This window comes from Pararhizobium polonicum, from assembly GCF_001687365.1.
GTDB lineage: Bacteria > Pseudomonadota > Alphaproteobacteria > Rhizobiales > Rhizobiaceae > Pararhizobium > Pararhizobium polonicum.
In genome coordinates this window covers 1-57,671 of record NZ_LGLV01000016.1, presented here as the reverse complement: position 1 = coordinate 57,671, position 57,671 = coordinate 1, and the positions used below count along the sequence as shown (strand labels likewise).

Sequence of the window (57,671 nt, the reverse complement as noted above, 5' to 3'; positions counted from 1 at the left end):
GGTGACGATATAGGTGTGCAGAAAAATCCGCAGCGGCCGCTCGGCCGGGACATCCATTGTGCCTTCAGCGGTTTCCCTTGCGATCGGCGTGCGCCAAAGCTTGATGCCGAGCCAGATCAGATAGGCAGCGCCTACCCATTTCAGAACGGTAAAGATGGTGGCTGACGTCGCCAGCAAGGCGCCGAGACCGAGCATCGAGGCGGTCATTGCGGTGAAATCGCCCAGCGCCACGCCGGCGACCGTTGCGCCGGCAACCTTGCGTCCGTGGCCGAGCGCATAGGAGATGACGAGCAGGATCGTCGGGCCGGGGATGGCAAGCAGGATGGATGAAGCGGCGACAAAGGCCAGCCAGTGTTCGATCGACATGAAAAAGGCTCCGTTTGGGCGTGACGTTCCATCGAGGAAGCCATGCGTAAACGGAGCCGTCAATAGGTTCTATGAGGTTCGAATCAGTTTGCCGGCGACCATTTCTGGCCGATCGCGTCCATCACGTCGCCGAACCATTTCACCGAGGTGTCGAAGTGCTTGCCACCGCGGATGCGCGGGAACTCGATCGTCCTGAGCCGCCCGCCCTGATCCTCATCGTGGCCGGTGACGCCGGAGACCTTGTTGAGCGCGCTTTCGACGGCGAGATCGACCATGCCCTGGATCAGGCGAAGATCGTCGATGTTGGCCGGAGCAGAGCGGGCATAGTAGCCGGACTTCTGCACCATCGCCCGTTCGGCACCGAGAAGGGCGGCGAACTGCTTGGAAAACCAGCCGCCGACATTGATCGTGTCGATCTTGACGTGACCGAAGGCATCGCGCTTGACGGCTTCGCCGGCCGCTTCGCGTTCGGCAACGACGGCATCGAGGCAGGCGCCTTCGCTGACGAACAGCGTGACGAAGCCGGTCTTGTCCATCGTGGCGCGCAGCCGTTCGGCTTCGGTTTCGATGTTGAAGGCGGTCTCGGGCAGGTAGAGGCCGTCGATATTCTTCATCTGCCGGTTCATCATGAAGCCGTCGACGAATTCCCTGTCGTCGATATGCTGGATGTAGGCGCGGGCAGTGGCGGCGGTCAGCCAGCCGCAATGGCGGCCCATGACCTCATGCACGACCAGCGTGCGCGGGGCGGCACTCTGTTCGTTGCTGACGTTGTCGAAGAATTTGGCGCCGTATTCGGCGGCCGTCCAGGCGCCAAGCGACTGGCGGATCGGCACGACGTCGTTATCGACGGTCTTCGGCAGGCCGACGACGGTGAGGTCGTAGCCATTGGCGCCGAGATAGGCGGCAAGATCCGCCGCCGTCGTGTTGGTGTCGTCGCCGCCGATGGTATGCAGGATGGTGATTCCATCCGAGGCGAGGCGCTCGGCTGCGACCCTGAGCGGGTTCTGGCCTTCCTTGACCAGGCCGCGCTTGACGCAATCGGCGGTGTTGGTCAGCTTGACCCGGCTGTTGCCGATCGGCGAGCCGCCGTGGCGGTGCAGGATATGGGCTTTTTCACGCATGTCGCGGGTGATTTCGATACGGTCCGCCAGAAGCAGGCCCTGATAGCCGGAGCGATAGGCGACCAGCTCGATATCGGGCGCGATATCGGTATAGCGTTCGATCAGGCCGCCGACTGCGGAAGACAGGCAGGGCGCAAGCCCGCCCGCGGTCAGCATTGCAACTTTCTGTTTGGCCATGGAGTCCTCCTCTGGGATTTCGGCTAGATCGTTCGAGGTCTCTCTAGCGCAATTCCCATGGAAGTTAAATGACATGCTGCCGGCAAGGACACAGGATCGCTCAGGCAATGCGCGCCTTGCGCCCGAGCCAGACGATGAGTGCCACCGCGACCGCAAAGCCGATGGTTGACAGGCTGATGACCTCGCCGAGAAGCACGGCCGATACCGCCAACGTCACGAATGTCTGCAGCAACTGCACCTGTGCCACGCGGGCGATGCCGCCGAGCGCCAGGCCGGCATTCCAGAAGACGAAGCCGCCGAACATCGACATCAGGCCGAGATAGGAGAGGGCGCCCAGCTCGGCGCCGGTCGGGGCGTGAACGCCGCTGGTCATCACCAGCAGGGTGGCAACGACAGAGAGCGGCGCAGTGATGATCAGTGCCCAGGAAATCATTTCCCAGCCCGGAATGATCCGCGACACCTTGGCCGACAGCACGTAGCCGAGCGCCGCCGTGATCGCGGCCAGGAAAAGCCAGAGATCACCGGCCTGCAGATGAAAGCCGCTGTCGCGGATAGAAAAGAAGACCACAAGGGCGGCGCCAGCCAGGCCATAGGCCCAGAAAGCCGGACCGGGCCGCTCGCCATCGACCAGCGCGGCGAAGATCGAGGTCAGCAGCGGCAAGATGCCGAGAATGACGCCGCCATGGCTTGCGGGAATGGTCTGCATCGCAATCGATGAAAAGATCGGGAAGCCATAGACCACACAGATGCCGGCGCCGAGCAGCATGGCGCCTTGTCCCCTGGGCCAGCGCTTTTTAAGCAGCAACAGCGTCAGGCCGGCGGCGACCGAGGCGATGACGGCGCGGCCGAAGGTGATGAAGAAGGGGGAGAAACCGCCAAGGGCGATATGTGTCATCGGCAGTGTCGCGCCGAAGATGATGACGCCGATCAGGCCAAGCGCCATGCCCATGGCTTGCGGGTGGGTGGAAATGCGCATGGGAGCTCCGATCTGTGCAACCGTCGCTCGCATCCCTGCGGGTTCGAAGTCAAATTCATTTGCATGATCGACGGATCACGGTGGTGAATGAAAAATAGTGAGGGGCCATCACAAATTCGTCATTTGGGTCGATTGGGCCGGTTTGTCGCCTTGCAATCCCTATCAACATCTGTTCATGCTGTTCCCGTGAGCTGCATGACGATCGTGGCAGCATAGCCGTGTCGGCCACGTTGATTTGCGCATGGACCTGTTGCCCATGCTGCGGCCATCTGAACGTGACGTGGATCAGCAATTATGGGAAAGAACGTGCCTATGTCATTCTGGGATAGCATCCTTAGCATCGTCAACGCCACGGGCAATGCGCTTGCCGGCGTGGTCGAGGCGATCCGGACGCTGTTTGAAGGTGATCCGGAGACGCGCCGCAAGGTGGCTTTTTCCGTCGCCATGATTGCGCTCTCCGCCAAGATGGCAAAGGCGGACGGGATCGTCACCGAAGCTGAGGTCTCTGCCTTCCGCGACATCTTCAAGTTTCCCGACGATCAGGCACAGAATGTCGCCCGGCTCTACAATCTCGCCCGCCAGGATGTGGCCGGTTACGAGGCCTATGCCGAGAAGATGGCATCGCTCTGCGTTTCCTGCGAGCAGAATTGCCCTGTGCTGGAAGATATCGTCGAGGGGCTTTTCCACATTGCCACGGCGGACGGTGCGCTGCATGAGAAGGAACTGGCTTTCCTGACGCGGGTGGCGGAGATCTTCCGCATGAAGGAAGAGCGGTTCGAGGAGATCATGGCCCGGCACGTGCATGTCGCCGGTGTCGATCCCTACAAGGTGCTCGGCGTGTCGCCCAAGGATGATTTTGCGATCATCCGCAAGCGTTACCGCGTGCTGGTATCGGAAAATCACCCGGATATACTGGTCGCCCGCGGCGTACCGGAAGAGTTCCATGCGATCGCCAACGACCGCATGGCCGCGCTGAATGCCGCCTATGAGGCGATCGAGAAAGAACGCCGCGCCGCATGACGGACTTCGCCTGCGACTATCCTGCCGCCCGTGCCGTGCCGTCGCCCAATCATGGGGAGCGGGCAGGGGGGCAGACGCCCGACATGATTATCCTGCATTATACCGGCATGGCGACCGGGGCCGCCGCGCTTGACTGGCTGTGTCGCGAGGAGAGTCAGGTTTCCAGCCACTATTTCGTGCATGAGGATGGCAGGGTCGATCAGCTGGTCGCCGAGGACCGCCGTGCCTGGCATGCCGGAAAGAGCAGCTGGAAGGGCGAGACGGACATCAATTCCCGCTCGATCGGCATCGAAATCGTCAACGCGGGGCACCCCGGCGGACTGCCGGATTTCCCACCTGAGCAGATCGAAGCGGTCGTTGAATTGTGTCAAAATTGTGGCGATCGCTGGTCCATACTCCCGGAAAGGGTCCTGGCGCATAGCGATATCGCTCCCATTCGCAAGGTTGATCCGGGAGAAAAATTCCCGTGGGAACGGCTGCATGCGGCAGGCATAGGGCATTGGGTTGCGCCGGCTCCGATCGGCGGGGGACGGTTTTTCCAGCGGGGCGATCAGGGTCAGCCGGTCGAAGCGGTGCAGACAATGCTGTCGCTTTACGGCTACGGAATTGAAGTTACTGGTATTTTCTGCGAGAAGACGGAAGGCGCGGTTGCTGCTTTCCAGCGTCATTTTCGCCCGTCCCAGGTCGATGGCATAGCCGATATTTCGACGCTGGACACACTGCACAGACTGCTGTCCGCGCTGCCGGATTTCAGCCGCTGAACGATGGCCGCTAAGGCTCTTTCCGGCGGCCGTTTGGGGCCGTCATCGCACTATTTTTGTGCACTGCCACATCATCACCATGATGCCGGGGTCTTTTGCGGCCGTACCGAACCGCAGGTAATTCAGGCCTCCAGCCCTTCCTGTTGATGACGAAAATCGGGATGCGAGACGGCAGGGCGGGGTGCGCCCTCAAGGCCGCGGCGCCCGAAAGTGGAGACTTCACGCTACATGAGAATATCGAATCTTGCTGCGGCAGCGGCATGCTTTTGCATGCTGTTTTCCGGGGTTGAAACGTCGTATGCCGGGGGCATCGATAAAACCATTACCTCCTCCATCAAGCCGGTGAGCAGAACCACGGGTTATGCCGCGTCCAGCGGCTCCTTCCAGACCACCGCCTATAGCGGTCTGATCAAGACTTACGCCAAGCAGTACGGCGTGCCGGTCGATCTGGCCCATGCGGTGATCAAGGTCGAGAGCAATTTCAATCCCATGGCACGCGGCAGCGCCGGTGAGGTGGGTCTCATGCAGATCAAGCCGGCGACAGCCCGGATGATGGGCTATTCCGGCGGCAAGCGCGGCCTGTTCGATCCCGAAACCAATATCAAGTTCGGTATGAAATATCTCGCCATGGCGCATGAACTGTCCGGTGGTTTCACCTGCGGCACGATCCTGCGCTACAATGCGGGACACAACGCTACGAAGATGAATCCGGTCTCGCGCCGCTATTGCGGCAAGGTGCAGTCGATCATCGACTGAGCCATAAAAGACGCCGGATAGGTTTCGAGTTCCGGCATTTTTTCAAGTTCGCGGGTGCCAGCCGGAAAATGCCGTGCTATCTCCGCCCGATCGTTTCTTGAGGGCGCAGCATGGCAGGCACATTCGATTTCATCATTGTTGGCAAAGGCATGATGGGAGCGGCGGCTGCTCGGCATCTGGCCAGGAGCGGCGCGAAGATCGCGCTGATCGGCCCGGATGAACCGGAAGACTGGGCCAGCCACGGCGGCGTTTTCGCCAGTCACTACGACAATGGCCGCATCACCCGCACGATCGACCCGAATTCCGTCTGGGCCCTTTTGGCCCGGCGCTCCATCGAGCGTTACGCTGAGATCGCGGCATCGAGCGGCATCGATTTCTACAGCGAAGCCGGTTGCCTGATTGCTGCGCCTCTGCCCGGCGGCGGGGACGGCTATCTCGAAAACGTCATCGCCGCCCGTGACCGTCTCGGTGTGGAGGCGCCTTTCGTCGGCGAGCGGGAACTGGCGGAGCAATTTCCGTGGTTCCGCTTTCCGCCGGGCTACGGCGGCGTTTTCGAGCCGCGCAACGCGGGCCATATCAATCCGCGCGCACTGGTCGCTGCACAGGTGATCCTCGCGGAAAAAGCCGGGGTCACGGTCATTCGCTCGGAAGTTTCGGCGGTTGCGCGCGTCGGAAGCGTGGTGAATGTCAAGACGGTGGATGGAGCCGTCTTTGCCGGTGGCCGCGTCCTCATTGCCGCCGGCGGATTTTCCATCGCCAGGCAATTGCTGGCCCAGCCTCTGGATCTCGTCGTCAAGGCACGGACGGTGCTGTTCGCCGAGGTGGCGCACGACGATCTTGCGCGTTTTGCCGAGATGCCGTCGCTGATAGGTGCTGCACCGGTGCAGGATGAGAGCTACTATCTGCTGCCGCCGATCCGTTATCCCGATGGCAAATACTATATCAAGATCGGTGGCGATCCGAGCGACGTCAATATCGGCAGCGAGAGCGATGTCCGCGCCTGGTTTCGGGGCGACGCCAACCGGGCGGCGGCCGATCACATGGCGGGACTTCTGGCCCGGGCCATGCCGTCCTTCACCCCCGCCTCGCTCAAATGGAGCCCGTGCGTCACGGCGTTTACCCGTCACGGTTATCCCTATATCGGCTTTGCCTCCTCGGATCGCGTTGCCGTGCTGACTGGCGGCAATGGGGCGGCGGCCAAGAGTTCGGACGAGATCGGACGGCTCGGCGCGGTGCTGCTTCAGGACGGCCAGCTGGATGCGCCGGAATACGACACGGACTTTGCGGTCTGCTTCCGGTAGAAACCGCCTTTCCATCCCACCTTTTTGCTTTTGCCACTGGCAATTGGCTGAAGCCTCGGTTATGCACCGCCTGCCAGTTGGCCGGGCAGCCGCGCTCCGCTAGGACCGAAAGGTTGCGGGGGGAGGAAAGTCCGGGCTCCACGGAAAAACGGTGCCGGATAACGTCCGGCGGGGGCGACCCCAGGGAAAGTGCCACAGAGAGAATACCGCCTGCGTTCGCGCAGGTAAGGGTGAAAGGGTGGGGTAAGAGCCCACCGCGCGCATGGCAACATGGGTGGCAAGGCAAACCCCACCGGGAGCAAGACCGAATAGGGATGACGTGGTTCGCGCAAGCGTTCCGGCCTTTTCCGGGCCAGTCATCCGGGTGGGTTGCAGGAGGCAGCGCGCAAGCGTTGTCCCAGATGAATGGCTGCCACGTTCCGGCTTTCGGGCCGGAGCCATACAGAACCCGGCTTACAGGCCAACTGGCAAATTCCTTCTTTTCCGATCGAGACGAAGCGGGTTTCAAAAATCGGCTATCCGCTTGAATGTCCGTCGTTTTTCATCTCTTTCGAATATTTGATATGGCCATTCCGTGCGGGCGGATTCCGCTTTGAATCCAAAGTCTTGAGGGTCGGTTCGTAACGATTTGTTAAACTTAACAGACTATCAATATTTGCTGACGACGCGTGCTGAAATAGAGCAAATCCCATTGACGCCCATATGGTCCCATGTTATCCCATTCACGCACTGCACAAGGGCTGAATAAGGCCTCTTCCTCGCAAGTTTCGGGACCGCCCTGCGGAGGGTTTTCGATCGGGCATATCGTCCGGCGGCGGGGTGTTGTGCGTTTTTTTGATGGTGTGCGCGGGCTGTTGAGGTTGGCGTACCCGCCGGGGACGGCTGTATCGTGTCATGAACCGCTTCCTATCGCATGCGACAAACCGGATCGATGCCAAGGGGCGGGTTTCCGTTCCTTCGATGTTTCGCTCCGTTTTGACGGCGCTCGATATTCGGGAGCTTTATTGCTTTCAGGATTTCGTTTTTCCGGCTATCAGCGCCGGCGGTCCGGAGTTGCTGGATCGCTTCGAAAGGCAGATTGGCGGCGAGGATCCGTTTTCGCCGCAGGCCAATCAGATGTCGCTCCTGATTCATGGGGGCGGGGTCTTCATGAAGCTCGACCAGGAAGGCCGGTTGATGGTCACGGATTTCATCCGCGATTTCACGGGCATCACCACGGAGGTCACTTTCGTGGGGCGGGCGGATCATTTTCAGTTGTGGGCGCCGCAGGTGTTTATCGAGCATCAGGCGGCGGCACGGGAAGAGCGCAGATTACGAGGTCTGCGTTCGGACTAGAGTGGAGAGACGGAATGATGGCGGATCAAGGCGAAGGTTTATCCGATGCCGATGGCGGACCGGTCCGTCACATTCCGGTTCTTCTCCCCGAGGTTCTTGCAAGTCTCGACCTTCAACCCGGCAAGATCATCCTTGATGGCACCTTTGGTGCCGGTGGCTATACGGCGGCGATCCTGGCAGAGGGCGCCGACGTGATCGCGCTCGACCGTGATCCCGCGGCGATCCTTGGCGGTCAGCCGATGGTGGCGGCGAGCGATGGTCATCTCACTCTTGTTCATTCGCGGTTTTCCGATCTTGCACAGCATGTCCCGGACGAAGGTCTGGATGGCGTCGTTCTTGATATCGGCGTGTCCTCGATGCAGATCGACGAAGCTGATCGCGGTTTTTCCTTTCAGCGCCGTGGCCCGCTCGACATGCGCATGTCGTCGGACGGCGTTTCCGCTGCCGATGTCGTCAACCGCGCCAAGGTGACGGACCTGACCCGTATCTTCGGATTTCTCGGTGAAGAGCCGCAGTCCGGCCGGATAGCCCGCGCGATCGAAAAGCGCCGCCTCGAGGAGCCTTTCGTCACGACCCGCGATCTTGCCGGTCTGATCGAGATCGTCACGCCGCGCAAGGCCAAGGACAAGATCCATCCCGCCACCCGCGTCTTCCAGGCGCTGCGCATCTTCGTCAACGACGAGCTCGGCGAGCTCGCCCGGGCGCTGTTTGCTGCCGAGCGTGTGCTGAAGCCCGGCGGGCGCCTCACCGTCGTCACCTTTCATTCGCTGGAAGACCGGATCGTCAAGAAATTCTTCCAGGATCGCGCCGGCAAGGCGTCCGGTTCCAGGCACCTGCCGATTGCCCATGAGCGCGCGGCAACTTTCGCACCAGTTGGGAAGTCTATGGTGGCAGCCAGCGAAGAAGAAGCGTCCCGCAATCCGCGTGCCCGCTCCGCAAAGATGCGGGTTGGTGTTCGCACCGATGCCCCGCCTGAGGCAGATGATCTGTCCATTTTCGATTTGCCGAACCTTGCAAGCCTTGGAAAGATTGGGGGCTGAGACATGTTGCGTAGTTTTGACATCGTCCTGATCGTCGTCATGACGGCCGCCGCCACGGTCACCTATACGATCAAGCATCAGGCGGAAAACAAGCTGGAAGAAGTTCGCAAGCTGGAGGCGGAAATCAAGCTCGAGGAAGACACGATCGACCTTCTGCGCGCCGACTGGGCGCTGCTGACCCAGCCGAACCGGCTGGAAAAGCTGGTGACCGTCTATCAGCAGGATCTTCAGCTCGCACGGACCGCGCCCACCCAGCTTGCCCGGCCGGAAGAGTTGCCCATGCTGCGCGCCGACCTGCCGCCGCCGGCGGATGTTCTGGAGGCCATGGGTATGGCGCAGGGCAAGTCTGCGAAGAAGACGCCTACCGTCACCGCAGGCAAGAAACCGGTGAAAACAGATACGGGCGCCAAGACCGCGAGCGCGAAAAAAAGCACCAAAATCGTCGACGCCGACGCGGACGATGCCGGTGATGATGCAGACAATATCGCAACGGGTTCGGTGGCGCGCTGATGTCCTTTCTCTCCCGTATCATGGTCGTCAAGAGCAAGGCCCATTTCTCTGCCGGCGGCAACAACCATCCGGGCGATCTCGGCATGCCGTTCGAAGGCACGCGCAAGAGAAGCAGCAACCAGGCGAAAAGCCGCGTTGCCATCGTCATCGCCAGCTTTACGGCCGTCTATTGTATCATCGGCGGCCGGCTGGTTCAGTATGGCATGGCCCAGCCCGAGACGGTTTCGAGCATCGGCCGCGCCGACAATCTGATGGCCTCGCGCCCGGACATTCTCGACCGCAACGGCGAAATTCTCGCAACCGACATCCGCACGGTCTCGCTCTATGCCGAGCCGCACAAGATCGTCGATGCCGACGAGGCGGTCGAGCAGCTCTCGACGGTGCTGCCCAATATCAATGTCACCGAAATCTACAACAAGCTGAAGTCGCAATCGCGGTTTCAATGGCTGCGCCGTCAGCTGACCCCGAAACAGCAGAGCGAAATTCTGGCGCTCGGCATTCCCGGCATCGGGTTCCGTCCGGAAAAGCGCCGCTTCTATCCCGGTGGCGCCACCGCTGCCCATGTCGTCGGTTACGTCAATGTCGACAACCGCGGCATTGCCGGCATGGAACGTTACATCGACAATCAGGGCCTTGCAGATCTTGCGGCTATCGGCATGACCAGCGATGCCAAGCTGGAGCCGGTGAAGCTGTCGATCGACCTGCGCGTCCAGAACATCCTGCGCGATACGATCGCCCATGGCATGACCGAGTTCCAGGCGATCGCCGCCGGTGCCGTGGTGATGAACGTTCATACCGGTGAAATCGTCGCCATGGCGTCGGTTCCGGATTTCGATCCGAACAACCCCTCGGCCGGTGCCGAGGACGGCTGGCTCAACCGCATGTCGAACGGCACGTTCGAGATGGGCTCGACCTTCAAGTCGTTCACGACGGCGATGGCGCTCGATTCCGGCAAGGTGACGCTGAGGGACAGCTTTGACGCGCGCTTTCCGATCCGGATCGGCGGCTTTACCATCAAGGACTTCCACGGCAAGAACCGGGTTCTGACCGTTCCGGAAATCTTCCAGTATTCGTCGAATATCGGCACGGCCAAGATGGCCGACCTCGTTGGCATCGACGCGCACAAGGAATTCCTCACCCGCATGGGCCTGCTCACCAAGATGCAGACCGAACTGCCTGAGGTGAAGATGCCCAGCCAGCCGCGCGAATGGAAGAAAATCAACTCGATCACCATTTCCTTCGGTCACGGGGTCTCGACGACGCCGCTGCAGACGGCTGTTGCCGGCGCTGCGCTGATGAACGGCGGCAAGCTGATCGAACCGACCTTCCTGCCGCGCACCGAGGCGGAAGCGGACGCGGCCTCGACGAAGGTGATCAAGAAGACCACCAGCGACGACATGCGTTCGCTGTTCAAGTGGAACGGCACGCACGGCTCCGGCAGAAACGCGCTGGTGCCGGGCTTCGATGTCGGCGGCAAGACCGGAACGGCCGACAAGGTCGTCAACGGACGCTATTCGAGCGATCTCAATTTCAACGCGTTTCTGGCCGCATTCCCGATCGATAATCCGCAATATATCGTGCTGACGTTTATCGATGCGCCGAAATCCGGCGAAAGAGGCATCCGGACCGCAGCGGGCAATGCTGCGCCGATGGTGCGCGATATCATCAGCCGTTCCGCACCGCTGCTCGGCGTCGAGCCGAAGTTCGGCGATGTCGGTTCTGCCTTGCTCGTGTCTTATTGACCATGGAATGACAATCAGGAGGATTCGCCGCACGGCGCATCGGTTCGTTTTGAAAAGTGCATCCATGAAGATCAAAGACCTGATCGGGAAGGATTTCCCGGAAATTGTCTCGCAACTGAGCCCGGCCGCCGGCGAGACGGAGATTGTTGCGATCACCGCCGATAGCCGGCAGGTCGTTCCAGGCGCGTTGTTCGTGGCGCTTTCGGGAAGCAAGGCGGATGGCAGGGGGTTCATCGACGACGCGGTTGCTCGTGGAGCGGCTGCCGTTGTTACGGGCTCCGAGCCTGCCGGCGGCGTGTCTGTGCCGGTTCTTGTTGCCAGCGTGCCGCGCCGCGTCCTTGCCATCGCGGCTGCGAATTTCTATGGACGCCAGCCGCAGACGATGGTGGCCGTGACCGGTACGGCCGGCAAGACCTCGGTCGCCTCCTTTGCCCGGCAGATCTGGGCCCATGCGGGTTTTGCTGCCGCGATGATCGGCACCACCGGCGTCATCGCTCCCGGGCGCAACGATTACGGCTCTCTGACGACGCCGGATCCGGTCTCGCTGCACAAGCTTCTTGCCGAACTGGCCGATGCCGGTGTCACGCATGCGGCCATGGAAGCCTCCAGCCATGGTCTGGATCAGAACCGGCTCGACGGCGTCCGCCTGGCTGCCGCCGGTTTCACCAATCTCGGCCGCGACCACATGGATTACCATCCGACCGTCGAGGACTATATGGCCGCCAAGATGCGGCTGTTCGACGGCGTGCTGCCGAAGGGTTCGCCGGCGGTGATCTTTTCCGATGACGCGTGGTCGGCGCAGGCGATTGCTGCCGCCAAGGCAGGCGGTCAGGAGGTTCTGACCGTCGGGCGCAAGGGCGATTACCTGAGTCTGAAGCGCGTCGAGCATTTCCGCCACAAGCAGATCGCCGAAATTCATGTCGGCGACGAGATCTTCGAAGTGCATGTACCGCTGGCCGGCGATTTCCAGATTTCCAATACGCTGGTGGCGGCCGGTCTTGCCATGGCGACCGGCGTCAGCGCCAAGGCGACGATGGCAGCGCTCGAAAAGCTCCAGGGCGCCTCTGGCCGTCTGGAATTGGTCGGGCACACCAAGGACGGCGCGCTCGCCTATGTCGATTACGCCCACAAGCCGGACGCGCTGGAAAACGTGCTTGCCTCGGTTCGTCCCTTCACCACGGGCCGCATCATCGTGGTCTTCGGTTGCGGCGGCGATCGTGACAAGGGCAAACGCCCGATCATGGGCGAGATCGCCACACGGCTGGCCGATATCGTTATTGTAACCGACGACAATCCGCGCTCGGAAGTGCCCGAAGTCATTCGCAGCGAGATCATGGCCGCCGCTGAGGGCGCGACCGAAATCGGCGATCGTTCCGAGGCGATCAACGCCGCAGTCGCGATGCTGAGATCGGGCGACACGCTGATCGTCGCCGGCAAGGGACATGAGGAGGGCCAGACTGTCGGCTCCGTCACCCTGCCGTTTTCCGATCATGCCGAATTGCGCAAGGCATTGGGAGGTCAATGATTTGAGCTTTCTCTGGACGACCAGCGACCTGATGGCGGCCATGCACGGCCGGCCGATGGGCAATTTGCCGGAAGGCATTACCGGGATTTCCATCGACAGCCGCTCTCTTGGCAAGGGCGAGGCCTTTTTCGCCATCAAGGGCGACCGTGTGGATGGCCATGACTATGCCGGCATCGCGATCGCCAATGGCGCGGCGCTGCTGGTGGTCAGCGAGGCAAAGCTGCCGGCGCTCGGTCGGCTGATCGCGCCGATGATCGTCGTCGATGATGTGCTCGACGCCATGGTTCGGCTCGGCTGTGCTGCGCGCGACCGCAGCGCGGCCAGGATCATTGCCGTCACCGGCTCGGTCGGCAAGACGACCACCAAGGAGATGCTGCGTCATGTGCTTGAGCCGTCGGGCCGGGTGCATGCCTCGGTCGCCTCATTCAACAATCACTGGGGCGTGCCGCTGACCTTGTCGCGCATGCCGGAAAATACCGATTTCGGCATCTTCGAGATCGGCATGAACCATGCCGACGAGATCCGGCCGCTGGTTCGGATGGTGCGTCCGCATGTGGCTGTTATCACCACCATCGCCGCTGCCCATCTCGGCAATTTCAAGGACCTCGAGGAAATCGCCGCCGCCAAGGCGGAGATCATGGAAGGCCTCGTCGACGACGGCCACGTGATCCTCAATCGCGACAACGCGCAGTTCGAGACGCTGGAAAAGGCGGCCACAGCACTGGGCGTTGCCCATGTGCATAGCTTCGGCAGCAGCGCCAAAGCCGATTTCCGCATGGTCGAATTCACCGGTGGTTCCGAAGGGGCCGTCCTCTGGGGTGCACTTGACGGCAAGACGCTGGAAATCCAGATCGGCGCGCCGGGGCGTCATATCGCCGAAAATGCGCTGGCCGTGCTCGGTGCCGCCAGCCTGGTCGGTGCCGACATGGATGCGGCCCTCGCAGCACTTGCGACATTGCAGGCGGAGAAGGGGCGCGGCGCGCGGCATCGCCTGGCAATCGGGTCCGGTTCCTTCGTGCTGATCGATGAGAGCTACAATGCCAACCCGGCCTCGATGCGGGCTGCGATCTCGCTGCTGCAGGATGCGCAGCTGCCGGAGGGCGGGCGCCGGATCGCCATTCTCGGCGACATGCTGGAGATGGGCGAATTTGCCGGCAAGGTTCACGCGGAACTTGCCGCGCCGCTGGTCGAGGCCGGCATCACCGATGTCTGGCTGGCCGGGCCGGAGATGGCGCATCTGCGCGATGCTCTAGGTGACGGTGCCCATATCGAATATCGCGAGACGGTCGATGACCTGAAGGAATTTGCGCTCCGATCCGTCGCCGCCGGGGATGTGGTGATGATCAAATCGTCGAAGGGAACCGGCTGCGGCAGGATCGTTTCGGCGTTGCTTGATACATATCCGCCCTATTCGGGCACGGAGCGCGTTGAATAAAGGCGGGACAGGGCTTTCATGGCCGCTGTTCAATGCTGACACTTTTGATACCACGCAGTTATTCTTCCATTCGGTGATTCTGATGGACGGAATCTGCAACGAACCTTTGGGGAAAGGTCCCTCATGCTCATCTGGCTTGTCGAACTGGCGGACCATTTTCAATTCTTCAATCTCTTCCGGTACATCACGTTCCGTACCGGCGCTGCCTTGTTCACCTCGGCACTGATCGTCTTTTTGTTCGGACCGCGGATGATTTCGTCCCTGCGGGTACGGCAGGGCCGCGGTCAGCCGATCCGGGCGGATGGGCCGCAGACCCATTTCAAGAAGGCGGGTACGCCGACCATGGGCGGCCTGATGATCCTGGCCGGCATCGTCGGCAGTTCGCTGCTCTGGGCCGACCTTTCGAGCGTCTATGTCGTCTCCACGCTGCTGGTGACGCTCGGTTTCGGCGCGATCGGGTTCTACGACGATTATCTCAAGGTGACGAAACAGTCGGACAAGGGCTTTTCCGGCAAGGCGCGTCTCGGCATCGAGTTCCTCGTTGCGGGCATCGCCGTCTTCTTCATGATGCGCACGGCGCTGTCGGCGGGTGTCGCCGGCTCGACCTTCGGGTCGTCGCTGACCTTTCCGTTCCTGAAGGATTTCACCCTCAATCTTGGCTATTTCTTCATCCTGTTCGGCGGCTTCGTCATTGTCGGCGCCGGCAATGCGGTCAACCTGACCGACGGTCTCGACGGCCTTGCCATCGTACCGGTGATGATCGCGGCCGCGTCCTTCGGGGTCATCGCCTATCTGGCCGGTAATGCCGTGTTTGCCAACTACCTGCAGATCCATTTCGTGCCTGGTACCGGCGAGCTTGCCGTCATTCTCGGCGCGGTGATCGGGGCAGGGCTCGGCTTTCTCTGGTTCAACGCACCACCGGCGGCGATTTTCATGGGCGACACCGGGTCGCTGGCGCTCGGCGGCCTGATCGGCACTGTGGCGGTTGCCACCAAGCACGAGATCGTCATGGTCATCATCGGCGGCCTGTTCGTGATGGAAACGCTGTCGGTGATCATCCAGGTCTTCTGGTTCAAGCGCACCGGCAAGCGCGTCTTCCTGATGGCGCCGATTCATCACCATTTCGAAAAGCTGGGCTGGACCGAAAGCCAGGTGGTCATTCGTTTCTGGATCATCGCCGTCATCCTCGCCATGGTCGGTCTTTCGACCCTGAAGCTGCGGTAAGAACGATGATCCCGGTCACAACCTTCAAGGACAGGCAAGTCGCTCTCTTCGGTCTCGGTGGATCGGGGCTGGCGACGGCGCAGGCGCTTGTCGCCGGCGGTGCCAGGGTGACCGCCTGGGATGACAATCCCGACAGCGTTGCCAAGGCTGCAGCCGCGGGTATTGGTACCGGCGATCTGCATCAGGCCGACTGGACGGCTTTTTCCGCCTTCGTGCTGTCGCCCGGTGTGCCGCTGACGCATCCAAAGCCGCATTGGACCGTCGATCTCGCGCATGCGGCGGGCGTCGAGATCATCGGCGATGTCGAACTGTTCGTGCGCGAGCGCCGGGCGCATGCGCCGGATTGCCCGTTCATCGCCATCACCGGCACCAACGGCAAATCGACGACCACGGCGCTGATCGCCCATATCCTGAGATCGAGCGGCCGGGACACGCAGCTCGGTGGCAATATCGGTACGGCGGTGATGACGCTCGATCCGCCGGCATCCGGCCGGTTCTACGTCGTCGAATGCTCATCCTACCAGATCGATCTGGCGCCGACGATCAATCCGTCCGCCGGTATCCTGCTCAACCTGACGCCGGATCATCTCGACCGGCATGGCAGCATGGAGCACTATGCTGCCATCAAGGAACGGCTGATCGCCGGAAGCGACACAGCCATTGTCGGCGTCGACGACGTCTATACCAAAGCGATCGCCGACCGGGCAGCACAGGCCGGACAACGGGTCATCCGCATTGCCCGCCATCGTGCGCTGGGCCAGGGTTTCTTTGTCGACGGCACACGCGTCATGCGCGCCGAGGACGGTCTTGCGGCGGCGGTTGCCGATCTCGACGGCATCGCGACGCTGCGCGGCAATCACAATGCCCAGAATGCTGCCGCTGCCATCGGCGCATGCCTTTCGGTCGGTGTTTCCGAAAGCGACATTTTAGCCGGTCTTTCCTCCTTTCCGGGGTTGAAGCACCGCATGCAGCCGGTCGGCCGTAAGGATAGGGTGATCTTCGTCAACGACAGCAAGGCGACCAATGCCGATGCGGCCGCGCCGGCCTTGTCGAGCTATGAGCGGATCTATTGGATTGCCGGTGGCTTGCCCAAGGAGGGCGGCATCACGACCCTGGCGCCGTTTTTTCCAAAGATCGCCAAGGCCTATCTGATCGGCGAAGCCGCACCTGCCTTTGCCGCGACGCTGGGTGAGGCGGTTCCGTACGAGATTTCCGGAACGCTGGAGCGGGCAGTGGCCCATGCGGCGGCCGATGCGGCGAGGGATGACGCCGCGCAATCGGCCGTCATGCTGTCCCCGGCTTGCGCAAGCTTCGACCAGTATAAGAATTTTGAAGTCAGGGGCGACGCCTTCGTCAGCCATGTCGCGGCGATTGACGGCGTAACGATGCTGATATGAGGGCCGGTGGCCCAGACGATCACAGATCGGCGCCGGACGCGCCGTTGAAGGGGACGAAGAAATGGTAAGCCGTGCCGAACGTGGCCCCGTGGCCGACTGGTTCTGGACGATCGACAGGTTCTTCCTGGCGACCTTCATTCTGTTGATGGGGATCGGCTTCATGCTGTCCTTTGCGGCAAGCCCCGCGGTTGCCGAGCGCCTCAACCTCGACAGTTTCCACTTCGTCAAGCGGCACGCGGCCTTCCTGCTGCCGTCGCTGGGCGTCATGATCGCCATTTCCTTCCTGACGCCGCGGCAGGTACGCCGTACCGCGATGATCCTGCTGATCGTCTCGCTTGCCATGATGGTGCTGGCGCTGTTCTTCGGCGCCGAGGTCAAGGGATCGCGGCGCTGGATTTCGCTGGCCGGATTGTCGATCCAGCCGTCTGAGTTCATGAAGCCTGCCTTCGTCGTCGTCTGCGCCTGGCTGTTTTCCGAGCATGCGCGCCAGCCGGAAATTCCCGGAAACCTGTTTGCCATCCTGCTGTTCGGTATCGTCGTGGCTTTGCTCGTTGCCCAGCCTGACCTTGGCCAGACCATCCTGACGACGGCCGTCTGGGGCGGCATGTTCTTCATGGCCGGCATGCCGTGGCTGTGGATCATCGTACTCGGCGGTTCCGCTGTCGGCGGTCTCGTGGTCGCCTATACGCTGTTGCCGCACGTGGCCGGCCGTATCGACCGGTTCATGACGGGAGAGGGCGATACGTTCCAGGTGGATACGGCGCTTCAGGCGATCATCCGGGGCGACTGGTTTGGGCAGGGGCCGGGCGAAGGCATCATCAAGCGGATCATCCCGGACAGCCATACCGACTTCATCTTTTCGGTGGCGGCCGAGGAATTCGGCATCGTCTTCTGCATGGTAATCGTGCTGATCTTCGCCTTCCTTGTCATGCGGGGCCTGAGCCACGCCTTTCGTGAGCGTAACGATTTCACCCGCTTTGCCGTCGCAGGTCTTGTCCTGCAGATCGGCATCCAGTCGATGATCAATATCGGCGTCAATCTGCAGTTGCTGCCGGCCAAGGGCATGACGTTGCCGTTGATCTCCTATGGCGGTTCCTCCATGGTGGCGATCTGCGTCACGGCGGGCTTTATCCTGGCACTCACGCGCCATCGGCCGGAAAAGCGCGCCGTCGAGCGCAGCCTGTTCCGCTCGGGCATGGGCGTTCCGGCGGAATAGGGCCGGCGAAGTAAGGACTGATCATGAGCAAAGGCATCATCATGCTAGCCGCCGGCGGGACCGGCGGCCATCTGTTTCCGGCGGAAGCCCTGGCGCACGAACTGAAGGCGCTCGGCTATTCCATCCATCTGGTGACGGACAGCCGGGCCGAACGCTTCGCCGGCAAGTTTCCGGCCGATGAAATCCATGTCGTCCCGTCCGCGACGATCGGCTCGAAGAATCCGCTGAAGGTGGCATCATCGCTGTGGACGCTCTGGTCGGGCATCCGCATCGCCCGCCGACTGATGGCGAAGGTCCGGCCGAAGGTCGTCGTCGGCTTCGGCGGTTATCCGACCATTCCGCCGCTGCTGGCCGCAACCGGCATGGGCATCCCGTCGATGATCCATGAGCAGAACGCCGTCATGGGCCGGGCCAACAAGGCACTCGCCCGTCGCGTCAGGGCGATTGCCGGCGGCTTTCTGCCCGAGACGGACGGTCTCTATGCCGCAAAGACGGTGACGACGGGCAACCCCGTCCGGCCGGCCGTGCTGGAGGCCGCCAAGGTTCCGTATGTGCCGTCGGGCGAGGGCGAGGAATTCCGGCTGGTCGTGTTCGGTGGCAGTCAGGGTGCTCAGTATTTTTCGAAAAGCGTGCCGACGGCGGTCAGCCTGCTCGACGACAGCTTGCGAAAACGTCTGCGGATCACGCAGCAGGCGCGCGCCGAAGATATGCCGATGGTCGAGGGCTGCATTGCCAAGCTCGAGATGGCTGCGGACATCGCGCCGTTCTTCACCGACATGGCGGACCGCCTCGCCAAGGCGCATCTGGTCATCTGCCGGTCCGGCGCCTCCACGGTTTCCGAGATCGCGGTGATTGGCCGCCCGGCGATCCTGGTGCCTTACCCCTATGCGCTCGATCATGATCAGGCAGCGAACGCGGCGGCGCTGGCGGCGACCGGCGGTGCCAAGGTGATCGCTCAGGCCGAGCTTTCCACCGAAAAGCTGAGCAAGATCCTGACCGGAGCCATGACCAATCCCGGCAAGCTGGCCGATATGGCGGCAAGTGCCAAACAGGCGGGCAAACCCGATGCGGCCCGCTTGCTTGCCGCCATGGTTGAAGCTATTGCCAGCGGTTCGACCATTGCACAGTTCAAGGAAGCACGCTCATGAAGATGCCGCAGACAATCGGCCTGGTTCATTTCATCGGTATCGGTGGTATCGGCATGAGCGGTATTGCCGAAGTGCTGCACAATCTCGGCCACAAGGTTCAGGGCTCTGACCAATCCGACAGCGCCAATGTCCAGCGCCTGCGTGACAAGGGTATCGAGGTTTTCGTCGGTCACAAGGCAGAGAACATCGGCGAGGCCGAAGTCGTGGTTGTCTCGACCGCCATCAAGAAGAGCAACCCGGAACTCATCGCTGCGCGTGAAAAGCTGCTGCCGGTGGTGCGCCGCGCCGAGATGCTGGCCGAACTGATGCGCTTCCGCAATGCCATTGCCATTGGCGGCACGCATGGCAAGACCACCACGACCTCGATGGTGGCGACGCTGCTTGAGGCCGGCGGGCTCGATCCGACCGTCATCAATGGCGGCATCATCAATGCCTACGGCACCAATGCCCGCATGGGCGAGGGCGAGTGGATGGTGGTGGAGGCCGACGAATCCGACGGCACCTTCCTGAAACTGCCTGCCGACGTCGCCGTCGTCACCAATATCGATCCCGAACATCTCGACCACTACGGCAATTTCGATGCCGTGCGCGCGGCCTTTCGCCAGTTCGTCGAAAACGTTCCGTTCTATGGCTTTGGCGTCATGTGCCTCGATCATCCCGAAGTGCAGACCATGGTCTCGAAGATCGAGGACCGCAAGGTCGTCACCTATGGCGAAAACCCGCAGGCCGACGTGCGCTATTCCAATATCCGCATGGACGGCGCCACATCGGTGTTCGACGTCGAGATCCGCCGCCGCCGCACCGGACAGGTGATCCAGATGCAGGATCTGCGGCTGCCAATGCCGGGCCGCCACAATGTCTCGAACGCCACCGCGGCGATTGCCGTCGCGCAGCGGCTTGGTATTTCGCCGGAGGATATCGCCAAGGGGCTGGCATCCTTTGCCGGCGTCAAGCGCCGCTTCACCTTCACCGGCGAATGGAACAATGTCCGCGTCTACGACGACTACGGCCATCACCCGGTCGAGATCAAGGCTGTGCTGCGCGCCGCGCGCGAGGCCTGCCAGGGCCGCGTCATCGCCGTGCACCAGCCGCACCGCTTTTCACGTCTTCACAGCCTCTTCGAGGACTTCTCCGCCTGCTTCAACGATGCCGACACGATTCTTCTGGCGCCGGTCTATTCGGCCGGTGAGGAACCGATCGAGGGCGTCAACTCGCAGGAACTCGTCTCCCGTATCAAGGCAGGCGGCCACCGCGACGCGCGCTTCATCGAAGGCCCGGAAGCCATTGCGCCGATCGTCTCCGCCATTGCGCAACCGGGGGACTTTGTGGTTCTCTTGGGTGCCGGCAGCATTACGTATTGGGCTGCGGCACTTCCGAAGGAACTCGCAGGCATTTCAGGAAATTCCGCATGAAACAGGTACACGGTGAAAAATTGCTGGCCTCCCTCGGGGACAAGGTCAAAGAATTGCGCGGACGTCTGACGCCGGATGCGCCGATGGATCGCGTGACCTGGTTCCGCGCCGGCGGTCTGGCCGAACTGATGTTCCAGCCGCACGACGCCGACGATCTCGTCGCCTTCCTGCAGATGCTGCCGGAGGAAGTGCCGGTCATGGTCGCGGGCGTCGGCTCCAACCTGCTGGTGCGCGACGGCGGCATCCGGGGTGTCGTCATCCGTCTGTCGGCCAAGGGCTTCGGCGATGTCGAGCTCGTCTCGGAGACGAAGGTCAAGGCCGGGGCGATCTGCCCGGACAAGAACCTGGCCGCGATGACGCTGGATCACGGCATTGGCGGTTTCGCGTTCTATTACGGCATTCCAGGTACGATCGGCGGCGCGCTGCGCATGAATGCCGGTGCCAATGGCGGCGAGACCCGCGAACGGGTTGTCGAGGTTCATGCGGTCGACCGCAAGGGCAACACGCATGTGCTCTCCAACGCCGACATGGGCTACAGCTACCGTCATTCGTCCGCCTCCAGGGATCTGATCTTCACGCATGCCGTGTTCGAAGGTTACCCGGAAGACAAAGCGAAGATCCGGGCTGACATGGATGCGGTGCGCCAGCACCGCGAAACGGTGCAGCCGATCCGCGAAAAGACCGGCGGGTCGACGTTCAAGAATCCGGAAGGCCACTCCGCCTGGAAGCTCATCGATGAGGCGGGCTGCCGCGGCATGATGATCGGCAGCGCGCAGATGTCGCCGATGCACTGCAACTTCATGATCAATACGGGGCAGGCGAGCGGCTACGAGCTCGAATATCTGGGCGAGACCGTGCGCCAGCGCGTCTTCGAAACCTCGGGCATCCCGCTCGAATGGGAGATCAAGCGGCTCGGCAATTTCATGCCGGGCTACGAGGTCAAGGAATATCTGGGTGAACTGACGGCGTAAGCTGCGGAACCGGAATTAAAAAAGCCGCCGTGGAGCGATCTACGGCGGCTTTTTTCGTGTGTTGTGAGCCGAAGCCTCAGACTTCGTCCTTGCCCGAAAGCAGGATGCAGGCCAGCGTGATCAGGGCGGCCACGCCGAGATAGTAGCCGACATAGGTCATGCCGTAGTTCGTCTGTAGCCATGTGGCGATATAGGGCGCCAGCGAGGCGCCGAAGATACCGGCGAAGTTGAAGGTGATGGACGAGCCGGTGTAGCGCACGTTGGTCGGGAACGGTGCGGCCAGCGCCGTACCGATCAGGCCGTAGGTCATGCCCATCAGCGCCATCGCAAAGACGACGAAGACGAAGATGCTGCTTTCTCCCGATGTCATCAGGCCGGGCAGGAAGAAGGAGAAGACACCGATCAGAACAGTCGTCGCGATCAGCACCTCGCGGCGGCCGAAGCGCTCCGCCAGCTTACCGGCGATGGGGATGAAGATGCCGAACAGGACCGAGCCGACGATCTGGATTTCCAGCGCGTCGAGGAACGGGATTTTCAGGACCTTGACGTTGTAGGACAGAAGATAGGCCGAGCCGATATAGAACAGCACGAAGGTTGCCAGCGCCACGAAGGTGCCGAGCACGAGGCTGCGCTTGTGATGGCGGAACAGTTCCATCACCGGGACTTCGACACGCTCGTGCTTGTCGATGGCCTTCTGGAAGGCGGGCGTTTCGGTGATCGACAGGCGAACCCACAGGCCGACGGCGATCAGGACGATCGAGGCGACGAAGGGGATGCGCCAGCCCCAGCTGAGCAACTGCTCCTGGGTCATCAGGTGAAGCAGCAGCCAGAAGGCGCCGGAAGACAGAAACAGGCCCACGGGCGCGCCGAGCTGCGGGAACATGCCGTACCAGCTGCGCTTGCCTTCGGGCGCATTTTCCGTGGCGAGCAGCACCGCGCCACCCCATTCACCGCCGAGCCCGAAACCCTGGCCGAAGCGGCACAGCGCCAGCAGAAGCGGCGCGATGACGCCGATCTGATCGTAGGACGGAAGCAGGCCGATGATGACGGTGGAGATGCCCATGGTCAGCAGCGCCGCGACGAGCGTCGTCTTGCGGCCGACCCTGTCGCCGAAATGGCCGAAGACGACCGCGCCGAGCGGGCGGGCGAAAAAGGCGATCGAGAAGGTCGCGAAGGAAGCGAGCAGCGCCGTGGTCGGATCGGTGTTCGGGAAGAACAGCGTCGGGAACACCAGCACGGCGGCGGTGGCATAGACGTAGAAGTCGAAGAATTCGATGGTTGTGCCGACCAGGCTTGCGAGCAGAACGCGGGCAGGCGAATTGAGCGGGCCCTTGTTCAACGGCTCTGCCGTCGGCGACAACGTGGATACTGTGTCACTCATTGTCATTGTGTCCGTATTGGGAATGTGAATGCCGTCTTGGGAGGCAGCTGCCCGGCTCTTAACGCAGACGCACCGGCAGTAAAACCCTTCAAACGCAACAATCGGCAAGATTTCGCGGCGTGTTCGTCACAAAAGTATCGGCGATTGCTTCGATTTCAGCCTGTCAGATCAGCAAAACGCTTAAAAACGCCGCGCGTGAAACATGCCCGTTGCACAAACCTTGACCAGAATCGAATTGTGGCAAATCTTGGGCTGCGCGCCGGACGTGTGGCGCGTGGCAAGCTGGCTGGAATGTGCATGCGTTTTCATTCAGGGGTCTGAGAGAGAACGCGGCAGATGCGCATCTGGCCTTTTGGAGCAGTGCTCCGTTTGAAGGGGAAATCATGTTCAAGAAGCTTTCTGCGGAATTTTTGGGAACATTCTGGCTTGTTTTCGGCGGCTGCGGCAGTGCGGTGCTGGCGGCGGCCTTTCCGAACGTCGGCATCGGCCTGCTCGGTGTCGCGTTTGCCTTCGGCCTGACGGTGGTGACGATGGCCTATGCGGTCGGCGGCATTTCCGGTGGGCATTTCAATCCGGCGGTGTCGGTCGGCCTCACGGTTGCCGGCAAGTTTCCGGCCTCCTCGCTTCCCGGCTATATCATCGCTCAGGTGGCGGGCGCGATTGTCGCGGCGGCGGTGCTCTATGTCGTGGCCAGCGGCAAGGCTGATTTCCAGCTCGGCGGCTTTGCGGCCAACGGCTATGGTGAACATTCGCCGGGCGGCTATTCGCTGACCTCGGCGCTGGTCATCGAAGTCTTGCTGACGGGGTTCTTCATCTTCATCATCCTGGGAGCGACCAGCGGGCGTGTGCCGGCCGGTTTTGCGCCGCTCGCCATCGGCCTTGCCCTGACGCTGATTCACCTGATCTCCATTCCTGTCACCAACACGTCGGTCAATCCGGCGCGTTCGACAGGTCAGGCGATCTTTGTGGGGGGCTGGGCACTGCAGCAGTTGTGGCTGTTCTGGCTTGCCCCGATCATCGGCGCGATCCTCGGCGGTATTGTCTGGAAAGTCGTCGGCGAAGACGACTGAGTCTGTCTCCGGCCTTTGCCCGGCCAACGGTTCGACACTCCAAAGGAAGGCCCCGCACAAACGCTGCGGGGCCTTTCCGTTTTATCGGGCACCACAGCCATTTGCCTTGCCTTCAGATTAACACTCTGATTCCAAGCGATGAATCGATGCGAGGCTTTGATTCGTGCGCAAATATTTTACCAATGCCTTGGGTAGGGTTAACCAAAGTAAACCGTTCGTTAACCATAATGCCGTTCTAGTGGGTCTGTGCCCGACGCAGACGACTCGTGTGTGAGAACAAGCTAGGCGCAAGCAGGAATTTGTAAGACTGGCGTAATGTCGGGGGTTTTTATGAGCGGTAAGCATGTGGCTGTCCTAATGGGCGGGTTCTCTTCGGAGCGGCCTGTCAGCCTGTCGTCCGGGGTGGCATGTGCCGATGCCCTGGAAGGCGAGGGCTACCGCGTCACCCGCATAGACGTCGATCGCAATGTCGCATCCGTGCTTGCCGATCTGCGTCCCGATGTTGCCTTCAATGCTCTGCACGGCCCGTTCGGCGAAGACGGCACGATCCAGGGCATCCTCGAATATCTCGAAATTCCCTACACGCATTCCGGCGTGCTCGCCTCGGCGCTGGCGATGGACAAGGCGCAGGCCAAGCTTGTTGCGAGTGCCGCCGGCATTCCGGTCGCCGAAGCGCGCGTCATGGATCGCCATGATTTCGGCGCCAATCATCCGATGAAGCCGCCCTATGTGGTCAAGCCGGTGCGTGAGGGGTCCAGCTTCGGCGTGGTCATGGTCAAGGAAGACCAGTCGCATCCGCCGCAGATTGTCACCTCCAGCGAGTGGCGTTACGGCGACCGGGTGATGGTCGAGCGCTACGTCTACGGGCGCGAATTCACCTGCGGCGTCATGGGCGATACGGCGCTCGGCGTCACCGAAGTGATACCCCAGGGACACGCCTTTTATGATTATGATTCAAAGTATGTAAAAGGCGGTTCAAAACACGTCATCCCGGCAGATATTTTACCGAATATTTACCAAAAAATACAAACACTCGCAGTCATGGCGCATCAGGCGATTGGCTGCCGCGGCGTAAGCCGCTCCGACTTCCGCTTTGACGATCGTTTCTCTGAAGACGGAGAGCTCATCTGGCTGGAGGTCAATACCCAGCCCGGGATGACTCCAACCTCTCTGGTGCCCGAAATGGCCGTTCATGCCGGCCATACGTTTGGTGAATTCCTCAAGTGGATCGTGGAGGACGCGTCGTGTTTGCGTTGAAGGGCAGGAAGGCAGGAAGGTCGCGTGCTCCGCTGGAGGCGGCTGATCTCGATGGTCAGTTCGTTCTGCCGCGGCCGCTGCGCCGTGCCGTGCGTTTCCTTGTCAGCCTGGGAACGGGCCGCATTCATTTTGCGCCCTATACCGGGACTGTCTCCGCGATCGCCTTTTTCACCGCGACCGGCTTCTACGGCATGTCGCTTGGCGGGCACAGCCAGGATTTCGCCCAAACGACCACGACGGCCGCCGGCTTCGCGATCGAGGACGTCAAGGTTTCCGGCAACGATCAGACCTCCGAAATCGATATTCTGCAGCAGTTGGGTCTTGATGGCGCAACGTCGCTTGTCGCTCTCGATATCGGTGTGGCGCGCAAGCTGATCAGCGAAATGCCCTGGGTCGAGGACGTTGCGGTGCGCAAGGTCTATCCCGGCACGATCGAGGTCAATCTCAAGGAGCGCAAGGCGTTCGGCATCTGGCAGCACGGTACCGATCTCTCGCTGATCGAGGCGAGCGGCAGCGTGATTGCGCCGCTGCGCGACAACAAGTTCTCCGAACTGCCGCTGTTCGTCGGCCGCGACGCGGAAACGTCGGCCGCTGCTTTCTATGAGCATTTCTCGCAGTGGCCTGAGATCAGCAAGCGCGTCAAAGCCTATGTGCGTGTTGCCGGCCGCCGCTGGGACCTGATGCTCGACAACGGCATCACCATCAAGTTGCCCGAGCACGATCTCGAGCGCGCCATGCAGGTGCTGTCCACCATGGAAGAGGGGCAACAATTGCTGGAGCGCGACATCGCCGCGGTCGATCTGCGGCTGGAGGATCGCACCACGATCCAGTTGACCCCCGAAGCCGCCGCCCGCCGCCAGACGGTGCTGGAGGCCCGCACGAAAATGTTGAAGAAACAGGAATTGGAGAGCCGCATATGAGCATTTTCGGCTCCTCCCACTTTGGTCTGCCGCGTCTGAAGCCGCTTTCTTCCAAGCGGTCTCATGTCGTTTCGGTGCTTGATATCGGCTCCACCAAGGTGGTCTGCATGATCGGCCGGCTGACGCCGAAGGCCGAAAGTCAGATCCTGCCGGGCCGCACGCACTCGATCGAGATCATCGGTATCGGCCATCACAAGTCGCGCGGCATGAAGAACGGCGTGATTGCCGATCTCGATGCGGCCGAAAGCGTCGTCCGTCTGGCGGTCGATGCCGCCGAACGCATGGCCGGGCTGACGATCGACAGCCTGATCGTCAATATCTCTGCCGGCCGCCTGCAGAGCGATATCTACACCGCCTCCATCGATCTCGGTGGACAGGAAGTGGACGCTGCCGACTTGAAGAAGGTTCTCGCCGCTGCCGGCCAGCAGTCGCTGCGCCAGGACCGGGTCATCCTGCATTCGCTGCCGACCGGCTTCTCGCTCGATGGCGAGCGTGGCATCCGCGATCCTCTGGCCATGTTCGGTGACGCGCTCGGCGTCGACATGCATGTGCTGACGGCGGAACGCGCGGCTCTGAAGAACCTCGAGCTTTGCATCAATCGCGCCCATCTGTCGGTCGAAGGTATTGTCGCAACGCCTTATGCAAGCGGCCTTGCGGCACTGGTTGACGACGAAGTCGAACTCGGCTGCGCGGCCATCGACATGGGCGGCGGCACCACGACGATCTCGGTCTTTGCCGAAGGCAAGCTGGTCCATGCCGACGCGATCAGCCTTGGCGGCCATCACGTCACCACCGATCTGGCGCGCGGTCTGTCGACCCGCATCGAGGATGCCGAGCGTCTGAAGGTCGTTCATGGTTCGGCACTGCCCAACAGCGCCGACGAGCGCGACATCGTTTCCGTCCCGCCGATCGGCGAGGACGACCGCGACCAGCCGACGCATGTGCCGCGTGCGCTTGTCTCGCGCATCGTGCGGGCCCGCATCGAGGAAACACTCGAACTGATCCGCGACCGGATCCAGCGGTCCGGCTTTTCGCCGATCGTCGGCAAGCGCGTCGTCCTGACGGGCGGCGCTGCCCAGCTGACCGGTCTGCCGGAATCGGCCCGCCGGATTCTCGCCCGCAACGTCCGCATCGGCCGTCCGCTCGGCGTCTCCGGCCTGCCGGCAGCGGCCAAGGGCCCGGCCTTTTCGACGGCCGTCGGCCTGATGATCTATCCGCAGGTCGCGGACATGGAAACACATGCGGTGCAGGGCGGTCTGCTCTCGTCGCTTGCAGGAAACAACAGCCGTATCGCCCGCATGGGTCAATGGCTGAAGGAAAGCTTTTGAGCCCTTCGGCCTGACGCCGGCGGGATGCAATACGGAATTTAGTGATTTGGCCGGCTCGGCAAGGCGGCCAGAAACCAGGAAGGAACGGGTACAATGACGATCAACTTGCAAAAGCCGGATATCACCGAGCTGAAGCCCCGCATCACCGTGTTCGGTGTCGGTGGCGGTGGCGGCAACGCTGTCAACAACATGATCACCGCAGGCCTCGAAGGCGTCGATTTCGTCGTCGCCAATACCGATGCCCAGGCGCTGACCATGACCAAGGCCGAACGCATCATCCAGATGGGTGTTGCCGTGACTGAAGGCCTCGGCGCCGGTTCGCAGCCGGAAGTCGGCCGCGCGGCCGCCGAAGAGTGCATCGATGAGATCATCGATCACCTCAACGGCACGCATATGTGCTTCGTCACCGCCGGCATGGGCGGCGGTACCGGTACCGGTGCTGCTCCAGTCGTCGCACAGGCCGCCCGCAACAAGGGCATCCTGACGGTCGGCGTCGTCACCAAGCCGTTTCACTTCGAAGGCCAGCGCCGCATGCGCCTTGCCGACATGGGCATTGCCGAGCTGCAGAAGTCCGTCGACACGCTGATCGTCATTCCGAACCAGAACCTGTTCCGGATCGCCAATGACAAGACCACGTTTGCCGATGCTTTCGCGATGGCCGACCAGGTTCTCTATTCCGGTGTTGCCTGCATCACCGACCTGATGGTCAAGGAAGGCCTGATCAACCTCGACTTCGCCGACGTCCGTTCGGTGATGCGCGAAATGGGCCGCGCCATGATGGGCACCGGCGAAGCATCCGGCGAAGGCCGCGCAATGGCCGCAGCCGAAGCTGCGATCGCCAACCCGCTGCTCGACGAAACCTCGATGAAGGGTGCGCAAGGCCTGCTGATCTCGATCACCGGCGGCCGTGACCTTACCCTGTTTGAAGTCGATGAAGCAGCAACCCGCATCCGCGAAGAAGTGGATCCGGACGCCAACATCATTCTCGGCGCAACGTTCGACGAAGAACTCGAAGGCCTCATCCGCGTTTCGGTCGTGGCAACGGGTATCGATCGGACGGCCGCGGAGGTGGCCGGTCGTTCCGCTGACTTTCGTCCGGTAGCAGCCAAGCCGATCATCCGCCCGTCGATCGCCATTCCGGCAGCCCCGGTTCAGCAGACGGTTGCCGTTCAGAGCCAGCCGGCGCCGGTCGCCCAGCAGCCCGTGGCACAGCAGCCTGTCGTCCAGCAGCAGCCGGCCGCCCAGCCGGTCCAGCAGACCAGCGATTCGATTGCCGCTGCCATCCGCGAAGCCGAGCTGGAACGCGAACTGTTCCTCTCCATGCCGCGCGGTGGCGCTGCTGCCCCGGTTCAGCAGGCTCAGGACGATTTCCGTCCGCAGAGCCGGCTTTTCGCCGGTGCCGCACCGATCGAGCAGCCCGTCGTCCAGACGGCCGCTCCGGTGCAGCGTACCGTCGAAACGGTGGCTTACCAGCCGCAGCCGATCGCTCAGGCTCCCATTCGCCACGAGCCGTCCGCTCCGGTGATCCGTCAGCAGGCCGAGCAGGTCCGCATGCCGCGGGTGGAAGACTTTCCGCCGATGGTAAAGGCTGAAGCCGAGCATCGTGCACAGCCGGTGCCGCAGGAAGAACGCGGCCCGATGGGTCTGCTGAAGCGAATCACCAATTCGCTTGGCCGCCGCGACGACGACGATCACGGCGTGTCCGCGGACATGACGGCCGGTGCGCCGGCAGCCGCCTCGCAGCAGCGCCGTCCGCTGTCTCTGGAAGCCAGCGTCTACGCACCGCGCCGGGCAGCCGTTGACGATCGTGCCCGCGCTGCCTCGCAGCCGCGTGCCCATGAAGACGATCAGCTCGAAATCCCGGCGTTCCTGCGCCGCCAGTCGAACTGATCTTTCTACCCACCTTCCTCCTTGCCGAAATGCCCGGGTTTTTGCCCGGGCATTTTTTATGAATTACTGTTTATTTTCAGTGCCTAACGAACTTCATTGTGCAGCGTAACAAAGCGAAAGAAACAGTGATTTGGAATGTGGGCCCTCAGCAATTATCTTCACACTCGGGACTGATGGGGCAGCATTGCGATTCTAAACGCACTGGCTTGCATGTTGGACCGGTTGGTGACGCAAGGCGTCGCTTTCCGACTGAGTGTCTTGCGGCTTTGGAAAACGCGCGGCTCTGGTCCCCTTGAGACATTCGGCGGCAACGCCACGTAGCATTGAAGGCGAGAAGCATGGGACTGGGAATTGGACTGCTTGGGTTTCAGACAACGATTGCACATTCTGTAACTCTGAGCGGCACGGGCGTACATTCTGGCGCCGAAGTAGCAATCACGTTCCATCCGGCGGAAGCCGATAGCGGCATCGTTTTCCAGCGTGTCGTCGACGAACAGACCATCAGCGAATTCAAGGCTGTTTCCTCTCAGGTCGGCAACACCGATCTGTGCACCATTCTCGGCTTTTCGCCTGCCACCTCGATCGCCACGATCGAGCATGTGATGGCGGCGATCTACGCGCTTGGCCTCGACAATCTTCTCATCGAAGTGCATGGCGCCGAAATGCCGATCATGGACGGCAGCTCGGCTCCGTTCATCGACGCCATCGAACAGACGGGCATCAAGGCGCTTGCCGTCAAGCGCCGCTATATCCGCATCCTCAAGCCGGTTCGCATCGAATCGGGTGCCTCCTGGTCGGAATTCACGCCGTATGACGGCATGCGTTTCGAAGTGGAGATCGATTTCGATAGCCCGCTGATCGGTCGTCAGGCCTGGAAGGGCGATATCACGCCGTCGGTATTCAAGACGGAACTGTCGCGTGCCCGCACCTTCGGCTTCATGCGTGATGTCGAGCGGATGTGGGCTGCCGGCCGCGGCCTCGGCTCGTCGCTCGAAAACTCGGTTGTCATTGCCGATGACAACACGGTCATCAACATGGAAGGCCTGCGCTACAAGGACGAATTCGTCCGCCACAAGACGCTGGATGCCGTCGGCGACCTGGCTCTGGCCGGAGCGCCGTTCATCGGCTGCTACCGTTCCTATCGCGGCGGCCACAAGATGAACGCCAACGCGCTGAAGGCGCTGATGAGCGATCCGACGGCCTACGAAATCGTCGAGACCGCAACGCAGCGGCAGCGTTCGGCACCGCGTGAAGTGATCGCCGTCAATGCGCCGTAATGCGCAGCCAGTTGTTCCTGCATGGAAAATCTGGTCCGATATTTGATAAGAGCCGGTCTTTTGACCGGCTTTTTCATGATAAGACCGCCACAAAATTGCGTTAATCAATCATCATGACATTGCGGTCTTGTTGCATCTTGATCTAAAACGCGGTTCATAGGCGGCGGTATTCTTACCGCCGCGCGAGTTGGGATTTACGAATGGTATTTGCAGGCCAGGTTGAATTGAAGAAGATGGCACGTGTTGCTGCCATTGCGCTTGCGGTGTCGGCAACCAGTGTGCTGGTAACTGCCTGCCAGAACGATCCCGACATCGACATCACCAAGCTGACTGCGGAAACGGATCCGCCGGAAGTCCTCTACAATCAGGGCCTTGCCAACCTGAATGCGGGCAAGACGACGGAAGCGGCGCGCAAGTTCGACGCGATCGACCAGCAGCATCCGTTCTCCGAATATGCCCGCAAGGCGCTGGTCATGCGGTCCTTCGTCAATTACCGCAATGGCCAGTATCAGGACGCCATCAACGGCGCGACCCGTTATCTCAATCTCTATCCGGAATCGGCCGACGCCGCCTATGCACAGTATATCGTCGGGCTTGCCTATTCCAAGCAGATCCCGGCGGTGACGCAGGACCAGAAGCCGGCCTTCAAGACGATCGAGGCGATGCAGACGGTCGTGACCAAATATCCGGATTCGGAATATGTCGAGGACGCGCAGGCCAAGATCCGTTATGCCAAGGACCAGCTGGCCGGCAAGGAAATGCAGGTCGGCCGCTATTATCTCGAGCGCAAGGAATATCTTGCCGCCGTGACGCGCTTCCGGTCCGTGGTCGAGCAGTATCCCAACACCAATCAGGTCGAAGAGGCCTTGGCGCGGCTGGTGGAAACCTATTTCGCCATGGGCATCACCACCGAAGCACAGACGGCAGCGGCGGTTCTCGGGCACAACTATCCGGATAGCCAGTGGTATGCCGACAGCTACAAGCTTTTGCAGACCGGTGGACTGGAGCCGCGCGAAAACGGCAATTCGTGGATTTCGCGCGCAGGCAAGAAGATACTTGGCGTCTGAGCGAAGAGATTTGAACCGGGATGCTTTCACAGATTTCGATCCGCGATATCGTCCTGATCGAACGGCTTGATCTGTCTTTCGATGCCGGTCTTTCCGTGCTGACCGGCGAAACCGGGGCTGGAAAATCCATCCTTCTCGATAGCTTGTCGCTGGCCCTTGGCGGCCGTGGCGACGGCTCGCTTGTCCGCCATGGCGGCGACAAGGGGCAGGTGACGGCGGTCTTCGATGTCGGCATGGGCCATCCGGCCCGTCTTCTCGTCCGCGAGAACGGTATCGACGACGATGGCGACCTGATTTTCCGCCGGGTGCAGTCGGCGGATGGCCGCACCAAGGCCTATGTCAACGACCAGCCGGTCTCTGTCCAGCTGATGCGCCAGGCCGGCCAGCTTCTCGTCGAAATCCACGGCCAGCACGACGACCGCGCTTTGGTCGACACCCACGCGCACCGCACGCTTCTCGATGCTTTTGGTGGTCTTGCCGAAGAGGCGCAGGCTGTCGCCGGTCTCTATCGCATCTGGAAGGATGCCGAGCGGATGCTGAAGAAGCACCGCGACAAGGTCGAGGCCGCGGCCCGCGAGGCCGATTACCTGCGTGCCTCGGTGGAAGAGCTGGAAGCGCTGTCGCCGCAGGATGGCGAGGAGGACGATCTGGCCGAGCGCCGTTCGCGCATGATGAAGGCCGAGCGCATCGCCGTCGATATCAACGAGGCGAGCGAATTTCTCAATGGCAATGCGTCTCCGGTTCCGCTGATCGCATCGCTGGTGCGCCGGCTGGAGCGCAAGAGCCATGAGGCGCCGGGGCTTCTCGAAGAGACGGTGGAGTTTCTCGACAGCGCGTTGAACCAGCTTTCCGATGCGCAAATGTCGATCGAGGCGGCGCTGCGCAAGACCGAATATGATCCCAAGGAGCTGGAGCGTGTCGAGGAGCGGCTGTTTGCGCTGCGCGCCGCCGCCCGCAAATATTCCGTGCCGGTGACGACGCTGCCGGCACTGGCCGTGCGGATGATCGCCGATCTCGCCGATCTCGATGCCGGCGAGGAGAAGCTGAAGCAGCTGGACGCGCAGCTGGGCCTCACCAAGGGCGCCTTCGATGCTGCCGCCACGGCGCTGTCGGCCAAGCGCCACAACACCGCGACTGCTCTGTCCGAGGCTGTCATGGCCGAGCTGCCGGCACTGAAGCTTGAGCGGGCCCGGTTCATGGTCGAAGTGACCTCCGATCCGCAGGCCGCAGCGGCCGAGGGGATCGACGTGGTCGAATTCCATGTCCAGACCAACCCGGGCACCCGGCCGGGGCCGATCATGAAAGTGGCGTCCGGCGGCGAGCTTTCGCGCTTCCTGTTGGCGCTGAAGGTGGCGCTGGCCGATCGCGGCTCGGCACCAACCCTCGTCTTCGATGAAATCGACACCGGTGTCGGCGGTGCGGTGGCCGATGCCATCGGCCAGCGGCTGAAGCGGCTGTCGAAGACCGTCCAGGTGCTGTCAGTCACCCATGCGCCGCAGGTGGCCGCGCGTGCCGCGACGCATCTCTTGATTTCCAAGGGGCCATCGGCGGAAAAATCCGAAACCATCGCCACCCGCGTCGCCCGCATGGACGACAGGGCCCGCACCGAGGAGATCGCCCGCATGCTCGCCGGTGCCTCGGTAACGGACGAGGCGAGGGCGGCTGCCGTGCGATTGCTGGCAGGCAACGTGTAAATTTACCCTCCCCTTGAGGGGGAGGGTCGGCACGAAGTGCCGGGGTGGGGTGACCTTTCGCGAAACCCAATGGATCACCCCACCCGCGCATTCCGCGCGACCTCCCCCTCAAGGGGAGGTGTGAACCGGCATCTTCCCATTCCCGGAAATTTCTCTAAAACGACTCCGAAACGTGGAGTCTGCCAGCATGTCGATCGAAACCGCCGCCGTTGAAACCCTGACGCTCGAAGATGCTGCCGGCGAGCTGGAGCGGCTGGCTGGCGCGCTTGCCCATCATGATGCGCTCTATCACGGCAAGGATGCGCCCGAGATTTCGGATGCGGACTATGACGCGCTGAAGCGTCGCAACGAGGAGATCGAGGCACGGTTTCCCGAGCTTGTTCGCGCCGACAGCCCGTCACGCAAGGTCGGCGCTGCGCCATCCGGCATTTTCCAGCAGATCACCCACGCGCGGCCGATGCTGTCGCTGGACAACGTCTTTTCCGACGAGGACGTGCAGGATTTCATCGGCAGCGTCTACCGTTTCCTCGGTCTCCTGCCGGATAATTCCATCGCCTTTACCGCCGAGCCGAAGATCGACGGGCTTTCCATGTCGCTGCGCTATGAAAACGGCACGCTCGTCAGCGCCGCCACGCGCGGCGATGGCACGACCGGCGAGAACGTCACGGCCAATATCCGCACCATCAAGGAAATTCCGCAGACATTGCCGCCGGGCGCCCCTGAAATCGTCGAGGTGCGCGGCGAGGTCTATATGGCCAAGAGCGATTTCCTGGCGCTGAACGAGCAGATGCTGGCCGAGGGCAAGCAGACCTATGTCAATCCGCGCAATACGGCGGCGGGCTCGCTGCGTCAACTCGATCCGACGATCACCGCCACCCGCAAGCTGAAATTCTTCGCCTATGCCTGGGGTGAGATTTCGGAAATGCCGTCCGAGACGCAGTTCGGCATGGTCGAGGTGTTCAAGCGCTGGGGCTTTCCGGTCAATCCGCTGACGGAGCGGCTGTCGTCGATCGAGGCGATCCTCGCACACTATAACGGCATCGGCCTCAAACGCCCCGATCTTGACTATGATATCGATGGCGTCGTCTACAAGGTCGACCGGCTCGACCTGCAGCAGCGCCTCGGTTTCCGCTCGCGCTCGCCGCGCTGGGCGACCGCTCATAAATTTCCCGCCGAGCAGGCTTTCACCACCGTCGAGAAAATTGAGATCCAGGTCGGGCGCACCGGGGCGCTGACGCCGGTTGCCCGGCTGACGCCGGTCACGGTCGGCGGCGTCGTGGTGACCAATGCGACACTGCACAATGCCGATTATATCGAAGGCATCGGCAATGGCGGCGAGCGCATCCGCGAAGAGGAACACGATATCCGCATCGGCGATACCGTCATCGTCCAGCGGGCAGGGGACGTCATTCCGCAGGTACTCGATGTGGTCATGGAGAAGCGGTCGAGCGATGCGCAGCGCTATCAATTTCCGAAGGTCTGCCCGGTCTGCGGCAGCCATGCGGTGCGCGAGCGCAACGAAAAGACCGGCAAGCTCGATTCGGTGACGCGCTGCACCGGCGGTTTCGTCTGCCGGGCGCAGGCGGTCGAGCATCTCAAGCATTTCGTTTCGCGCAATGCCTTCGATATCGAGGGGCTGGGCTCCAAGCAGATCGATTTCTTTTTCGAGGCCGACGATCCTGCACTGTCGATCAAGACCGCGCCCGACATCTTCACGCTGGAAAAGCGCCAGACCGAATCGGTTCTGACCAAGCTCGAGAATATCGACGGCTTCGGCAAGGTCAGCGTCCGCAAGCTCTACGATGCGATCAACGATCGCCGGCAGGTGGCGTTGCACCGGCTGATCTATGCGCTGGGTATCCGCCATGTCGGCGAAACCACGGCCAAGCTTCTGGCACGCTCCTATGGCAGCTATGCCGCGTTCTCCGAGGCCATGAAGGCGGCCGCCGATAGTACATCGGAGGCCTGGAGCGATCTCAATGTGATCGACGGTATCGGCGAGGTCGTTGCCCGGGCGATCGTCGAGTTCTACAAGGAACCGCGCAACATGGATGTCGTGTCGCGCCTGCTCGATGAGGTGACGCCGCAGGATGCCGAAGCGCCGGTGGCAAGCTCGAGCCCGGTGGCTGGCAAGACCGTCGTCTTTACCGGCTCTCTCGAAAAGATGACCCGTGACGAGGCCAAGGCCATGGCCGAGCGGCTGGGAGCCAAGGTCGCGGGTTCGGTGTCGAAGAAGACCGATCTGCTCGTCGCCGGTCCCGGTGCCGGCTCAAAACTCGAAAAAGCCCGCGAACTGGGTGTCGAAACCACTGATGAAGACGGCTGGTTTACCCTGATCGGTGGGTAACCACACTCCGATTGCCCCGAAAGCTTCCCTTACGCCCCTGTCTTCTCTATGAGGACTGCCAGATTTATGACAATTTCGTGACAACGGCGAAGATGGGTGATTGAACAATGCTGGGTTGGTTTCGCAAGCTGCTGCCGCGCGAAGACAAGTTCTTCGAGCTTTTCGGGGCGCATTCACGCACGGTCGTGGGGGCCGCCGAAGCGCTGAAGGCGCTTCTGGCGGGCGAGGGCGATCATGATGCCAATTGCGACCGCATCGTTGCGCTCGAAGATCAGGCCGATAACATCACCCGCGACGTCATGCAGGCCGTTCGCCTGAGTTTCATCACGCCGTTCGATCGCGGCGATATCAAGGACCTGATCCAGTCGATGGACGATGCCATCGACATGATGCACAAGACGGTCAAGACCATCCGGCTGTTCGAGCAAAGAAGCTTCGATCCGGGCATGCGCGAAATGGGCGTTCTCATCATCGATGCCGCCCGGCTGATTGCCGAAGCCATCCCGCTGCTGGACCGTATCGGCGCCAATGTGCCGCGCCTGACGGCCATCGCCGAGGAGGTCAACCGGCTTGAGGAGCGCTCCGACCAGCTGCATGACGAAGGCCTCAAGGACCTGTTCCGCCGTCACGGCACCTCGAACCCGATGGGCTATATCATCGGCAGCGAGATTTACGGCGAACTCGAAAAGGTGGTCGACCGCTTCGAGGATGTCGCCAATGAAATCAGCGGCATTTTGATCGAGAACGTCTGATGGACGCTACGCTCGCCTTTCCGCTGCTCGTCGCCCTGATCGGCGTCGCGCTGTTCTTCGATTTCCTCAACGGCCTGCATGACGCGGCGAACTCGATCGCGACGATCGTCTCGACGCGCGTTCTGCGGCCGCAATATGCGGTGATGTGGGCGGCGTTCTTCAATTTCATCGCTTTCCTGTTCTTCGGCCTGCATGTCGCCGAAACGCTGGGTACCGGCATCATCGACCCGGCCATCGTCACGCCGCAGGTGATTTTCGCCGCGCTGATGGGCGCGATCATCTGGAATATCGTCACCTGGATTTTCGGTATTCCGTCGAGTTCGTCGCATGCGCTGGTCGGTGGCCTTGTTGGCGCAGGGCTCGCCAAGACCGGTGGCGACGCAATCGTTCTGAGCGGTCTCCTGAAGACGGTCGGCGCCATCTTCATGTCGCCGATGATCGGTTTCTTCCTGGCGCTGCTGCTTGTCCTGATCGTTTCCTGGGTCTGCCTGCGCCAGACGCCGTTTGCCGTCGATCGCAGCTTTCGCGGCCTGCAGTTCATCTCGGCATCGCTCTATTCACTCGGTCATGGCGGCAACGACGCCCAGAAGACCATGGGCATCATCGCCGTGCTGCTGTTCAGCCAGGGCTATCTCGGTGAGACGTTCTTCGTGCCGTTCTGGGTAGTGATCACCTGCCAGTCGGCGATGGCGCTGGGCACGCTGTTCGGCGGCTGGCGCATCGTTCATACCATGGGATCGAAGATCACCCGGCTCAATCCGATGCAGGGTTTTTGCGCGGAAACCGGGGGGGCGATCACCCTGTTTGCCGCCACCTGGCTGGGGATTCCGGTCTCGACGACGCATACCATCACCGGTGCGATTATCGGCGTCGGGGCTGCACGGCGTGTTTCGGCGGTTCGCTGGGGGCTTGCCGGCAATATCGTCATCGCCTGGGTCGTGACCCTGCCGGCGGCGGCGCTGATCTCGGCGCTGTTCTATTTCGCAGCGGGCCTGCTGTAGGCGAACACGCCATTTCCGGCCGTCCGGGCTATGTGGGCTGGTTTGCCCGCCGGGCGGTCGACATAGCCAGAAGCACCGCGGCCTGCTCCGCCGGCAGCGCCTTGCCGTAGCGGTAGCCCTGACCGGCCTTGCAGCCGAGCAGCCGCAGCGCGATCTCCTGTTCCTCCGTCTCTATGCCTTCTGCGATCGTTTCCAGCCCCAGTTCGTTGCCCATCGTCAGCATCGCCCGGGTGATGGCGGCGTCATGCCGATTGTCCAGCATGTCGCTGATGAAACTCCGGTCGATTTTCAGCGTCGTCAGCGGAAAGCGCTGCAACGAGCTGAGCGAGGCATAACCGGTCCCGAAATCATCGAAAGCGATGTCGACGCCGAGATCGCGCAGCGCGCGCACGGCTGCAAACGCATGATCGTCGTTGAGAAGCGCAATGGTTTCCGTCACCTCGAGGCCGAGCGCGGAAGGGGGGAGCCCGTGTTCGGCCAGCGCATCGACGACATGCTGAACGAGCGTGCCGGCGCGATACTGGGCGGCAAAAAGATTGACGCTGACCTTGATCGGGGCATGGCCCTGCGCCAGCCATTCGGCCGCCTGCCGGCAGGCTTCATTCAAAACCCACCAGCCGACGGGCAGGGCAAGGGAGCTCGATTCCAAGGCCGGAAGGAAGGCAGCCGGAAACATGAGGCCATGTTCGGGGTGCCGCCAGCGGATCAATGCCTCCATGCCGAAGACATGGCCATCGGTGAGCGAAACCTGCGGCTGATAATGCAGCACCAGTTCGCCATTTTGCAGGGCACGCAGCAGCTCGTCCTGGGTTGCGCGGCGGGCCAGCGAATCGTTGCGCATCTCCGGATCGAACATCAGCATGGTGCTGCCGCCGGCCTGTTTTGCCCGGTAGAGGGCGAAATCGGCGCTGGCGAGCAATTCCTCCGCGTCGGCGCCATGTTCGGGCGCGAGCGCAAAGCCAAGGGTGGTCGTCACCTGGAAAACGTTGCCGCCCACCTCGAACGGCATTTCGAAGGCCGAAAGGACCGCGCCGATGGCCTTCAAGGCACCGTCGAGGGTGGCGACCTCGGGAAACAGCACGGCAAAGCCGTCACCGCCGAAGCGGGCAACGGTAACATCATCGGCAAGAACCGACGGCAGCCGGACGGCGACAGCCTGCAGCAACGCGTCGCCGACGGCATGGCCGAGGCTGTCGTTGACATCCTTGAAGCCATCAAGATCGAGCAGGGCAACGGTTGCGGCACGGTTCTCGGACAGAACCTCCTGCAGCAGGCTTTCAAACCGGTTGCGGTTGCTGAGCCCGGTCAGCGTATCCTGATTGGCCATTCTGAGCAGCCGGGCATCCCTGTCGCGGCGATCGGAGATATCGCGGATGACCGCGCCCATGCCGACGCCGCGTTCGTCGTTCCACAGCGACAGCGAAATCTCGATCGGCACTTCGGTCTGATCCCGCTTGCGCGCCATGACCTCGACGGTCTTGCCGATCAGCTTGGTGGTGCCGCCGGCCAGAACCCGGGCGAGACCGGCGTGATGCGCGCCGCGAAACCGGTCGGGAATGATGAGGTCGATCGGCTGGCCGATCATTTCGCCGTGCTCGTAACCGAACAGGCAGAGGGCTGCGCGGTTGACGAATTCGATCCGGCCGGCGGCATTGATCGAGAAGAGGGCAAGCCCGGTCGCATCGGAAAATTTCATGACCGTCGAACGGATGATCTCTTCCTGGCGCAAGCGCATCTGTTCCATGACCTGGGCGGCCAGGAGTTTCAGTGTCTGCTGCTGGCGTTCGCCGAACGCATGGCGCGGCATGGTATCGGCGATGCACAGGGCGCCGATGCGGAAACCATCTGCCGTCACCAGCGGCGCTCCGGCGTAGAAGCGAACGAAGGGCGTGCCCGTCACCAGAGGATTATCGGCAAAGCGGGGATCGGCCTGCATGTCCGGGACGACGAAGACATCGCCGCTCTGGATCGTATGGGTACAGAAGGATGTCGAACGGGCGATATCGGGCACGTCGACGCCGTGGGTCGCCTTGAACCGCTGGATGTCCTTTTCAACCAGCGTGATGAAGGCCATCGGGGTTTCGAACAGCTGGGCGGCAAGCTGCACGATCGTATCGAACCGTGGCTCCGGCGCGGTTCCGGCGATCCACAGAGTGGAAAGGGCCTCCAGCCGACCGTGCTCGATGCGATTGTTGTCGTTCCCCTCAGCAGCGTCCTGGTGCATGCCCATTCCAAATCCCGGTGTTCGGTTCAACGGCAGAGGCAGTGCAACCGGTGATGATCCGGTTTTCCCCCGTTGCCAGACCTGTCTTCGCCTCAGAGTAGTGAAAACCTGTTATCAACTGCTAAAGAAGCAGAATCGAATTTCAGATACGAACACGCAAGGCGTGTATCATTGTGTATTATTGACACATGATCCTGCAAGCGCGGTTGCCGGCGAAAGGTTTCCCCAGCCGTTTGCGTTGGTGGCTGCGGCCGGTGCCTGCCGAAATCGCCGACAATCCCGCCGTCCGGTGGCTTGCAAATTCGGCGCGACACCTGCCGCCAAATAGTATCCTATGGGGGCAGGCGGTCGAAGAACTGCCCGTGCAACCAGAACCCCGAGGAACACGCAAGCGATGAAACTGGCCACTCTCAAAGACAGTACCCGCGACGGCAAACTCGTCGTGGTCTCCAAGGATCTGACCCGCTGCTCGGAAGTCGGTCATATCGCGCGCACCCTTCAGGCGGCGCTCGACGACTGGGCGCATGCCGGCCCGCGGCTGGCGCGCGTCGCCATCGGCGTGGAGACCGGCGCGCAGCCGACGACGCGGTTTCATGAACATGACGCGGCATCGCCGCTGCCACGGGCCTTTTTCTGGGCCGGCGGCTCCGGCGGCTTTTCCGGGCCGCGCGATCCCATTCTGGTTGCGGCCGGCAGCGCGGGCATTGCCGCGACGGCGCAGCTTGCCGTGATCGTCGATGATGTCGACGTGCAGGCAGGCGCCGATGCGGCAAAGCAGGCCATTCTTCTGGTGTTGCTCGCCAATGATATTTCCGCCGGTGGAACAGGTGCTGCCACCTCCTTCTCGCCGGTTGCCGTGACACCGGACGAGCTGGGCGAGGGGGCCGAGCTTTCGCTGCTTATCCGGCACAACGGCAAGCCGCTTGAGGGTGGCAAAGGCAGCGTGAGCGCGGCTGCGACTGCCGTTGCGGCCGCCGCCGGGACACGGCCGCTGGTCGCAGGCAGCATCGTTGCCACCGGTTCGTGCCTTGCCACCTCGGCCCTGTCCATCGGCGATACGGTGCGGGTCGAGATGAACGACCGCACCGGGCATTCCATCTTCGGTGCCATCGAACAGACGGTCGAAACACGCGGCAAATAACGGTATCGGGTTCCGGTCGATCCGGAACCCGATTTTCCGATGGCAATTCCCGCCTTCAAATCTTGAATTGTCTTTTTGCACTGCACACGTTAGGAAACCGCGCCGGGTTTCATGTGGAGACCCCCGATGAAAACCGGCAGAGCCAGCCGCCGTGGACAAGGCGGCAAGCTTGCGGATTGGAGGATCCCGAGATGGAAACGATCACCACCATTGCAGAGCTGCGCGCGCGTCTCTCCGAATATCGCCGTGCCGGCAAGACCATCGGCCTGGTGCCGACCATGGGCTATCTGCATGTCGGCCATATGGAACTGGTTGCCCGGGCGCGGGCGGCGAACGATCTCGTCGTCGTCAGCCTGTTCGTCAATCCGCTGCAGTTCGGGGCCAATGAGGACCTGACGAAATATCCGCGTGATCTTGCCCGCGACCAGGCGATGCTGGTCGAAGGCGGCGCCGACTTCCTCTTCGCACCGGGTGTTTCGGACATGTATCCGCATCCGATGGAAACGGTGGTCGACGTACCGACGCTCGGCAGCGAGCTGGAAGGCTCGGTTCGCCCCGGCCATTTCGCCGGCGTGGCGACGGTGGTCACCAAGCTCTTCAACATCGTGCAGCCGGACCGCGCCTATTTCGGCGAGAAGGATTTCCAGCAGTTGCAGATTATCCGCCGCATGGTGGCGGATCTGGCACAGCCGGTCGAGGTGGTGGGCGTGGCGACGGTGCGCGAGGCTGACGGTCTCGCCTGCTCGTCGCGCAACGTCTACCTGACCCCGACTGAGCGTGCCGCCGCCGCGATCGTGCCGAAGGCGCTCGACGAAGCCGAGCGGCTGATTGCCGGCGGCCTGACGGACGTGGCGGCTCTTGAAAAAGCTATCACCGATTTCATAGCGTCCGAGCCCCTGGCAAAGCCCGAGGTGGTGGCGCTGCGCGACCCGGAGACTTTGCATATCCTGACGGAAATCGGCGAAAAACCGGTTCTTCTGTTGCTTTTTATCCGTTTCGGGGGCACGAAGCTGCTCGATAACAGGGTTTTTAGCCCAAAAACCGCAAAATTTGCAAAGGTGGCGTGAGCATGAGTGTACAGGCAGTAAAGCGGCGCCTGAGCCCCGGCAGTATCGAGGCGCTGAAGGGCGAACGGCCGATCGTCAGCCTGACGGCCTATACGACCCCGATTGCCCGGCTTCTCGATCCGCATGTCGATTTCATGCTGGTGGGCGATTCGCTCGGCATGGTGCTCTACGGCCTCGATTCGACCGTCGGCGTCACGCTCGACATGATGATCGCCCACGGGCAGGCGGTCATGCGCGGCTCGGAAAAGGCCTGCGTCGTTGTCGATCTGCCGTTCGGCTCCTATCAGGAATCGAAGGAACAGGCTTTCTCCAGCGCTGCCCGTATCCTCAAGGAAACGGGCTGCAGCGCGGTCAAGCTCGAAGGCGGCGCCGAGATGGCCGAAACCGTCGACTTCCTCACCCAGCGCGGCATTCCGGTGCTTGGCCATGTCGGCCTGATGCCGCAGCTCGTCAACACCATGGGCGGCTACCGCTCGCTTGGCCGTAACGACAAGGAAGCGGCCAAGATCCGGCGTGACGCCAAGGCGATCGACGATGCCGGCGCCTTTGCGATCGTCGTCGAGGGAACGATCGAGCCTTTGGCGCGCGAGATTTCCGAGACGCTGCGGGCGCCGACGATCGGCATCGGCGCGTCACCGGCCTGCGACGGCCAGATTCTCGTTTCCGACGACATGCTGGGCATCTTCAGCGATTTCAAGCCGCGCTTCGTCAAGCATTTCGCCGAACTGGCACCGCAGATGTCGGCTGCCTTCGAGGCCTATGCCAACGAAGTGAAGGCACGGACGTTTCCCGGCATCGAGCACACGTTTCAGGTCAAGCGCTGAGCTTGCGCCGGGGCGGACTTTGTCCGGCCCGGCTTTGATCAGGAAATTGGATCACAACATCAATCTTATTGAATTGTCCCTGGGCCGGTCGGGGCCTATCTGTGCGTTCATCTCCCGCATATCTCGGGAAAGCGTGGTCCGGCATTCGGCCGCCACCGTTCCGGAAAGTTTCTTCCATGACAAAAGATGATTTCTGGCAGGGCGTTCGCGGAGGCTTTCCCGTGATGGTGTCGGCTTCACCGTTCGGGGCGCTGTTCGGCGCCTTGGCGATCGACAATGGCCTTTCCGTCTCCGATGCGGTCCTCATGAGCGTCACGCTCTATGCCGGCGCCAGCCAGATGGTCGGGATCGAGCTGTTCGGGCACAGGGTTCAGCCGTGGCTGATCGTGCTGTCGGTCTTTGCGGTCAATTTCCGCCATATCCTCTATTCGGCGTCGATCGCCCGGCATATCCGCCATTTTTCCGGCGTGCAGAAATTCTTCACCTTCTTCCTGCTGGTCGATCCGCAATATGCCGAAACCGAGAAGCGCGCCGAACGCGGCGAGCCGGTCACCTTTGCCTGGTATCTGGGCTTTGCGATCGTCATCTACCTGCCGTGGCAGGTGATGACGCTGCTCGGTGCGCTTTTCGGGCAGATGATCGGCGATCCCGCCGCCATCGGGCTCGACGTGCTTTTGCCGATCTACTTCATGGGGCTCGTGCTCGGCTTTCGCCAGCGTGCCAACTGGCTGCCTGTCGTCGCCGTCAGTTCGCTGGCATCGGTCGCGGCCATGCATTTCGTCGGCTCGCCCTGGCATGTCAGCATCGGTGCGATCGCCGGTATCCTGCTGGCCGCCTGTCTGCCGCTGCCCAGGCAACCAGAAGAGCCGGTGACGCTGGAGCATGAGGTCTGATCATGGACAATGCAGAACATATACAGCTGATCTACGTGATCCTTGCTGCCGCCGTTGCGACGTTCCTCACCCGTATCGGCGGTTACGTGATGATCACGCAGATGAAGCGCATTCCGCCGCGCATGGAAGCGGCGCTGAATGCGGTGCCTGCCGCCGTGCTCTCGACGCTGGTGGCGCCCGCCTTCATTTCCGGCGGCTGGGATGTGAAGGCCACCATGCTCGTTGCCCTGGTCGTGGGCCTGCGCTTTTCATCGCTCTGGATGCTCTTGGCCGGCTGGCTCGTCATCATGGCGATCCGGCATATCCCGCTCTAGGGATTTGCCCGCTCCATAGGGAGCGGGCTTGGCCTCTCTTAGAGGCCCAGCGGTTCGGTCGCTGCCTTCAGCCAGTTCAGCACCGTCTCATCCGAAATCAACGGCGACAGCTTTTCCCGTGTCTCGGCGTGATAGGCGTTGAGCCAGTCGCGTTCTTCGCTGGTCAGCAGTGCCGCGACGATCAGGCGGCGGTCAATCGGGCAGAAGGTCAGGGTCGCAAAACCGAGCATCGGCAGGTCGCCTCCGGCGATCTCGCTCGCTTCCAGCACATGCACGAGGTTTTCGATGCGGATGCCGAAGGCGCCGGGGCGATAGTAGCCGGGCTCGTTGGAGAGGATCATGCCGGGCAGCAGTTCCTGCATCGCGGCGCGCGAGATGCGCTGCGGTCCCTCATGCACCGACAGGTAGGAGCCGACGCCATGGCCTGTGCCATGGGCGAAATCGGCGCCGGCCTTCCACAGCGCGATGCGGGCCAGCGGATCGAGATCGACGCCGCGCGAGCCTTTGGGGAAGCGGGCGACGCTGATGGCGATCATGCCCTTCAGCACCAGCGTGAAGAAACGCCGTTGTTCTTCGGGCACGGTGCCGATGGCGACGGTGCGGGTGATATCCGTCGTGCCGTTGATGTACTGACCGCCCGAATCGATCAGGAACATCGTGCCGTCGGCAATGGTCAGGTCGCTTTCGCTCGTCACCCGATAATGCATGATTGCCGCATGTTCGCCGGCGCCGGAGATGGTGTCGAAGGAAATGTCCTTGAGCGGGTTCTGCATGCGCTGGCCGACGGCGGCGCGGCAGGCTTCGAGCTTTTCCACGGCGGCAATTTCGGTGACTGTTCCGGGTTGCGTGGCATCCAGCCAGGCGAGGAATTCGACCATGGCCGCGCCGTCCTGCAGATGGGCGCGGGCGGAGCCTTCGAGTTCGGCGGCATTCTTGCGGGCGCGGGGCAGGCGAGCCGGATCGATCGCCTCGATCACGGTGCCGCCGCTCACACGAATGCGTTCGGCAAGCGCGAAAGGGGCGTGGTCGGGATCGATCATGATCTTCGCGCCGGTTGCGGCAAGCGCTGCAATCCGGTCTTCGAAGGACGACGGGGTCTCGATGCTGGAAAGCTGGGTGAGATAGGCTTCCTCCTCGATGCGCGTCTTGCGCTTGTCGAGGAACAGTTCGGCCTTGCCATCGGCATGGACGACGGCGCGGGCGAGGGGGTGCGGCGTGTGCGGCACATCGCTGCCGCGGATGTTGAAGGTCCAGGCAATCGACGAGGGATCGGTCAGGACGACGGCATCGGCGCCCGCCTTGGCGATCTCTTGCGCCATCGCCGCGAGCTTGTCCCGGGCAAGGATGCCGGAATGATCGAGCGGCTGGATCTTGACGCGGCCAAGCGGGGCCGCCGGCCGGTTTTCCCACAGGCGGTCGAGCGGATTGTGATCGAGGAAGACCAGAGCGCCGCCTAGTTCCTGCAGGGCTTTTTCGAGCTTGCGGACCTCTGCGCCGGTGTGCAGCCAGGGATCGATGCCGAGGCGGAAGCCCTTTTTGCCGTGCCGCTCCAACCACAGATGCGGTGGCTCGCCGACGAGATCGCCGCCGGTGAAAACAGTGCCGTCCACCTGCTCCTTGAGCTGGGTGACGTAACGGCCATCCACAAAGACAATTGCCTGACTCTGCGTGATCAGCGCAATGCCGGCAGAACCTGTGAAGCCGGAGAGCCAGGACAGCCGCTCGGCCGAGGCGGGCACATACTCGCCCTGAAACTCATCGGCACGCGGCACGAGAAAACCATCGACACCCAGCGCCTTCAGCGCGGCGCGCAAGGCGTCGACACGGTCCTTGCCGAATTGCGGAGTGGAGGTGACTTCAAAGGACTGGAACATGGATTTTTCCTGCGATGCGAAGGAGCCTGTGCCGGGCCCGCGCTTGGCGATGCGGCCGATTCCTGGAAAGGGTGCGGGTACTCTAGCGGAAATGAGTGGAACAGCGAAAGCCCGTCTTTCTCGCTCGGGCGTTGTGGAGCGCCCGAACCGTTGAGGGGAGGCGGCCCATGCTCGTATCTGTCACATTTATCATACTTATGCGCCATGTGCATGGCACCCATGCTGCAATGGCCCTAGCCGTGTTTCAAAAATAGTCTATAAACCCGCTCAACGAACACGGACGCAAATCTGTTGTTCCTGCGAATGCCTGATGGCAAGAGCTGCATGGTCTGAACATGGTTGGTCATCCTTCTCCTCCTCCCTCCGGGTGGCCAATTTCAGACTGTGAAGAGTCCGCTTGAGCGCTCCTCCTCCTCAAGCTCGCGGACATGACCGGCTTGCCGGTCAGCGGGCGGTGCTTCGGCATCGCCTTTGTTTCAAAAACCCGCTTGTCCATGACGGACAGGCGGGTTTTTCATTTTCAGGCCTTTGAAATTTCCGCCTCTTACGGGCGGTCGAGATGGATCGTCACCCAGCCGTTGCGCCAGATGGTGCGCACATGGCGCAGGTGCTGGCCGTTATAGGCCGAGAGCACTTTCCAGCGCTGCGACGCGAGAATCCCTGAGAGAATCACCGAACCGCCGGGGGCCAGATGACTGGCGAGCTGCGGTGCCATCTTGATCAGCGGGCGGGCCAGAATGTTGGCGATGATCAGATCGAACGGTCCATGCGTGGCAAAGGCCGGCGAATGGAAGCCGGGGGCCGTGAGCGTGGTGATGCCGGTAGCGATGCCGTTGCGTTTGACGTTTTCGGCGGCGACGCGGGTGGCAATCGGGTCGATGTCGGTTGCGAGAACCGGGACCGGTTTCAGCTTGCGTGCCGCGATCGCCAGCACGCCGCTGCCGGTGCCGAGATCCAGCGCATTGCGGACCTTGCGGGCGCGCATGACGGTTTCGATCACCTCAAGGCAGCCTGCCGTCGTGCCGTGATGGCCGGTGCCGAATGCCTGACCGGCGTCGATCTCGATGGCAATGTCGTTGAGGTGAACCTTGTCGCGGTCGTGCGAACCGTGGACGAGGAAGCGGCCGGCGCGTACCGGCGACAGGCCTTCCAGCGATTTGGCGATCCAGTCGACATCGGGAATGACTTCACGCTCGATCGTGGCATCGGGAAACTGATGGGCGACGACGGCGGCAAAGCGCGCTCGCATTTCGTCTTCCTCGTCGAAGTCGATATAGAGCGAGGCTTCCCAGATATCCCTCTTCTCGTCCATCTCCATGGTGGCGATGGCATAGCCATCATCCTCGAAAGCATCGGTCATCAGGTCCAGAAGGACTTCGGACAGCTTTTCGGTCGTGGTGATGAAGAGGCGCAGGTCGCTCAATGTCTTTGTCCTTGTCGGCAAGTGCTTGCCGTCGGGACGGCTAGCGCGGCTCTAGCATGCCGGCCAATGCGAGGTAAAGCGTAGCGCCTATTGTGCGTTGGGAATCCACGGCGGTGGCGGTGTGTCCTGGCCGGAAACATTGCGCAGCATCGCCGCCGTGAAGCCGGGCACATGGCTGACCAGCGGCAGCAGCAGGGCACGCAGGCTGGTCAGCAGGGGATTGCGCAGGGTGATGAATGTGGTGATGCGCCGCGTGTCCTTGAGCACGGTTCTGACGGCCGGCATCCGCAGGTTGGAATATTCCCGCTCCCGCCCTTGCGAGATCAGCCAGGCGAGCCAGCAGGCATCTTCAATGCCAAGGTTCATGCCGCGTGCACCGGCCGGCGAATGCACATGGGCGGCGTCTCCAGCCAGAAAGACATTGCCGCGGCTCATGGTCTCGACATGGCGGAAGCTGATGCCGAATTCCGACCCCCATGTCCGTTCCCTGACCGCGTGCGGATGGTCGATGCGGGATTCGAAATCCTCGATCGTCGAGATATAGCGCAGCGTATCCTCGTTCACCGGCAGGTGGCCGAGGACACCCGGATTGAGAAAGTTCATCTCGATGAAACCGGTATCGACCGGCTGGGTGTAACGGTAGTCGGCGAGGAAGAATCGGCTTTCGATCGCGTTTCCGGGAAAAGCAAAGCCGCAGGCCTTGCGCACGACGGAATGGGCGCCGTCCGCGCCGATCAGCATGTCGGGCTGCACGGTCTCGCTCAGGCCGCCGGCGTGCGTGAGCGTGACCACCGGTTTTTCGATGTCGCCGGATACGGTCGAGACTTCGGTCGACCACTCCGGCACGATGCCGAAAGCCGACAGTTTCCGCAGCAGCAGCCGTTCGGTTTCGCCCTGCGGCAGGGCATGGACCGGGCAATAGTGGCCCCGGAATGTTTCGGTATCGATCGTCAGCAGCCGTTTGCCGGCGGACGAGATCCTGAACTGGGTCAGCCGGCGGGCCTTCGCCAGGATCAGGGCGCTGACACCGGAGGCCTCCAGCAGCGTCAGGGTTCTGGCATTGACGCCGAGAGCCCGGCTTTCGCTGACCGGTGTCGGCCCATTGGATTTTGCGACCAGACGCGAATGAAACCCGCGCCGCGCCAGCTCAAGCGCCAGGGCAAGCCCGGTCGGCCCGGCGCCGGCGATCAGAATTGACTTTCCGCGACGTTCCTCCATCCGGTCCTCGCGATCATCGATCGATCTATTTCTTAGTCAGGTTTTCCAGCTTTTTGACGGCAGTATCCGGATTTTCACCATAGGCGATCGTGCCGGTGAACTTGCCTTCGGAATCGAGCAGGAACACCGAAGCCGTGTGATCCATCGTATAGTCTCCGTCCGGCTTGGTTTCATCAAGCGGAACTTTCTTCGCATAGACGCGGAAGCCCTTGACCATCTCCATGACCTTGTCCGGCGGGCCGGAAATGCCGGTAATGCGCTTGGAGACGTTGGAAACATACTGGCCGAGGATCTCGGGCGTATCGCGCTCCGGATCGACGCTGATGAAATAGGCCTGCAGCTTGCTGCCGTCCGGATCGACCTTTTCCAGCCAGCCGTTCAGTTCGAACAGGGTGGTCGGGCAGACTTCCGGGCAATGGGTGAAGCCGAAGAACAGGGCCGTCGGCTTGCCGGTAAAGGCTTTTTCGGAAATCGGCTGGCCTGTCTGGGAGATCAGCTGGAACGGCACGCCGAACGGACCGGCGGTGGCGATCTGGTCCTTGGAGGTGGTCACCTCGTAGCTGAGCCAGCCGAGGGCCGCTGCGACCACGGCAACGGCCGCCCAAAGAACGATGCGAAGTGTTTTCATGATGCGGTCCGGTCAAATTGCGCCAATGTCGCTGTTCAGATAGCGGTTTGGTCCAGGCGTTGCAAACGTTCGCGTGGCCAGCGTCAAAATGTGGCAGGGCGGGAACGGGCGCCTTGTCAGAAGCACCAGGAGAGGCCGTTTTCGGCCATGGTCAGGAACATGTCCGGGCCCTGGACGATCCAGCCGAGAAAGGCGACGGCGGACAGCAATACGCCGGCCCCGGCGAGGGCCGTAATCGTCAGTGTTCGCGGGGGCTTTCCGTTGTTGTCCTGCATGGGCCAATGATACCCCGTGGAATTCGATATTAAAAGCTGCGTTTTGCTTGAGCGCGTCCGCGCCGAGGACATCCGGATGTACCGGATTCGTTAGAATTCGACGATCATTTTAGCAAATGTTTAATTTGTGTTTGCCATGTTCCGGATGGGTGAAGGAGTCCGAATCTCCTTACTGACATGACGTCGCCGGTTTCGATCCAGTCCGGTCTCCCGCATCTCATTGTTTCCCGCAATATGCGCGCGAACCGTTGCCGCATTCAAGAACTGGATCATGTCGCATGACGTCTTCTACAAGGTTGGAACGCAGATTATCGGTCAGCCAGCGGCTCGGAACTCTGGGTCTTGCGGCATTCGTCGGCTTCGGCTCGATGCTTACCGTCGGCTGGTATCAAAATTCCCATGTCAGCACGGCTCTCCAAAAGGCGTTGTTCGCACAGGATGCAATCAAGAACGCCAGCATGCTGCGCCTTACCAATGTCGAGCTTGTGCTTGCGGCAATGGATATCATCGTGGATCGGCAGGAGCGCAAGGTCTCGCCGGAACGCGTGAAACTCATTTCCGATTCGATTGCGACTCTCAATCGGGGCAAGGCCGATGCCGTGGCCCTGGCGGCATCTGTCGCCAAGCCCGAGACCATGATGACATTCGAAGCCGATCTTGCAGAATTGACGAAGGCAATCCAGGTCGATTTGCCCAAAATGGTCGAAGAAGGGGCAGACGCCAGGGCCTTCGATGCCGTGGACGATGCGATCGACGGCGCCGGCGAGCGGATGAGCATATCCCTGACGAAATTGACGGATGAAGCCGGTGCGCTGCTGTCTGCACGTGTCGGCGAAGCGACCGACGTTTCGGCGCAATCCGTTTTTCTGCAGATCGTGCTTGGCTTTGCCGCCATGTCATCGCTGCTTGGCCTGCTCTATTTCCACGGCAATGTCCTTCGTCGCGGCATTTTTTCCGTGCGCGACAGCATGCAGCGTATTCTCAAGGGAGACAACGAGACGGCCGTGGGCGCAGTTGCCCGCGGCGACGAATTGGGCGAAATGGCCCGCGCGGTCGAGACGTTCCGCATGGCCGCCATTGAAAAGCAGAGCCTCGAGCTGTCGGCCGCTGCAAGCCGCAGCGAAAACGAGGCGGAGCGCGGGGCACGCGAGGCTGCACGCGCCGAAGAATCCCGTCAGGTGCAGATCGCCGTCAGTGCGCTCGGGCAGGGATTGAACCGGCTATCCGACGGCAACCTGACTGCGACGATCGATCTGCCTTTCCGCGACGATCTCGAATCGCTGCGACAGGACTTCAACCACACCGTCGAAAAGCTCCAGGGCGTCCTTTCCAATGTGCAGGAAAACGGCAGCTCGATCCACTCCAACAGCCAGCAGATGCGGGGCGCAGCCGACGATCTTGCCAAGCGGACGGAACAGCAGGCTGCCTCGCTGGAGGAGACATCCGCAGCGCTCGACCAGATCACCGCCACCGTGCGCACTGCGACGCAGCGTGCGGAAGAGGCCAGCCAGATGGTCGGCGAAACACGCAATAACGCCGAAGAATCAGGCCGCATTGTTCGCGAAGCTGTCGAAGCGATGGCCCGGATCGAAAATGCATCCTCCGAAATCGGCAAGATCATCAACGTGATCGACGAAATCGCCTTCCAGACCAATCTGCTTGCACTCAATGCCGGCGTCGAGGCAGCCCGTGCCGGCGAAGCCGGCAAGGGGTTTGCCGTCGTTGCGCAGGAAGTCCGGGAACTCGCCCAGCGGGCCGCCGGCGCCGCCAAGGACATCAAGGTTCTGGTCGGCCGCTCCAGCAGCGAGGTCGGAACCGGTGTTCGGCTGGTCCAGGCGACCGGCGAAGCACTTGGGCGTATCGGCACGGATGTCGTGCGCATCAACGAGCACATGACCTCGATCGTCAATGCCGCCCGCGAGCAGTCGACCGGTCTCCAGGAAATCAACACCGCGATCGGGAAACTCGACCAGATGACCCAGCAAAATGCGGCCATGGTCGAGCAAACCAATGCAGCCAGCCATACGCTGGCGCAGGATGCCGAGGGGCTGACCGCCCTGATTGGCCAGTTCCAGCTGAACGGCCCGTCCGCCCGTCCAATCCGTCAACCGGTTCGCGTCGCCACATCGGCCGGCGCGCGCCCCGCACCATCCCCCGCCAAGGCCCTGATGGGCAAACTGGCGGGCGCCTTTAGCAGCCCCGCGTCGTCCGTGCCCAAGGCATCGGGTTCCGCCGAAAACTGGGAAGAATTCTGATCATGTCCAACGCAATCAAGCAGTCCGGCGCCTATCTGGAAATCGTTTCGTTTCATCTGGGTGACCAGGAATTCTGCATCGACATCATGGCGATCCGCGAAATCCGTGGCTGGGCGCCGGTGACGCCGATGCCGCATACGCCGCCTTATGTTCTCGGCCTGATCAACCTGCGTGGCGCCGTGATCCCCGTCATCGATATGGCCTGCCGCCTCGGCATGAAGATGACCGAGCCGTCCGAGCGTTCGGCGATCATCGTCACCGACATCGCCGGCAAGCTGGTCGGCCTGCTGGTCGAACAGGTCTCCGACATGATGACGATCAAGAGCGAGGACCTGCAGCCGGCCCCGGAGATCATTCCGGAGGCACAGCGTGCCTTCTGCCGCGGCATCGTTGCCCTGGAAAAGACCATGGTCTGCTTCCTCAATCTCGATACCGTCATCGCCGACGAGCTGGCGCAGGCCGCCTAAGCAGCCCATTGTTGCCTGCCAAAACGTGAGCAGACCGCCTGGCCTCGGCTTGGCGGTCTGCCCGCGTTTTTGGCATTGGCGCGCCGCAGATTGCGGACTGCGCAACTTGGCCCAGGCCTTGCTTGCGTCTAGTCTGCATCTGCATGGCGGATGTCCCGTGGACATTGAACGTGTCCGCTGCCGGAACGATGGAGATTGCTCGTGAAATGCCTTTTGCTCGTCGATATCCAGAACGGTTTCTGCTCCGGTGGAAATCTGGCCGTACCCAACGGCGAGGATGTCGTGCCGGTCGCCAACCGTCTGATCGCGGAGGGGGGCTATGATCTGGTCGTTGCCTCGCAGGACTGGCATCCGGCCGACCATGGCAGTTTCGCCTCGCAGCATCCGGGCAGCCACCCCTTTGAGATGGGAACGCTGGGCGGCAAGGCGCAGATGCTGTGGCCGGATCATTGCGTCCAGGGAACGCGCGACGCCGATTTTCATCCCGGTCTCGATGTCGCCGCCATCGGGTATGTGCAGCGCAAGGGCGAAAACCGCGCGGTCGACAGCTATTCGGCCTTTCGCGACAATGACCAGGCCGCGTTGACGGGACTGTCGGATTATCTGCTCGAGCGGCGCGTCGATGTTCTCGATGTCTGCGGCCTTGCCACCGATTATTGCGTCAAGGCCTCGGCGCTCGACGCGAAAGCAATGATGCCCGGCGTCACCGTCCGGTTCATTGCCGATGCCAGCCGCGGCATCGATCCCGCCGGGGTGGAAGCGGCGATTGCTGAAATGTCGGCAGCCGGTGTGCGCATCGTGACATCGGCCGATGTGACCGGCGCAAATTGATCGCTGCGCTGGTCAGGCTGCCGGTTATTTCGGCGCGCCGTTGGTCCAGGTGACCGGCTGTTCGAACAGCGGAATGGTCGAGATCGACATCTTGGCGGAACCGTCGGTCAGTTCGCGCGAATGGGCAAGATAGATCAGCGTGTTGTTCTTCTTGTCGTAGATGCGCGTGACGATCAGTTTCTTCCAGATCAGCGACAGCCCTTCGCGGAACACTTCCTCGCCCTTCTGGCTGAGGCCGATATCACCGATCGTCACCGGTCCCGTCTGGCGGCAGGAGATCGAATTGTTGGACGGATCCTCGAACCAGTTGCCGTTTTTCAGGCGGTCGATGACGCTGCGGTCGAAATAGGTGACATGGCAGGTGACACCCGCGACCTTGGGGTCGGTCACCGCATCGATGGTGATGTCGTTGCCGAGCCAGTCGACGCCGACTTCGCCGACCGTATCGGCTTGCGCGGGAAGGGAGGCAAAGCTGGTCGCAAGAAGCGCGCAGGCGGCAATGAGGCGGGTGGAAAGCGGCATTTTTGGTTCTCCGGATGCGATGCCATGTCACATAGGATGACCGGCCGGCAAAGCAAGCCTTGAAGTCAGGGTGAAACAACCAGGGCGGGCCGGGACATCAGCCCGTATTCGACCGGGGCTGCCTGGGGTCGGGGGTCACGGCTGCGGCCGCCCGCATCTGGGCCGCTGCACCGGCCAGCGCCCGGGCGCTGGCAGCGGACGCCGCATGCAGGCTGCCGGCGATGCTCGACCTGTCGCGCCCCATCGCCTTGGCCTCGTAAAGGGCCACATCGGCCTGCACCATGACCTCGGCAAGCGAACCGCCGGGATCGGCCATGGCGATGCCGATGCTGACGGTCAGTGCGATGCTGGTGCCTTGGGCGCTGGTCGGCGTTGTTCTGACGGCCGTGCAGATCGTTTCGGCGATCGCTGCCGCCTCCAGCCTGCCGATACCGCCGATGGCGATGCCGAATTCCTCTCCGCCCAGGCGGCCGAGGCTGCCGCGCCCGGCCAATGCGTCGCGCACCGTCCCGGTGAAGTGCGCCAGTGCCGCATCGCCGCCGGCGTGGCCATAGAGATCGTTGATCTGCTTGAACCTGTCCAGATCGAGCAGCATGAATGCCGTCTGGCGGCCCGATGCGCTGGCGGCCAGAAACGTCCGCTCGAACTCGGCCATGAAGGCGCGGCGCGACAGGGCGCCGGTCAGGTCGTCATGGGCGATCATGTGGCGCAGGCTGGCAATCATCCAGCCCTGCAGCATCAGGATAATGCCGAGGAAAAACAGCGGCATGATCAATTGCCGGGCGGCCAGCAGCGCCGTCGTCCACAGATGCGGCTCGACGGCGGTATCGAACGTGTCGAAACCTGCGGCCACGGTTGCGACCCGCAGGGCCTGAAGGACGGTGACCGTGAAGGCGACGAGGCAGCAGAACAGCATGTAGGGCGCAATCGCCCGTTCCTTCGGCCAGTGGCGGATGATGTTGACGCCGATGAGGAGGCAGATCAGGCTCGACAATCCGGCGCCGACCGATGCCCGTGCCGAAACGCTGTCGGCCGCATGGCTGAAGAACAGCAGCAGCATGACGAGGCCGGCAAGGGTGAGGGCCACCGGCACGGCGCGGGGCGGCTGCTTGCCGAGAAACTCCCGGAAGCCTCGCAGGATGAGCAGACAGGCGGCGGCTGTCAGCGTTGTCCCGGCCGCCGCGATGAACCAGACCGGCGCGACACTGGCGGTCAGATTGACCGAGGCCGCAAGCGCTGCCAGAACGCAGGCCGCACAGAAACTGACGACGCCCGGCACGCCGGTCTTGCGCAGCGACAGCAGCGTGGGAAACATCACCACAAGGGCAATGACTGCGATGGCGGAAAGAAAGCTCATGGGCACGAATTCCTGCCGAGTGGGCGTAAAAAAATTTCCGGTCCGTTCATGCGGATAAGCTCAAATTGGTAGTGTCGGCGATTTAATTTTTTCAGCCGAAATTCGCTGCAATTTTAACCAACCACTCGCCTCTTCACAATTTCCACGGGTATTTGCCGGATTCCTGATGAAGGGGCGTGGCAGGCCGAAAATGCGCCATCGGAATCATGTCCGCACGGCTACCGGTCCGCCCCGTTCAGGCGGGGGAAGGGCCTTGCCGGAATGCCGGGCAGGGCGCACGCAGCGGTGGCCGCCCGGCGGATTTTGACGGGAGATATCCGCTCCGGCGGCGGGATCATCGCGTGGCGGGCACGCCCGGAAAAATCCGGCTCATGTGAGCGTCTCCTTATTCTCGCCAAAAATTAAAGTTCTGAGACGGGACGCAAATGCAGAGTTTCGATCCTCATGCTGAACGCGAGCGCCGCTGCGCCCGTGTTCCGGTGGCTCGACAGACCATGATGTCTCACGCGGAAGGGCGACCTTCCTTGCCTTTTTGCCTGCGGCAAATGCCGCTCCTCCTATGCCCACCCCGCTCCGCGATATTCTGGGAGCCCGCGTAAAGGAATTGGTTACCATACTTTGTCATTCTTTGGATCGACCGGCAGGCCCCGGCAAGCGCGCAGTTCGGCGCATCGTGGGCTTTGGACCGGCTTCGGCGGCAATGCGTCTTGTTGCCCTCCGATTGGGTAATGCGTTTCGGGTATCGAGTATCATGGCGTTTGCGGTTGAAAAGTTAAATCACGTCGCGTCTTCCGGCAGAGCAGGGGCCCGTCCGAAGACACCGTCGCGGTTTCTGTCGGGCGGCGCCATTGTCGGCATCGGCATTGCCGCCTCCGTCTGGATGGTGGCAACCTTCGCGGCGATGCAGACCATGGCCCCCTCGCTGCCATCTGGCAAACCGGCACGGCTGGAGGCCTCGCTGGGGCTGAACGCCATCGTGCGCGCCGCGCCGCAGCAGCAGCGCGTGGTGCGATTGACCAAGTTTTCCCGGCTCACCGTCCTGCCGCGCATGAACCTCGTCGCCAGCGCTGTGCCGCCAAGGAGCCTTGCTGCCACCGCCATGGTCAAGCCGGCGGTGGATTTTGCCGAGAAGACACAGGTTGTGGCGCTGGCGAAAGCCGCGGCAGCCAGAGGCGACGGCGTCATTACCGGTTCGACGCCGGTCGTGGCCAATGCGATGGTCGAGACCGCCTCGCTCAAGGATCAGGGCCTGCCCAAGCCGTTTAGTCTTGTTATGCCGCAGCCGGCATCGTCGCTGGGCGGCATGCTGCCGGATCTCGGGCCGCTGCCGCTGGCAAAGCCGAAAAGCTTCGCCGACAGCGCGGACAGGGCGCCGGCGGACAAGGCACTGGCCGACAAGACATTGCCTGACCGGGCAAACAGGAAGCCGGCGGTGAAGGAACTGGCCTATGCCAAGCCCGATTTCCCCATGGACGACGGCAACGAGGTGCGCCCGGCCTTCCGCGGCCAGAAGGGTGTCGCCTATTACGATATCTCGGCGGGCGTGGTCTACATGCCGAACGGCGAGAAGCTGGAAGCGCATTCCGGCATCGGCAAGATGCGCGACAATCCCGACTATGTTCACGTCAAGATGAAGGGCCCGACCCCGCCCGGCACCTACAAGGTGACGATGCGCGAATCGCTGTTCCATGGCGTCGAGGCCGTGCGCCTGACGCCGATCGACGGTGTCGCGCCGCATGGCCGCGACGGCCTTCTGGCCCACAGCTACCTGCTGCGCAATCGCGGCGACAGCCACGGCTGCGTCGCCTTCGAGGAATATCCCCGCTTCCTGAAGGCCTTCAAGCGCGGCGAGATCAGCCAGATGGTCATCGTCAAGAGCATGAAGGGTATGTCCGCACCGAGGCGCACCTTTGCCTCGCTGTTTTCCAAGGGGGCGTAGGGGGCTTCATACCCTCCCCTTGAGGGGGAGGGTCGGAGCGAAGCTCCGGGGTGGGGTGATCTGCGGCATATGCAATTGTCTCCTGTGTTCGCGGTGGTCACTCCCGCCTGCCGTTTTGCAGTCTTGCCCCTCCCCAACCCTCCCCACAAGGGGGAGGGAGCAGTTCGGCGTTTGCCGCACCCCCAACGTCCTGTAGCCACGCGCGAACAATTCGCCGTGGGTTTTCAAAGAGCAGGTGGCCGGGGCACAACGTATGCCTCAGAGTAAAGTAGTAGGTGACACACGCTGTGCCCCGTTTCAGTGTCTTTTGCCGCGCTTCTCAGGTTCTTCTACGCTTTTGCCTCTTGTGAAGGAAAAAGCCTCCAATGCCCCAGCCCGGCCGCTTATCCGCCGAGCCTTTCAATGCGGCGGGGTTTAGCCCTGGACCCTTGGACGGCAAAGCCGTCCGGCGGGGTGAACCGCCCGTGGTGTGGCTACCCGGCACGCCCGGCCCGCTTTCACGAACCGGAGGAGAACCGCCTTTCACGCAGCCCCGGGGATCTGACGCGCGTTTCGCCAAACCGTCCGGGCACCGGCTCCGCCTCGCCGGCAACGCAATCCGGTGTATCCTCGGCGGAACAAGGTCATGATGGCATGGAACGAAACGGCGGGGATTTGCGGGGATGATTTTTTTTGGTGTGGCGGTCAGCCGGGAGGCGGGATTTTGAAGGGTTGACGGCACAGCTTACAGCTGTGGATGGGGCGATCTTGCCTGAAGGAATGTAGCCAGCCGTGGCTTGGGAATGGATCCTCGGGTCAGGCCCGAGGATGACGACTTTCGTGGTGGATCGAAAGCAACAACCGCCTTGCATCCAGGACCTACGAGTTTCCGCGGCGAACTCCTCCTCCCCGTCATCCTCGGGCTTGACCCGAGGATCCACTCCCAAGCATCATCCGGCTATGGCGGGCTATGTCTACATCGTCACCAATCACAAGCGAGGAACGCTGTACATCGGCGTGACC

The 57,671-nt window shown here is 62.0% G+C and carries 48 protein-coding genes, 1 other RNA gene and 1 pseudogene (1 of these 50 running past the window's edge); 38 read left to right on the top strand and 12 right to left on the bottom strand.

Going from position 1 to position 57,671, the window contains the following annotated elements:
• The 3 genes from ADU59_RS23320 to ADU59_RS23310 form a co-directional block, all read right to left on the bottom strand.
• Positions 1–366, bottom strand: the 5' portion of a protein-coding gene (locus tag ADU59_RS23320; protein ID WP_068957073.1) for a LysE family translocator. It extends 270 nt beyond the left edge of the window; the window shows 366 of its 636 coding nt (coding positions 1–366); it begins with the start codon at positions 364–366; its stop codon lies beyond the left edge, outside the window.
• 83 nt (positions 367–449) lie between these two features.
• Positions 450–1,664, bottom strand: coding sequence for a pyrophosphate--fructose-6-phosphate 1-phosphotransferase (locus ADU59_RS23315; protein ID WP_068957071.1), 1,215 nt, complete (start codon positions 1,662–1,664; stop codon positions 450–452).
• A 100-nt stretch (positions 1,665–1,764) separates the two neighbouring features.
• Complete coding sequence (locus tag ADU59_RS23310) at positions 1,765–2,640, bottom strand: DMT family transporter (protein ID WP_068957069.1); 876 nt, start codon at positions 2,638–2,640, stop codon at positions 1,765–1,767.
• Positions 2,641–2,952: 312 nt separating this feature from the next.
• Here ADU59_RS23310 and ADU59_RS23305 point away from each other — a divergent pair, with 312 nt between their 5' ends.
• The 17 genes from ADU59_RS23305 to murB all read left to right on the top strand — a co-directional run bounded on the left by ADU59_RS23305 (position 2,953) and on the right by murB (position 21,433).
• Positions 2,953–3,660, top strand: coding sequence for a J domain-containing protein (locus ADU59_RS23305; RefSeq protein WP_068957067.1), 708 nt, complete (start codon positions 2,953–2,955; stop codon positions 3,658–3,660).
• Positions 3,657–4,421 (top strand): N-acetylmuramoyl-L-alanine amidase, encoded by a 765-nt coding sequence (locus ADU59_RS23300; protein ID WP_068957065.1) that lies wholly within the window; start codon positions 3,657–3,659, stop codon positions 4,419–4,421. Before ADU59_RS23305 ends, ADU59_RS23300 begins: the two co-directional genes overlap by 4 nt.
• A 228-nt stretch (positions 4,422–4,649) precedes the next feature.
• Entirely contained in the window at positions 4,650–5,177 is a 528-nt protein-coding gene (locus tag ADU59_RS23295) for a lytic transglycosylase domain-containing protein (RefSeq protein WP_068957063.1), read from the top strand.
• A gap of 110 nt (positions 5,178–5,287) precedes the next feature.
• Positions 5,288–6,478: an NAD(P)/FAD-dependent oxidoreductase gene (locus ADU59_RS23290; protein ID WP_068957061.1), complete on the top strand. Its 1,191-nt coding sequence runs from the start codon at positions 5,288–5,290 to the stop codon at positions 6,476–6,478.
• Between the two features lie 73 nt (positions 6,479–6,551).
• An RNA gene (rnpB, locus tag ADU59_RS23285) (RNase P RNA component class A) lies at positions 6,552–6,950 on the top strand.
• A 422-nt stretch (positions 6,951–7,372) separates the two neighbouring features.
• On the top strand, positions 7,373–7,813 hold the full coding sequence (gene mraZ / locus ADU59_RS23280) for a division/cell wall cluster transcriptional repressor MraZ (protein ID WP_068957060.1): 441 nt from the start codon (positions 7,373–7,375) through the stop codon (positions 7,811–7,813).
• A gap of 14 nt (positions 7,814–7,827) precedes the next feature.
• Positions 7,828–8,853 carry a 16S rRNA (cytosine(1402)-N(4))-methyltransferase RsmH gene (gene rsmH / locus ADU59_RS23275; protein ID WP_068957058.1) on the top strand — a complete coding sequence of 342 codons (1,026 nt, stop codon included), beginning with the start codon at positions 7,828–7,830 and terminating at the stop codon, positions 8,851–8,853.
• 3 nt (positions 8,854–8,856) lie between these two features.
• Entirely contained in the window at positions 8,857–9,363 is a 507-nt protein-coding gene (gene ftsL / locus ADU59_RS23270; RefSeq protein WP_068957056.1) for a cell division protein FtsL, read from the top strand.
• Positions 9,363–11,105 (top strand): peptidoglycan D,D-transpeptidase FtsI family protein, encoded by a 1,743-nt coding sequence (locus ADU59_RS23265; protein ID WP_068957054.1) that lies wholly within the window; start codon positions 9,363–9,365, stop codon positions 11,103–11,105. Before ftsL ends, ADU59_RS23265 begins: the two co-directional genes overlap by 1 nt.
• A 64-nt stretch (positions 11,106–11,169) precedes the next feature.
• Positions 11,170–12,630, top strand: coding sequence for a UDP-N-acetylmuramoyl-L-alanyl-D-glutamate--2,6-diaminopimelate ligase (locus ADU59_RS23260; RefSeq protein WP_068957052.1), 1,461 nt, complete (start codon positions 11,170–11,172; stop codon positions 12,628–12,630).
• A 1-nt stretch (position 12,631) separates the two neighbouring features.
• Positions 12,632–14,065: a UDP-N-acetylmuramoylalanyl-D-glutamyl-2,6-diaminopimelate--D-alanyl-D-alanine ligase gene (locus ADU59_RS23255; RefSeq protein ID WP_068957050.1), complete on the top strand. Its 1,434-nt coding sequence runs from the start codon at positions 12,632–12,634 to the stop codon at positions 14,063–14,065.
• 123 nt (positions 14,066–14,188) lie between these two features.
• The gene (gene mraY / locus ADU59_RS23250) at positions 14,189–15,289 is read left to right on the top strand and encodes a phospho-N-acetylmuramoyl-pentapeptide-transferase (RefSeq protein ID WP_068957048.1); all 1,101 of its coding nucleotides are present in this window, start codon (positions 14,189–14,191) and stop codon (positions 15,287–15,289) included.
• Between the two features lie 5 nt (positions 15,290–15,294).
• The gene (murD, locus tag ADU59_RS23245) at positions 15,295–16,686 is read left to right on the top strand and encodes a UDP-N-acetylmuramoyl-L-alanine--D-glutamate ligase (RefSeq protein WP_068957046.1); all 1,392 of its coding nucleotides are present in this window, start codon (positions 15,295–15,297) and stop codon (positions 16,684–16,686) included.
• A 61-nt stretch (positions 16,687–16,747) separates the two neighbouring features.
• Positions 16,748–17,902: a putative lipid II flippase FtsW gene (gene ftsW, locus ADU59_RS23240; RefSeq protein WP_068957044.1), complete on the top strand. Its 1,155-nt coding sequence runs from the start codon at positions 16,748–16,750 to the stop codon at positions 17,900–17,902.
• 23 nt (positions 17,903–17,925) lie between these two features.
• Positions 17,926–19,050, top strand: coding sequence for an undecaprenyldiphospho-muramoylpentapeptide beta-N-acetylglucosaminyltransferase (murG, locus tag ADU59_RS23235; RefSeq protein ID WP_068957042.1), 1,125 nt, complete (start codon positions 17,926–17,928; stop codon positions 19,048–19,050).
• The gene (gene murC, locus ADU59_RS23230; RefSeq protein WP_068957040.1) at positions 19,047–20,462 is read left to right on the top strand and encodes a UDP-N-acetylmuramate--L-alanine ligase; all 1,416 of its coding nucleotides are present in this window, start codon (positions 19,047–19,049) and stop codon (positions 20,460–20,462) included. Before murG ends, murC begins: the two co-directional genes overlap by 4 nt.
• Positions 20,459–21,433 (top strand): UDP-N-acetylmuramate dehydrogenase, encoded by a 975-nt coding sequence (gene murB / locus ADU59_RS23225; RefSeq protein ID WP_068957038.1) that lies wholly within the window; start codon positions 20,459–20,461, stop codon positions 21,431–21,433. The genes murC and murB overlap by 4 nt, the downstream gene beginning before the upstream one ends.
• A 76-nt stretch (positions 21,434–21,509) precedes the next feature.
• Here murB and ADU59_RS23220 read toward each other — a convergent pair whose 3' ends face one another.
• Positions 21,510–22,814 carry an MFS transporter gene (locus ADU59_RS23220; protein WP_068957036.1) on the bottom strand — a complete coding sequence of 435 codons (1,305 nt, stop codon included), beginning with the start codon at positions 22,812–22,814 and terminating at the stop codon, positions 21,510–21,512.
• A gap of 383 nt (positions 22,815–23,197) precedes the next feature.
• On the opposite strand from ADU59_RS23220, the gene aqpZ reads away from it, so the two are divergent.
• The 11 genes from aqpZ to ADU59_RS23165 all read left to right on the top strand — a co-directional run bounded on the left by aqpZ (position 23,198) and on the right by ADU59_RS23165 (position 37,417).
• Positions 23,198–23,884 carry an aquaporin Z gene (gene aqpZ / locus ADU59_RS23215; RefSeq protein WP_068957034.1) on the top strand — a complete coding sequence of 229 codons (687 nt, stop codon included), beginning with the start codon at positions 23,198–23,200 and terminating at the stop codon, positions 23,882–23,884.
• 330 nt (positions 23,885–24,214) lie between these two features.
• Positions 24,215–25,141 (top strand): D-alanine--D-alanine ligase, encoded by a 927-nt coding sequence (locus ADU59_RS23210; RefSeq protein ID WP_068957032.1) that lies wholly within the window; start codon positions 24,215–24,217, stop codon positions 25,139–25,141.
• Positions 25,129–26,061, top strand: a complete 933-nt coding sequence (locus tag ADU59_RS23205) for a cell division protein FtsQ/DivIB (RefSeq protein WP_068957029.1) — start codon at positions 25,129–25,131, stop codon at positions 26,059–26,061. Before ADU59_RS23210 ends, ADU59_RS23205 begins: the two co-directional genes overlap by 13 nt.
• Positions 26,058–27,389, top strand: coding sequence for a cell division protein FtsA (ftsA, locus tag ADU59_RS23200; protein ID WP_068957027.1), 1,332 nt, complete (start codon positions 26,058–26,060; stop codon positions 27,387–27,389). The genes ADU59_RS23205 and ftsA overlap by 4 nt, the downstream gene beginning before the upstream one ends.
• 93 nt (positions 27,390–27,482) lie before the next feature.
• The gene (ftsZ, locus tag ADU59_RS23195) at positions 27,483–29,279 is read left to right on the top strand and encodes a cell division protein FtsZ (protein WP_068957025.1); all 1,797 of its coding nucleotides are present in this window, start codon (positions 27,483–27,485) and stop codon (positions 29,277–29,279) included.
• Positions 29,280–29,623: 344 nt separating this feature from the next.
• Positions 29,624–30,556, top strand: coding sequence for a UDP-3-O-acyl-N-acetylglucosamine deacetylase (lpxC, locus tag ADU59_RS23190; RefSeq protein ID WP_068957314.1), 933 nt, complete (start codon positions 29,624–29,626; stop codon positions 30,554–30,556).
• A gap of 200 nt (positions 30,557–30,756) precedes the next feature.
• On the top strand, positions 30,757–31,623 hold the full coding sequence (locus ADU59_RS23185) for an outer membrane protein assembly factor BamD (protein WP_068957023.1): 867 nt from the start codon (positions 30,757–30,759) through the stop codon (positions 31,621–31,623).
• Between the two features lie 20 nt (positions 31,624–31,643).
• Entirely contained in the window at positions 31,644–33,317 is a 1,674-nt protein-coding gene (gene recN / locus ADU59_RS23180; protein WP_068957021.1) for a DNA repair protein RecN, read from the top strand.
• Positions 33,318–33,504: 187 nt separating this feature from the next.
• The gene (gene ligA / locus ADU59_RS23175) at positions 33,505–35,664 is read left to right on the top strand and encodes an NAD-dependent DNA ligase LigA (protein ID WP_068957019.1); all 2,160 of its coding nucleotides are present in this window, start codon (positions 33,505–33,507) and stop codon (positions 35,662–35,664) included.
• Between the two features lie 107 nt (positions 35,665–35,771).
• Positions 35,772–36,416, top strand: coding sequence for a DUF47 domain-containing protein (locus tag ADU59_RS23170; RefSeq protein WP_068957017.1), 645 nt, complete (start codon positions 35,772–35,774; stop codon positions 36,414–36,416).
• The gene (locus tag ADU59_RS23165) at positions 36,416–37,417 is read left to right on the top strand and encodes an inorganic phosphate transporter (protein ID WP_068957015.1); all 1,002 of its coding nucleotides are present in this window, start codon (positions 36,416–36,418) and stop codon (positions 37,415–37,417) included. Before ADU59_RS23170 ends, ADU59_RS23165 begins: the two co-directional genes overlap by 1 nt.
• A 28-nt stretch (positions 37,418–37,445) precedes the next feature.
• Here ADU59_RS23165 and ADU59_RS23160 read toward each other — a convergent pair whose 3' ends face one another.
• Positions 37,446–39,641, bottom strand: a complete 2,196-nt coding sequence (locus tag ADU59_RS23160) for a sensor domain-containing phosphodiesterase (RefSeq protein WP_068957312.1) — start codon at positions 39,639–39,641, stop codon at positions 37,446–37,448.
• Positions 39,642–40,035: 394 nt separating this feature from the next.
• Here ADU59_RS23160 and ADU59_RS23155 point away from each other — a divergent pair, with 394 nt between their 5' ends.
• The 5 genes from ADU59_RS23155 (at position 40,036) to ADU59_RS23135 (ending at position 43,880) form a co-directional block, all read left to right on the top strand.
• Complete coding sequence (locus ADU59_RS23155; RefSeq protein WP_068957012.1) at positions 40,036–40,782, top strand: fumarylacetoacetate hydrolase family protein; 747 nt, start codon at positions 40,036–40,038, stop codon at positions 40,780–40,782.
• 191 nt (positions 40,783–40,973) lie between these two features.
• On the top strand, positions 40,974–41,849 hold the full coding sequence (panC, locus tag ADU59_RS23150) for a pantoate--beta-alanine ligase (RefSeq protein WP_068957010.1): 876 nt from the start codon (positions 40,974–40,976) through the stop codon (positions 41,847–41,849).
• A 2-nt stretch (positions 41,850–41,851) separates the two neighbouring features.
• Positions 41,852–42,673, top strand: a complete 822-nt coding sequence (gene panB, locus ADU59_RS23145; protein ID WP_068957008.1) for a 3-methyl-2-oxobutanoate hydroxymethyltransferase — start codon at positions 41,852–41,854, stop codon at positions 42,671–42,673.
• Positions 42,674–42,849: 176 nt separating this feature from the next.
• Positions 42,850–43,566: an AzlC family ABC transporter permease gene (locus tag ADU59_RS23140; RefSeq protein WP_068957006.1), complete on the top strand. Its 717-nt coding sequence runs from the start codon at positions 42,850–42,852 to the stop codon at positions 43,564–43,566.
• A gap of 2 nt (positions 43,567–43,568) precedes the next feature.
• A complete protein-coding gene (locus ADU59_RS23135; RefSeq protein ID WP_068957004.1) occupies positions 43,569–43,880 on the top strand; it encodes an AzlD family protein in 312 nt (103 codons plus the stop codon).
• A gap of 38 nt (positions 43,881–43,918) precedes the next feature.
• On the opposite strand, the gene ADU59_RS23130 is transcribed toward ADU59_RS23135, so the two are convergent.
• The 5 genes from ADU59_RS23130 to ADU59_RS30930 form a co-directional block, all read right to left on the bottom strand.
• A complete protein-coding gene (locus tag ADU59_RS23130) occupies positions 43,919–45,754 on the bottom strand; it encodes an aminopeptidase P family protein (RefSeq protein ID WP_068957002.1) in 1,836 nt (611 codons plus the stop codon).
• Positions 45,755–46,298: 544 nt separating this feature from the next.
• Entirely contained in the window at positions 46,299–47,177 is an 879-nt protein-coding gene (locus ADU59_RS23125; RefSeq protein ID WP_068957000.1) for a 50S ribosomal protein L11 methyltransferase, read from the bottom strand.
• 87 nt (positions 47,178–47,264) lie between these two features.
• The gene (locus ADU59_RS23120) at positions 47,265–48,395 is read right to left on the bottom strand and encodes an FAD-dependent oxidoreductase (protein ID WP_068956998.1); all 1,131 of its coding nucleotides are present in this window, start codon (positions 48,393–48,395) and stop codon (positions 47,265–47,267) included.
• Between the two features lie 25 nt (positions 48,396–48,420).
• A complete protein-coding gene (locus ADU59_RS23115) occupies positions 48,421–49,023 on the bottom strand; it encodes an SCO family protein (protein WP_068956996.1) in 603 nt (200 codons plus the stop codon).
• A gap of 116 nt (positions 49,024–49,139) precedes the next feature.
• The gene (locus tag ADU59_RS30930) at positions 49,140–49,298 is read right to left on the bottom strand and encodes a hypothetical protein (RefSeq protein ID WP_099050913.1); all 159 of its coding nucleotides are present in this window, start codon (positions 49,296–49,298) and stop codon (positions 49,140–49,142) included.
• Positions 49,299–49,576: 278 nt separating this feature from the next.
• On the opposite strand from ADU59_RS30930, the gene ADU59_RS23110 reads away from it, so the two are divergent.
• The 3 genes from ADU59_RS23110 (at position 49,577) to pncA (ending at position 52,851) form a co-directional block, all read left to right on the top strand.
• Positions 49,577–51,553 (top strand): methyl-accepting chemotaxis protein, encoded by a 1,977-nt coding sequence (locus ADU59_RS23110; RefSeq protein ID WP_068956994.1) that lies wholly within the window; start codon positions 49,577–49,579, stop codon positions 51,551–51,553.
• Positions 51,554–51,555: 2 nt separating this feature from the next.
• Positions 51,556–52,020, top strand: a complete 465-nt coding sequence (locus ADU59_RS23105) for a chemotaxis protein CheW (protein WP_018326507.1) — start codon at positions 51,556–51,558, stop codon at positions 52,018–52,020.
• Between the two features lie 201 nt (positions 52,021–52,221).
• Positions 52,222–52,851 carry a bifunctional nicotinamidase/pyrazinamidase gene (gene pncA / locus ADU59_RS23100; protein WP_068957310.1) on the top strand — a complete coding sequence of 210 codons (630 nt, stop codon included), beginning with the start codon at positions 52,222–52,224 and terminating at the stop codon, positions 52,849–52,851.
• A gap of 24 nt (positions 52,852–52,875) precedes the next feature.
• Here pncA and ADU59_RS23095 read toward each other — a convergent pair whose 3' ends face one another.
• Positions 52,876–53,373 carry a CreA family protein gene (locus ADU59_RS23095; RefSeq protein ID WP_068956992.1) on the bottom strand — a complete coding sequence of 166 codons (498 nt, stop codon included), beginning with the start codon at positions 53,371–53,373 and terminating at the stop codon, positions 52,876–52,878.
• Between the two features lie 97 nt (positions 53,374–53,470).
• Positions 53,471–54,730: a GGDEF domain-containing protein gene (locus ADU59_RS23090; protein WP_068956990.1), complete on the bottom strand. Its 1,260-nt coding sequence runs from the start codon at positions 54,728–54,730 to the stop codon at positions 53,471–53,473.
• A 751-nt stretch (positions 54,731–55,481) separates the two neighbouring features.
• Between ADU59_RS23090 and ADU59_RS23085 the strand changes: the two genes are divergently transcribed.
• Together ADU59_RS23085 and ADU59_RS31225 are read left to right on the top strand one after the other, a co-directional pair.
• A complete protein-coding gene (locus ADU59_RS23085) occupies positions 55,482–56,669 on the top strand; it encodes a DUF2778 domain-containing protein (RefSeq protein WP_068956988.1) in 1,188 nt (395 codons plus the stop codon).
• Between the two features lie 807 nt (positions 56,670–57,476).
• Positions 57,477–57,671: pseudogene (locus ADU59_RS31225) on the top strand (hypothetical protein); the annotation flags it as partial.

What these genes read in the sequence shown, in the direction of transcription:
- ADU59_RS23315 (WP_068957071.1), bottom strand. Translation starts at nt 1,664, where the DNA reads ATGGCCAAACAGAAAGTTGCAATGCTGACCGCGGGCGGGCTTGCGCCC.
- ADU59_RS23310 (WP_068957069.1), bottom strand. Translation starts at nt 2,640, where the DNA reads ATGCGCATTTCCACCCACCCGCAAGCCATGGGCATGGCGCTTGGCCTG.
- ADU59_RS23305 (WP_068957067.1), top strand. Translation starts at nt 2,953, where the DNA reads ATGTCATTCTGGGATAGCATCCTTAGCATCGTCAACGCCACGGGCAAT.
- ADU59_RS23300 (WP_068957065.1), top strand. Translation starts at nt 3,657, where the DNA reads ATGACGGACTTCGCCTGCGACTATCCTGCCGCCCGTGCCGTGCCGTCG.
- ADU59_RS23295 (WP_068957063.1), top strand. Translation starts at nt 4,650, where the DNA reads ATGAGAATATCGAATCTTGCTGCGGCAGCGGCATGCTTTTGCATGCTG.
- ADU59_RS23290 (WP_068957061.1), top strand. Translation starts at nt 5,288, where the DNA reads ATGGCAGGCACATTCGATTTCATCATTGTTGGCAAAGGCATGATGGGA.
- mraZ (WP_068957060.1), top strand. Translation starts at nt 7,373, where the DNA reads ATGAACCGCTTCCTATCGCATGCGACAAACCGGATCGATGCCAAGGGG.
- rsmH (WP_068957058.1), top strand. Translation starts at nt 7,828, where the DNA reads ATGATGGCGGATCAAGGCGAAGGTTTATCCGATGCCGATGGCGGACCG.
- ftsL (WP_068957056.1), top strand. Translation starts at nt 8,857, where the DNA reads ATGTTGCGTAGTTTTGACATCGTCCTGATCGTCGTCATGACGGCCGCC.
- ADU59_RS23265 (WP_068957054.1), top strand. Translation starts at nt 9,363, where the DNA reads ATGTCCTTTCTCTCCCGTATCATGGTCGTCAAGAGCAAGGCCCATTTC.
- ADU59_RS23260 (WP_068957052.1), top strand. Translation starts at nt 11,170, where the DNA reads ATGAAGATCAAAGACCTGATCGGGAAGGATTTCCCGGAAATTGTCTCG.
- mraY (WP_068957048.1), top strand. Translation starts at nt 14,189, where the DNA reads ATGCTCATCTGGCTTGTCGAACTGGCGGACCATTTTCAATTCTTCAAT.
- murD (WP_068957046.1), top strand. Translation starts at nt 15,295, where the DNA reads ATGATCCCGGTCACAACCTTCAAGGACAGGCAAGTCGCTCTCTTCGGT.
- ftsW (WP_068957044.1), top strand. Translation starts at nt 16,748, where the DNA reads ATGGTAAGCCGTGCCGAACGTGGCCCCGTGGCCGACTGGTTCTGGACG.
- murG (WP_068957042.1), top strand. Translation starts at nt 17,926, where the DNA reads ATGAGCAAAGGCATCATCATGCTAGCCGCCGGCGGGACCGGCGGCCAT.
- murC (WP_068957040.1), top strand. Translation starts at nt 19,047, where the DNA reads ATGAAGATGCCGCAGACAATCGGCCTGGTTCATTTCATCGGTATCGGT.
- murB (WP_068957038.1), top strand. Translation starts at nt 20,459, where the DNA reads ATGAAACAGGTACACGGTGAAAAATTGCTGGCCTCCCTCGGGGACAAG.
- ADU59_RS23220 (WP_068957036.1), bottom strand. Translation starts at nt 22,814, where the DNA reads ATGAGTGACACAGTATCCACGTTGTCGCCGACGGCAGAGCCGTTGAAC.
- aqpZ (WP_068957034.1), top strand. Translation starts at nt 23,198, where the DNA reads ATGTTCAAGAAGCTTTCTGCGGAATTTTTGGGAACATTCTGGCTTGTT.
- ADU59_RS23210 (WP_068957032.1), top strand. Translation starts at nt 24,215, where the DNA reads ATGAGCGGTAAGCATGTGGCTGTCCTAATGGGCGGGTTCTCTTCGGAG.
- ftsA (WP_068957027.1), top strand. Translation starts at nt 26,058, where the DNA reads ATGAGCATTTTCGGCTCCTCCCACTTTGGTCTGCCGCGTCTGAAGCCG.
- ftsZ (WP_068957025.1), top strand. Translation starts at nt 27,483, where the DNA reads ATGACGATCAACTTGCAAAAGCCGGATATCACCGAGCTGAAGCCCCGC.
- ADU59_RS23185 (WP_068957023.1), top strand. Translation starts at nt 30,757, where the DNA reads ATGGTATTTGCAGGCCAGGTTGAATTGAAGAAGATGGCACGTGTTGCT.
- recN (WP_068957021.1), top strand. Translation starts at nt 31,644, where the DNA reads ATGCTTTCACAGATTTCGATCCGCGATATCGTCCTGATCGAACGGCTT.
- ligA (WP_068957019.1), top strand. Translation starts at nt 33,505, where the DNA reads ATGTCGATCGAAACCGCCGCCGTTGAAACCCTGACGCTCGAAGATGCT.
- ADU59_RS23170 (WP_068957017.1), top strand. Translation starts at nt 35,772, where the DNA reads ATGCTGGGTTGGTTTCGCAAGCTGCTGCCGCGCGAAGACAAGTTCTTC.
- ADU59_RS23165 (WP_068957015.1), top strand. Translation starts at nt 36,416, where the DNA reads ATGGACGCTACGCTCGCCTTTCCGCTGCTCGTCGCCCTGATCGGCGTC.
- ADU59_RS23160 (WP_068957312.1), bottom strand. Translation starts at nt 39,641, where the DNA reads ATGCACCAGGACGCTGCTGAGGGGAACGACAACAATCGCATCGAGCAC.
- ADU59_RS23155 (WP_068957012.1), top strand. Translation starts at nt 40,036, where the DNA reads ATGAAACTGGCCACTCTCAAAGACAGTACCCGCGACGGCAAACTCGTC.
- panC (WP_068957010.1), top strand. Translation starts at nt 40,974, where the DNA reads ATGGAAACGATCACCACCATTGCAGAGCTGCGCGCGCGTCTCTCCGAA.
- panB (WP_068957008.1), top strand. Translation starts at nt 41,852, where the DNA reads ATGAGTGTACAGGCAGTAAAGCGGCGCCTGAGCCCCGGCAGTATCGAG.
- ADU59_RS23140 (WP_068957006.1), top strand. Translation starts at nt 42,850, where the DNA reads ATGACAAAAGATGATTTCTGGCAGGGCGTTCGCGGAGGCTTTCCCGTG.
- ADU59_RS23135 (WP_068957004.1), top strand. Translation starts at nt 43,569, where the DNA reads ATGGACAATGCAGAACATATACAGCTGATCTACGTGATCCTTGCTGCC.
- ADU59_RS23130 (WP_068957002.1), bottom strand. Translation starts at nt 45,754, where the DNA reads ATGTTCCAGTCCTTTGAAGTCACCTCCACTCCGCAATTCGGCAAGGAC.
- ADU59_RS23120 (WP_068956998.1), bottom strand. Translation starts at nt 48,395, where the DNA reads ATGGAGGAACGTCGCGGAAAGTCAATTCTGATCGCCGGCGCCGGGCCG.
- ADU59_RS23115 (WP_068956996.1), bottom strand. Translation starts at nt 49,023, where the DNA reads ATGAAAACACTTCGCATCGTTCTTTGGGCGGCCGTTGCCGTGGTCGCA.
- ADU59_RS30930 (WP_099050913.1), bottom strand. Translation starts at nt 49,298, where the DNA reads ATGCAGGACAACAACGGAAAGCCCCCGCGAACACTGACGATTACGGCC.
- ADU59_RS23110 (WP_068956994.1), top strand. Translation starts at nt 49,577, where the DNA reads ATGACGTCTTCTACAAGGTTGGAACGCAGATTATCGGTCAGCCAGCGG.
- ADU59_RS23105 (WP_018326507.1), top strand. Translation starts at nt 51,556, where the DNA reads ATGTCCAACGCAATCAAGCAGTCCGGCGCCTATCTGGAAATCGTTTCG.
- ADU59_RS23095 (WP_068956992.1), bottom strand. Translation starts at nt 53,373, where the DNA reads ATGCCGCTTTCCACCCGCCTCATTGCCGCCTGCGCGCTTCTTGCGACC.
- ADU59_RS23090 (WP_068956990.1), bottom strand. Translation starts at nt 54,730, where the DNA reads ATGAGCTTTCTTTCCGCCATCGCAGTCATTGCCCTTGTGGTGATGTTT.
- ADU59_RS23085 (WP_068956988.1), top strand. Translation starts at nt 55,482, where the DNA reads ATGGCGTTTGCGGTTGAAAAGTTAAATCACGTCGCGTCTTCCGGCAGA.